51 protein-coding genes (2 of these 51 cut by a window edge) are annotated in these 56,907 nt (G+C 63.3%); 31 read left to right on the top strand and 20 right to left on the bottom strand.

The annotated features are described in order from the left end of the window. From A3AI_RS0129680 to A3AI_RS43645, 5 genes are all read left to right on the top strand, one after another. Positions 1–135, top strand: partial view of a YciI family protein gene (locus A3AI_RS0129680; RefSeq protein WP_024519062.1) — the final stretch only. Its footprint begins 282 nt before the window's first position; 135 of the gene's 417 nt are visible here — the last part of the coding sequence; the start codon falls outside the window, past its left edge; it ends in the stop codon at positions 133–135. 38 nt (positions 136–173) lie between these two features. Beyond that, positions 174–551, top strand: a complete 378-nt coding sequence (locus A3AI_RS0129675) for a YciI family protein (protein ID WP_024519061.1) — start codon at positions 174–176, stop codon at positions 549–551. 70 nt (positions 552–621) lie between these two features. Continuing rightward, positions 622–1,320 carry a TetR/AcrR family transcriptional regulator gene (locus A3AI_RS0129670; protein WP_024519060.1) on the top strand — a complete coding sequence of 233 codons (699 nt, stop codon included), beginning with the start codon at positions 622–624 and terminating at the stop codon, positions 1,318–1,320. A 128-nt stretch (positions 1,321–1,448) separates the two neighbouring features. Beyond that, positions 1,449–1,952 carry a DUF2852 domain-containing protein gene (locus A3AI_RS0129665; protein ID WP_024519059.1) on the top strand — a complete coding sequence of 168 codons (504 nt, stop codon included), beginning with the start codon at positions 1,449–1,451 and terminating at the stop codon, positions 1,950–1,952. A 335-nt stretch (positions 1,953–2,287) separates the two neighbouring features. Continuing rightward, positions 2,288–3,538: an MFS transporter gene (locus A3AI_RS43645; RefSeq protein WP_245286977.1), complete on the top strand. Its 1,251-nt coding sequence runs from the start codon at positions 2,288–2,290 to the stop codon at positions 3,536–3,538. Positions 3,539–3,593: 55 nt separating this feature from the next. On the opposite strand, the gene A3AI_RS0129655 is transcribed toward A3AI_RS43645, so the two are convergent. Together A3AI_RS0129655 and A3AI_RS0129650 are read right to left on the bottom strand one after the other, a co-directional pair. Next, positions 3,594–5,348, bottom strand: a complete 1,755-nt coding sequence (locus A3AI_RS0129655; RefSeq protein ID WP_024519058.1) for a serine hydrolase — start codon at positions 5,346–5,348, stop codon at positions 3,594–3,596. 173 nt (positions 5,349–5,521) lie between these two features. Then, positions 5,522–5,929: an ACT domain-containing protein gene (locus tag A3AI_RS0129650; protein WP_024519057.1), complete on the bottom strand. Its 408-nt coding sequence runs from the start codon at positions 5,927–5,929 to the stop codon at positions 5,522–5,524. A 688-nt stretch (positions 5,930–6,617) separates the two neighbouring features. Here A3AI_RS0129650 and tolQ point away from each other — a divergent pair. From tolQ to A3AI_RS0129590, 11 genes are all read left to right on the top strand, one after another. Next, entirely contained in the window at positions 6,618–7,331 is a 714-nt protein-coding gene (gene tolQ, locus A3AI_RS0129645) for a protein TolQ (protein ID WP_024519056.1), read from the top strand. A 40-nt stretch (positions 7,332–7,371) separates the two neighbouring features. Continuing rightward, positions 7,372–7,821 carry a protein TolR gene (tolR, locus tag A3AI_RS0129640; RefSeq protein ID WP_024519055.1) on the top strand — a complete coding sequence of 150 codons (450 nt, stop codon included), beginning with the start codon at positions 7,372–7,374 and terminating at the stop codon, positions 7,819–7,821. An 8-nt stretch (positions 7,822–7,829) separates the two neighbouring features. Further along, entirely contained in the window at positions 7,830–8,771 is a 942-nt protein-coding gene (tolA, locus tag A3AI_RS0129635) for a cell envelope integrity protein TolA (RefSeq protein ID WP_024519054.1), read from the top strand. A gap of 27 nt (positions 8,772–8,798) precedes the next feature. Then, entirely contained in the window at positions 8,799–10,139 is a 1,341-nt protein-coding gene (tolB, locus tag A3AI_RS0129630; RefSeq protein ID WP_024519053.1) for a Tol-Pal system beta propeller repeat protein TolB, read from the top strand. 185 nt (positions 10,140–10,324) lie between these two features. Beyond that, a complete protein-coding gene (locus A3AI_RS0129625) occupies positions 10,325–12,655 on the top strand; it encodes a putative bifunctional diguanylate cyclase/phosphodiesterase (RefSeq protein WP_024519052.1) in 2,331 nt (776 codons plus the stop codon). A gap of 164 nt (positions 12,656–12,819) precedes the next feature. Next, on the top strand, positions 12,820–13,560 hold the full coding sequence (locus tag A3AI_RS0129620; RefSeq protein ID WP_024519051.1) for an N-acyl amino acid synthase FeeM domain-containing protein: 741 nt from the start codon (positions 12,820–12,822) through the stop codon (positions 13,558–13,560). Positions 13,561–13,854: 294 nt separating this feature from the next. Then, on the top strand, positions 13,855–14,343 hold the full coding sequence (gene pal, locus A3AI_RS0129615) for a peptidoglycan-associated lipoprotein Pal (protein ID WP_024519050.1): 489 nt from the start codon (positions 13,855–13,857) through the stop codon (positions 14,341–14,343). A 162-nt stretch (positions 14,344–14,505) separates the two neighbouring features. Further along, positions 14,506–15,576 (top strand): tol-pal system protein YbgF, encoded by a 1,071-nt coding sequence (ybgF, locus tag A3AI_RS0129610; RefSeq protein ID WP_024519049.1) that lies wholly within the window; start codon positions 14,506–14,508, stop codon positions 15,574–15,576. Positions 15,577–15,699: 123 nt separating this feature from the next. Further along, positions 15,700–16,767: a tRNA lysidine(34) synthetase TilS gene (gene tilS / locus A3AI_RS0129605; protein WP_024519048.1), complete on the top strand. Its 1,068-nt coding sequence runs from the start codon at positions 15,700–15,702 to the stop codon at positions 16,765–16,767. A gap of 265 nt (positions 16,768–17,032) precedes the next feature. Continuing rightward, entirely contained in the window at positions 17,033–18,955 is a 1,923-nt protein-coding gene (gene ftsH, locus A3AI_RS0129600) for an ATP-dependent zinc metalloprotease FtsH (protein WP_024519047.1), read from the top strand. A gap of 582 nt (positions 18,956–19,537) precedes the next feature. Further along, entirely contained in the window at positions 19,538–19,843 is a 306-nt protein-coding gene (locus A3AI_RS0129590) for a hypothetical protein (RefSeq protein WP_024519046.1), read from the top strand. Between the two features lie 31 nt (positions 19,844–19,874). On the opposite strand, the gene A3AI_RS0129585 is transcribed toward A3AI_RS0129590, so the two are convergent. From A3AI_RS0129585 to A3AI_RS0129550, 8 genes are all read right to left on the bottom strand, one after another. After that, positions 19,875–20,729, bottom strand: coding sequence for an alpha/beta fold hydrolase (locus tag A3AI_RS0129585; protein WP_036049972.1), 855 nt, complete (start codon positions 20,727–20,729; stop codon positions 19,875–19,877). Positions 20,730–20,786: 57 nt separating this feature from the next. Further along, positions 20,787–21,488: an ABC transporter ATP-binding protein gene (locus A3AI_RS0129580; RefSeq protein WP_024519044.1), complete on the bottom strand. Its 702-nt coding sequence runs from the start codon at positions 21,486–21,488 to the stop codon at positions 20,787–20,789. Continuing rightward, positions 21,485–23,230, bottom strand: a complete 1,746-nt coding sequence (locus A3AI_RS0129575; RefSeq protein ID WP_036049970.1) for a branched-chain amino acid ABC transporter ATP-binding protein/permease — start codon at positions 23,228–23,230, stop codon at positions 21,485–21,487. The genes A3AI_RS0129580 and A3AI_RS0129575 overlap by 4 nt, the downstream gene beginning before the upstream one ends. Positions 23,231–23,291: 61 nt before the next feature. Further along, positions 23,292–24,128 carry a branched-chain amino acid ABC transporter permease gene (locus A3AI_RS0129570; RefSeq protein WP_036049968.1) on the bottom strand — a complete coding sequence of 279 codons (837 nt, stop codon included), beginning with the start codon at positions 24,126–24,128 and terminating at the stop codon, positions 23,292–23,294. A gap of 57 nt (positions 24,129–24,185) precedes the next feature. Then, positions 24,186–25,337, bottom strand: coding sequence for a substrate-binding protein (locus A3AI_RS0129565; RefSeq protein WP_024519041.1), 1,152 nt, complete (start codon positions 25,335–25,337; stop codon positions 24,186–24,188). 39 nt (positions 25,338–25,376) lie between these two features. Continuing rightward, a complete protein-coding gene (locus tag A3AI_RS0129560) occupies positions 25,377–26,207 on the bottom strand; it encodes a nitrilase family protein (RefSeq protein WP_024519040.1) in 831 nt (276 codons plus the stop codon). Between the two features lie 251 nt (positions 26,208–26,458). Continuing rightward, complete coding sequence (locus tag A3AI_RS0129555) at positions 26,459–27,106, bottom strand: ANTAR domain-containing response regulator (protein WP_024519039.1); 648 nt, start codon at positions 27,104–27,106, stop codon at positions 26,459–26,461. Continuing rightward, positions 27,103–28,281: a transporter substrate-binding domain-containing protein gene (locus A3AI_RS0129550; protein ID WP_024519038.1), complete on the bottom strand. Its 1,179-nt coding sequence runs from the start codon at positions 28,279–28,281 to the stop codon at positions 27,103–27,105. Before A3AI_RS0129550 ends, A3AI_RS0129555 begins: the two co-directional genes overlap by 4 nt. Before the next feature lie 246 nt (positions 28,282–28,527). Between A3AI_RS0129550 and A3AI_RS0129545 the strand changes: the two genes are divergently transcribed. Beyond that, entirely contained in the window at positions 28,528–29,823 is a 1,296-nt protein-coding gene (locus A3AI_RS0129545; RefSeq protein WP_024519037.1) for an MFS transporter, read from the top strand. A gap of 231 nt (positions 29,824–30,054) precedes the next feature. On the opposite strand, the gene A3AI_RS0129540 is transcribed toward A3AI_RS0129545, so the two are convergent. After that, complete coding sequence (locus A3AI_RS0129540; protein ID WP_036049966.1) at positions 30,055–30,570, bottom strand: MarR family winged helix-turn-helix transcriptional regulator; 516 nt, start codon at positions 30,568–30,570, stop codon at positions 30,055–30,057. A gap of 111 nt (positions 30,571–30,681) precedes the next feature. Here A3AI_RS0129540 and A3AI_RS0129535 point away from each other — a divergent pair, with 111 nt between their 5' ends. From A3AI_RS0129535 to A3AI_RS0129525, 3 genes are all read left to right on the top strand, one after another. Next, positions 30,682–31,890 (top strand): cytochrome P450, encoded by a 1,209-nt coding sequence (locus tag A3AI_RS0129535; protein WP_036050001.1) that lies wholly within the window; start codon positions 30,682–30,684, stop codon positions 31,888–31,890. A gap of 11 nt (positions 31,891–31,901) precedes the next feature. Then, positions 31,902–32,225 carry a 2Fe-2S iron-sulfur cluster-binding protein gene (locus tag A3AI_RS0129530; protein WP_024519034.1) on the top strand — a complete coding sequence of 108 codons (324 nt, stop codon included), beginning with the start codon at positions 31,902–31,904 and terminating at the stop codon, positions 32,223–32,225. Positions 32,226–32,397: 172 nt separating this feature from the next. After that, entirely contained in the window at positions 32,398–33,600 is a 1,203-nt protein-coding gene (locus A3AI_RS0129525) for an ABC transporter substrate-binding protein (RefSeq protein WP_024519033.1), read from the top strand. 9 nt (positions 33,601–33,609) lie between these two features. On the opposite strand, the gene A3AI_RS0129520 is transcribed toward A3AI_RS0129525, so the two are convergent. Both A3AI_RS0129520 and A3AI_RS0129515 read right to left on the bottom strand, forming a co-directional pair. Continuing rightward, positions 33,610–34,866 carry a glycosyltransferase family 87 protein gene (locus A3AI_RS0129520; RefSeq protein WP_245286976.1) on the bottom strand — a complete coding sequence of 419 codons (1,257 nt, stop codon included), beginning with the start codon at positions 34,864–34,866 and terminating at the stop codon, positions 33,610–33,612. Next, positions 34,863–36,359, bottom strand: a complete 1,497-nt coding sequence (locus tag A3AI_RS0129515) for a hypothetical protein (RefSeq protein ID WP_349509707.1) — start codon at positions 36,357–36,359, stop codon at positions 34,863–34,865. Before A3AI_RS0129515 ends, A3AI_RS0129520 begins: the two co-directional genes overlap by 4 nt. 221 nt (positions 36,360–36,580) lie before the next feature. Between A3AI_RS0129515 and A3AI_RS0129510 the strand changes: the two genes are divergently transcribed. The 6 genes from A3AI_RS0129510 (at position 36,581) to A3AI_RS0129485 (ending at position 42,442) form a co-directional block, all read left to right on the top strand. After that, on the top strand, positions 36,581–37,801 hold the full coding sequence (locus A3AI_RS0129510; RefSeq protein WP_024519030.1) for a glycosyltransferase family 87 protein: 1,221 nt from the start codon (positions 36,581–36,583) through the stop codon (positions 37,799–37,801). 181 nt (positions 37,802–37,982) lie between these two features. Then, the gene (locus tag A3AI_RS0129505; RefSeq protein ID WP_024519029.1) at positions 37,983–39,254 is read left to right on the top strand and encodes an acyltransferase family protein; all 1,272 of its coding nucleotides are present in this window, start codon (positions 37,983–37,985) and stop codon (positions 39,252–39,254) included. Beyond that, positions 39,251–39,910 carry an SGNH/GDSL hydrolase family protein gene (locus tag A3AI_RS0129500; RefSeq protein WP_024519028.1) on the top strand — a complete coding sequence of 220 codons (660 nt, stop codon included), beginning with the start codon at positions 39,251–39,253 and terminating at the stop codon, positions 39,908–39,910. Before A3AI_RS0129505 ends, A3AI_RS0129500 begins: the two co-directional genes overlap by 4 nt. A 243-nt stretch (positions 39,911–40,153) precedes the next feature. Further along, complete coding sequence (locus A3AI_RS0129495; protein ID WP_024519027.1) at positions 40,154–40,828, top strand: TetR/AcrR family transcriptional regulator; 675 nt, start codon at positions 40,154–40,156, stop codon at positions 40,826–40,828. 508 nt (positions 40,829–41,336) lie between these two features. After that, positions 41,337–41,765: a universal stress protein gene (locus tag A3AI_RS0129490; protein ID WP_024519026.1), complete on the top strand. Its 429-nt coding sequence runs from the start codon at positions 41,337–41,339 to the stop codon at positions 41,763–41,765. A gap of 41 nt (positions 41,766–41,806) precedes the next feature. Beyond that, complete coding sequence (locus A3AI_RS0129485; RefSeq protein WP_024519025.1) at positions 41,807–42,442, top strand: hypothetical protein; 636 nt, start codon at positions 41,807–41,809, stop codon at positions 42,440–42,442. Positions 42,443–42,671: 229 nt separating this feature from the next. Here the strand turns inward: A3AI_RS0129485 and A3AI_RS0129480 are convergent, their stop codons facing one another. Both A3AI_RS0129480 and A3AI_RS0129475 read right to left on the bottom strand, forming a co-directional pair. After that, positions 42,672–43,145 (bottom strand): VOC family protein, encoded by a 474-nt coding sequence (locus tag A3AI_RS0129480; RefSeq protein WP_024519024.1) that lies wholly within the window; start codon positions 43,143–43,145, stop codon positions 42,672–42,674. Between the two features lie 370 nt (positions 43,146–43,515). Then, positions 43,516–44,625, bottom strand: coding sequence for a DUF937 domain-containing protein (locus tag A3AI_RS0129475; protein WP_024519023.1), 1,110 nt, complete (start codon positions 44,623–44,625; stop codon positions 43,516–43,518). 445 nt (positions 44,626–45,070) lie between these two features. Between A3AI_RS0129475 and A3AI_RS48885 the strand changes: the two genes are divergently transcribed. Together A3AI_RS48885 and A3AI_RS0129465 are read left to right on the top strand one after the other, a co-directional pair. Next, on the top strand, positions 45,071–45,448 hold the full coding sequence (locus A3AI_RS48885; protein ID WP_024519022.1) for a hypothetical protein: 378 nt from the start codon (positions 45,071–45,073) through the stop codon (positions 45,446–45,448). 147 nt (positions 45,449–45,595) lie between these two features. Next, a complete protein-coding gene (locus A3AI_RS0129465) occupies positions 45,596–47,356 on the top strand; it encodes an MOSC and FAD-binding oxidoreductase domain-containing protein (protein ID WP_024519021.1) in 1,761 nt (586 codons plus the stop codon). 167 nt (positions 47,357–47,523) lie between these two features. Here A3AI_RS0129465 and pyk read toward each other — a convergent pair whose 3' ends face one another. Together pyk and A3AI_RS0129455 are read right to left on the bottom strand one after the other, a co-directional pair. Next, positions 47,524–48,960: a pyruvate kinase gene (gene pyk / locus A3AI_RS0129460; protein ID WP_024519020.1), complete on the bottom strand. Its 1,437-nt coding sequence runs from the start codon at positions 48,958–48,960 to the stop codon at positions 47,524–47,526. Beyond that, on the bottom strand, positions 48,957–49,571 hold the full coding sequence (locus tag A3AI_RS0129455) for a DUF1036 domain-containing protein (RefSeq protein WP_024519019.1): 615 nt from the start codon (positions 49,569–49,571) through the stop codon (positions 48,957–48,959). The genes pyk and A3AI_RS0129455 overlap by 4 nt, the downstream gene beginning before the upstream one ends. A 184-nt stretch (positions 49,572–49,755) precedes the next feature. Here A3AI_RS0129455 and A3AI_RS0129450 point away from each other — a divergent pair, with 184 nt between their 5' ends. Then, positions 49,756–50,058 (top strand): DUF1244 domain-containing protein, encoded by a 303-nt coding sequence (locus tag A3AI_RS0129450; RefSeq protein ID WP_024519018.1) that lies wholly within the window; start codon positions 49,756–49,758, stop codon positions 50,056–50,058. 336 nt (positions 50,059–50,394) lie between these two features. Then, positions 50,395–50,673, top strand: a complete 279-nt coding sequence (locus tag A3AI_RS0129445) for a DUF2312 domain-containing protein (protein WP_024519017.1) — start codon at positions 50,395–50,397, stop codon at positions 50,671–50,673. A 52-nt stretch (positions 50,674–50,725) separates the two neighbouring features. Here A3AI_RS0129445 and A3AI_RS0129440 read toward each other — a convergent pair whose 3' ends face one another. The 3 genes from A3AI_RS0129440 to A3AI_RS0129430 form a co-directional block, all read right to left on the bottom strand. Further along, positions 50,726–52,342 carry a peptidoglycan L,D-endopeptidase MepK gene (locus A3AI_RS0129440; protein WP_245286975.1) on the bottom strand — a complete coding sequence of 539 codons (1,617 nt, stop codon included), beginning with the start codon at positions 52,340–52,342 and terminating at the stop codon, positions 50,726–50,728. Positions 52,343–52,636: 294 nt separating this feature from the next. After that, the gene (locus A3AI_RS0129435; RefSeq protein WP_024519015.1) at positions 52,637–54,874 is read right to left on the bottom strand and encodes a L,D-transpeptidase family protein; all 2,238 of its coding nucleotides are present in this window, start codon (positions 54,872–54,874) and stop codon (positions 52,637–52,639) included. Positions 54,875–55,223: 349 nt separating this feature from the next. Further along, positions 55,224–56,735 (bottom strand): sigma-54-dependent transcriptional regulator, encoded by a 1,512-nt coding sequence (locus tag A3AI_RS0129430; RefSeq protein WP_024519014.1) that lies wholly within the window; start codon positions 56,733–56,735, stop codon positions 55,224–55,226. A 115-nt stretch (positions 56,736–56,850) separates the two neighbouring features. Here A3AI_RS0129430 and A3AI_RS0129425 point away from each other — a divergent pair, with 115 nt between their 5' ends. After that, on the top strand, positions 56,851–56,907 hold the beginning of the coding sequence (locus A3AI_RS0129425; protein WP_024519013.1) for a M3 family oligoendopeptidase. It continues 1,854 nt past the right edge of the window; 57 of the gene's 1,911 nt are visible here — the first part of the coding sequence; its start codon is at positions 56,851–56,853; the stop codon falls past the right edge of the window.

Raw genomic sequence — 56,907 nt, 5'->3', positions numbered from 1 at the left:
TGGGCCAAGCGCTGCCCGGGCTCTGCCAACGAGGTCATCGAGATTCGCCAAGTGCAGGAAATGGCCGATTTCCCCGCCGACGTCCAGGAAGCCGCCGCCGGCTTTGCGGAGTTGCAGAAGCGTTCCGCCAACTGATCGTCCCACTCTGTCGACACAACAGGAGAGAACGTCCCATGAGCAGCAATACCGGCACGAACAGCTTCCTCGCCGTCTTCCTCGGCTCCAAGACCAGTCCGCAAATGACGGCCTGGAATGCGCTGCCCGAGGCCGAACGCCAGGCCAAGATGCAACAGGGAATGGCGGCCTGGCACGGTTGGGTGGAGAAGCACAAAAGCGCAATCGCCGAGATGGGCGGACCGCTCGGCAAGACCCTGAAGGTCGATGCGAAGGGCATTCACGAGGTCACCAACGTCTTGACCGGTTTTACGGTCATTCGCGCTGCTTCTGCGGAAGCGGCGGCAAAGCTGTTCGAGAACCATCCGCATTTTGCGGTCTTTCCGGGCGAGTCGGTGGAGATCATGCCGGTCCTGCCGATTCCGGGCGGTTCCTGAACACTCCTGAACGACAACAATCCTCAATAATCCTAGTGACTTTGCGTCGGCTCATGTAAAAGCTTTTTACATGAACTGGCGCAAGGATCAGGGCCGCGAGCGCGGCTATCACCATGGCAACCTGAAGGAGGCGCTGCTGCAGGCGGCGCTCGACCTGATCGGGCAGAAGGGCGCGGCTGGCTTCACCTTTGCCGATGCCGCCCGCATGGCCGGTGTCAGCCCGGCGGCACCCTACCGGCATTTTCGCGACCGCGACGAATTGTTGTCCTCGATCGCCCAGCGCGGCTTCGAACAGTTCGAACAGGTGCTCGGCGGCGCCTGGGACGACGGCCGTCCCGACACCATGAGCGCCTTCGAGCGGGTCGGCAAAGCCTATCTCGCCTTCGCCCGCGAAGAGCCGGCGTATTACTCCGCGATGTTCGAATCCGGCGTTCCAAGCGATGCCAACCCGCAACTGCTGGCGGTGGGCGAGCGCGCCTTTGGCATCATTCGCGCGGCTGCCGAGCGTCTCGCCGCGCTGGTGCCAGTGGGCACGCCGCGGCCGCCTGCGATGATGATGGCGCTGCATTTCTGGTCGATGTCGCATGGCATCGCCTCGCTGTTTTCGCGTGGCGATGCGGCGCGTCGCAAGCTGCCGATGACGCCCGAGGAACTGCTGGAGGCCGAGGTGCTGATCTATCTGCGCGGCCTCGGTTTCCCCACCGACCGCAGGGCGGAGGCCGCCGAGCCGCAGGACAAGCCTGCCGGCCCCTGGGGCAAGCCGAAATAAAATTTCAAAAATAAATCGGCCGGCGCGTGGGCAGGCCGGCTTGACAGAAATCGAGGATCGGCTATCTATGTAAATGTTATTTACATTCACACCGGCGTGATGCCGTGGTGCCGCAATGGAGAGCGCGAATGACCTACACTGCAGACGTCAATCGCTGGCGCGGTCAGGCGGAGCCGCCGCCCTATTACGAGCGGCCGCGAATGCTTGATACGCCTTGGCATCCCGGCTGGATCGCCGTCACCGTTCTCGGCTTCATCATCTGGTGGCCGATCGGACTCGCCCTTCTCTTTTTCACCCTAGGGAGCAGAAAGATGTCTTGCTGGAGCCACCACGACCGCGATCGCTGGCAGAACAAGATGGAGCGGATGCAGTACAAGATGGAGCGCATGCGCGACAGAATGGAGCGCCGCGGCTTCGGCTTTGGCTTCGGGCCGCCCTCCAGCGGCAACCGCGCCTTCGACGAATACCGCACGGAGACGCTGCGCCGCCTGGAGGAGGAGCAGCAGGAGTTCAAGGATTTCCTGGGCCGCCTGCGCCACGCCAAGGACAAGGAAGAGTTCGACGCCTTCATGGCCCAGCACCGCAACCGCCCCGCGCCCGGCCCCACCGACGAGCCGCCGCACCAGGCTTGATGGCCATCACACGAAGTCTTCAGGTGTCATGCCCCCATAACGCCTGAAGCCGAGAGCCGCCCGTCTGCGCAAGCAGGCGGGCGGTTTTGTTTTTGCAGGCGCGTCGGCCGATGCGGAAGGGCGGTGGCAGGTCGCAATCGGCAACGCTATAAGCAAAGGGTACATCGCCAAGCAAATTGGGTCGCCTAAAGCGCGATGAGATTTGGTTGAATCGTCATCGCGCTTTAGGTCTTTGAGCATGATCTTTTCGAAAAACCGCTACACATTTCCGGATCATGCTTTAGCGGTGACGACGGCCCAACTCCCATTCCATCCGCATGAAACTCTGCCTTTAGATGAATGAACTAAAACCGATCCGTGCCGCCGCTTCCTCACAGGCAAGCCGATCCTTCGCGGCGATGCGCCATCCGGGCTTTCGTGCCCAGTTCACGACCTTCGTGCTCGCCATGATGGCGGACAATATCGAGCACGTCATCAGCTACTGGGTCGTATACCAGAAGTTTCACTCGCCGGCTTTGGGCGGCTTTGCCATCGTCTCGCACTGGCTTCCCTTTCTGTTGTTCTCGGTTGCCTCGGGCGCGCTCGCGGATCGCTTCGATCCGCGCCGGGTGATTCAGTGCGGCATGGCGCTGTTCATCATCGCCTCGCTCAGCTGGAGCTATTTCTTCGTCACGGATTCCCTGCAGATGTGGCAGGCGATGGCGATCCTGGTCATTCACGGCTGCGCCGGCGTGCTCTGGCAGACGCCGAACCAGATGCTGCTCTACGACATCGTCGGTCCGCAGGATCTGGAGAGCGCGGTGCGGCTCAACGCCATGGCGCGCTATCTCGCCGTGCTGGTCGGCCCTGCCGTCGGCGGCGCGATCCTGATCGCACTGGGGCCTGCGCATGGCATCATGCTCAACACCATCTTCTATCTGCCGCTGGTGCTCTGGCTCGTGAATGCGCCTTACGGTCCGCGCTATCGCGCCGGCACGCCGCCGCCGCGCCGTGCCGTAAGGGGACTGAACGACATCGTGCAGACGGTGCGCGACATCAAGGGGCATTCGACCATCGTGTCGATGATCCTGCTGGCGGGTGCGGCCTCGTTCTTCGTCGGCAATGCCTACAGCTCGCAGATGCCGGGCTTTGCGGCCGATCTTCATCATGGCGATCCCGGCCTGTCGTACAGCGCGCTGCTCGCTTCCGACGCCGCCGGCGGATTGCTGGCCGGTCTCGTGCTCGAGGGCGGTGGCCTGCTGTTGCCGCGGCCACGCACCGCGATCATCATTGCGGTTCTGTGGTGCGCGGCGCTGACGGTGTTTTCGCTCGCGAGCACCTATTGGCTCGCGCTCGCCTTCCTGTTTGCCGCAGGCTTCCTCGAGTTGTCGTTCAACGCCATGGCCCAGAGCCTGGTCCAGCTCAACGCTCCGCTCGACAAGCGCGGCCGCATCATCGGCCTCTTCAACATGGCGAGCCTGGGATTGCGCGCCTTCAGCGGTGTTTCAGTCGGGCTGATCGGAAATTTCATCGGCGTGCATTGGTCGCTGGCACTGTCGGCCATCGCAGCAATGCTGGTCGCAGCCGGATTATTGGTTCTGCCTTAGCGATCATCCGCATCGGGATCAGCCGGCGACGCTGGCGCGGTGACGCGCCGCCCCCTCAGGGCGCGGTGGCCTCGGTCTCGTCCCGTTGCGCAATGAACGTTCCGTTGGGCTGATGGAATACCAGCTCGTCGATCGCGCCACTCGCGCCGCGCCTGAATTCCAGGCGAAAGCCTTCCAACTCGACGATCGTGAAGATGCCGCCCTGGTAGGGACGCAGGTGATACAGCGGCTGATAGTCCGGCTTGAGCGTCAGGGCGCCATCGGCCTCCTGTGCCACCACATGCCTGATCGATCCATGCTTGTAGCGGCCGGTGCAGGCGGTTCGAAACGCCGCATCCATGCAATCGCCGCCCGGAGCGCGGGTGAAGACGATGTCCGGCACCAGCACCTCGAACTGAGCGGAAAGGCTTGCGACATTGCCGTCACGATCGGTCGTAAAGGTAATGGCCAGGCGATCCGGATTGAGCTCAAAGGGAATGCGCGGGACCTCGAATGTCTCGTAGTGCCGGTGTGCGAGTTCTGCCGAAAGCGTGCGGTAGGCCCAATGCAGGTTGTCGCCACGCCGTGTGATCTCGATCCGTCCATAGGCGGGATGCTGATACGTGCCGGCGTAGTCGGAGAGATCGTGGCTGGGCGGGGCGTTCTTGCGTCGCGCAGTCTGTTGCTCCTCGTCGATCGCCTGCTGGACGAGGCCCTTGCGGTGCAGGTCGCGAAGGCGGTCCAGCCACGGCACGGGCTCCTTGCCGCTGGTGCGATCGATCACATAGTTGATGAGAATGCTGGGTATCGGCGCGCCGCTGACGTTGCAGAACACGGCGACGCCGAGATTGCGCTCCGGCACCAGCCGCATCAGCGTGCTGAAGCCGATCCAGCCGCCGGAGTGCCCGACGACCCGTTCCCCGCGATAGATTGTTGAGCCGAAGCCGAGGCCGTAATGGGACTCGCCGAACTCCGGAAATTCCGATCCGCCGTCGTGAACGCGCGGCATCTGCATCTCGCGCAAGAGGCTCGCTGACAGCAAGCGCTTGCCTTGGAATTCGCCGCCCGCAAGCAGGAATTTCATCCAATTGGCGAGCGCCGCGACCGATGTGTTGATGCCTCCCGCCGCGGTCGCGCCGATCGGCCAGAATTTCGTGCGCTGGCGCTGCTCGCGATGAGTGAGATAAGGAACGGCTACGTCTTCCGTCGCCGCCAACTCCTCGACCGTGAATGTCATGGGCATCTGCAGCGGCTCGGCAATCCGCGTGCGCGTCAATTCCTCCCAGCTCAGGCCGGTGATCCGCTCCGCGACGATGCTGGCGATGTTGTAGCCGAGGTTGCTGTACTGGAACTCGGTCCTGATATCCCGGCTCGGCTCTATGTGGCGCGTGGCGGCGAGCATCTCGGCCCGCGAGAGGTCGCCGAGCATCCAGATCCAGTCATGCCGTGGCAGGCCGCTGTGATGGCAAAGCAGGTCGCGCACCGTGATCCGGTCGGTCGCGATCGCATCATGCAGCCGGAACTCCGGCACATAGTCGCGCACGGGCTTGGTCCAGTCGAGACGGCCTTCGTCGACCAGCATCGCAAGCCCCGTTGCGGCGAACGTCTTGGTGATGGAGCAGATCGTGAAGTGGGTCTGTGGTGTCGCCGGCAGCCCGGCCTCGACATCGCGCTGGCCATAGGCCTTCACCAGCACAGTCTCGCCGTTCTGCACGATGGCGATCGTGGCAGCGGGCACCTGCCATTCCGCCATCGCCTCTGCGGCGAGCGCATCGAGGCCTGGCGTCAGTGCAGCTATCGTCGCGTCCGTCGTCGCAGGCTCAGTGGACATTGCGAGTCCTCCGGTCTGGCAGATTTGTTTCGCAGGCTGTCTGCCATTTTGTCGAAGGTACACGAAACGTGTGATGGCTGTATCGGCATAGTGCTGATTGTAGGGACGAAGGTCTTCGCGCGACGATTTCTATATTGTCGCGGCGTCCCCATGTCTGAACGCTGCGTGGCGGTTCAATCCGCGTGCGGCCTGTATATGCTCCGTAGAAGGCCAAGAGCCTCATCGGCCTTTTGCTCGGGGACAAACAGATGATCGTGGTAGAAAGCTGAAACTGCGTTGACGCTGATGCCGGCTTGCGCCAGCCGAGCGGTGATTGCTGCCAGAAAGCCAACCGCATCAAGCGAGGAGTGGACTGTCAAAGTGATCAGGCGCGACGCGAATTGGTAAGACAACCCTGCGCTTTCGGCTTCCTCGCGCCGGATCACAAAAGTTGTCCCTTCGTGTTCGCGAAAGGTGAGCACCGGCCTGATTGCGGAACTGATCTCTTGCTGTTCCGGAGTGGTGCAAAACACGAAGATGCCCTCGTGCATTTCGGGCTTCATGTTCTTCATGAGCGTCTCAAGATCGCGTTCGCCCGACATGACTGTGCCTACTGAAGAGACTGTCTGATGCGGTCAGCAGATCTTGTAGTCTTGTGGCCCGGATGAGCGAAGCGATATCCGGACAGCCGACCTCTAAACCCCGCGTGTTGCTGCGCTCATGCGGACTGCCGGGTGCCGGCCTGCGCTGTGGTGGCGATGGCGGTCGCGGCGAGGGCGCGCATGCGAGGAGTTCCGCGCGCAGGCCCGCGCGCGCCTGAAAGATGAACTGCCCGGGTGCTGCAGTGGGCCGCAGCCGGTCGAGGCCACCGCTTGGCGTGGACGCCGCTGGGGTGATGGAGATGGGTAAGCCCGGTTCCGGCCCTGTTATCAGTCAGCAATTTATCAGTCGGCAATCGGGTGCCGGGGCTTCGGGCCTGCGCCTTTGGTCGCAAAACAGGGCCGAATCCTTCCTAACCGCTTGGCCCGCCTTCATTTCGCCCAACCAAATTTCTTTTGGTAACTGCGTCTTAACCACGCTGAGCGTTTGGTTAGGGGCGTAAAGCCGCGCGAACAGCCCTCGTTTTGACATGTTGGCAGGGGAATGAGGCTCAAGGCTTCGGCGGGCCTCCCATGCGATCGGATCAGAACGTTGAGCGCAGGCTTCGCCTCCGCGCGACAGGCGCGCGGCCGCCGGAAGCCATTGTCTCCGGAGGGATATGGGAACACTTGCGTTGAGAGGATACCGACGATGAATCCGGCTGACGTCACTCAGGCAGCGTTGCCGCTGCAGTCCGCCGACGTATCGCTGATCGCACTGTTCTTCCAGGCGCATTGGATCGTCAAATGCGTGATGCTTGGGCTGCTCGCCTGCTCGGTCTGGGTCTGGGCCATCGCGATCGAGAAATTCATGATGTATTCCAGCGCCCGCCGTTCCATGGACCGGTTCGAGCAGGCGTTCTGGTCGGGGGAATCGATCGAGGAACTCTACCGCTCGCTGTCCGCCAAGCCCACCCAGTCCATGGCGGCCTGTTTCGTGGCCGCGATGCGCGAATGGAAGCGCTCCTTCGAAAGTCATGCCCGCTCCTTCGCAGGCCTGCAGATGCGGATCGAAAAGGTGATGAACGTCTCGATCGCGCGCGAGATCGAGCGGCTGGAGCGGCGGCTCCTGGTGCTGGCAACCGTGGGCTCGGCTGGCCCCTTTGTCGGCCTGTTCGGCACCGTCTGGGGCATCATGTCGAGCTTCCAGTCGATTGCAGCCTCGAAAAATACCTCTCTGGCGGTTGTGGCGCCCGGCATCGCGGAGGCGCTGTTTGCCACCGCAATCGGCCTCATTGCCGCAATTCCGGCGACTATTTTTTACAACAAGTTCACCTCCGAGGTGAATCGGCAGGCTCAGCGCCTGGAGGGGTTTGCAGATGAATTTTCGGCCATCCTGTCGCGCCAGATCGACGAGCGTGCCTGAGGATGGGTAGAATGAGGCATCGGGAGTTGGGCTCTACATCATGGGGATGAACACCGCGAGCTCGTCGGGCGGCAGCGGCGGCCGCCGTAGCCGGCGCAAACCGGTCATGGCGGAGATCAACGTCACGCCCATGGTCGACGTCATGCTGGTGCTCCTGATCATCTTCATGGTCTCGGCGCCCATGCTGACCGTCGGCGTGCCGCTCGACCTGCCGCAGACCCAGGCGAAAAGCCTCGACCAGGACAAGAATCCGCTGACGCTCTCGGTCAACCTGGAGGGCCATGTGTTCCTGAACGACACCGAGATTCCGCTCGATGATCTGGTGCCCAAACTGAAGGCGATCACCGATGCCCGTGGTGGGATGGATGAACGTATCTTCGTTCGTGGGGACAAGAAGGTCGACTACGGCACAGTGATGAAAGTGATGGGACGGCTGTCCGCCGCCGGATTCCGCCGCGTGGCGCTGGTGACAGAAGTGGATCAGGGGTAGCTCCGCCGGTGAAGATCAAGGTCGACAAGACACTCGTTGCGTCGATTGCGCTCCACGTCCTGGTGATCGGATGGGGATTGATCTCTTTTTCCGCGCGCTCCTATGAAGTGCAACCGGATTCGCTCGCGGTGGACATCATCTCCACCGACCAGCTCGCCAAGATGACCGCCGGCATCACGAACGGCCAGAAGGAGAATCCAAAGCCGCTGGTCGAGAAGGTCGCGGATGCCAAGCCGATTGACGAGGCGATCGGCAAGGTGACCGAGAAGGAGATCACGACCTCGGCTGCGCCGAAGCCCGTGGAAAAGCCGGTCGAGAAGAAGCCTGATCCGCCCAAGCAGGCGGAAGACAAGCCCAAGGAAGAGTCGAAGCAGGCCGACAAGAAGCCGGATCCGGCCAAGGTCGATCCGATCGCGGAAGCCTTGAAGACCGAAGAGAAGAAGCAGAAGCCCAAACCCAAGCCGGAGCAGAAGCAGGAAGCCAAGGCCGCTCCGACGCCGCCGCAGCCGAAACAGGAGCGTGTGTTCGATCAGACCAAGATCGCCGCGCTGCTCGACAAGCGCGATCCGACCCGGCAATCGATCACCGGTGCGGCGCTCAACGCATCAGCTTCGCTCGGCACCCATAGCGGCAACTCGCAAAACATCGTGGCGACCTGGAAGGGCGCTTTCGTGTCCGCCGTGAGACGCTGCTTCAACTTCCCCTATAACGGCATCGACGCCGACCAGTTCGAGGCTGACGTCGATATCTATATGCGGCCGGACGGCACGCTGGCCTCCCAGCCCACCATTATTGCCGTGCGCGGACCTTCGGCGTCGATCAGCCACGCCATGGCCGAGAGCGCCGCTCGTGCCGTCGTGCAATGCCAGGCTTACGCCTTCCTGCCGAAGGAACAGTACGACACCTGGAAATATATTCCGATGACTTTCAGCCTCAAAGACATGCTCTAAGTTTCGAACTTGAAAGCAAGCAATCCTATGAATGACATGAAATCTTTGACCCGGCGCCGCTTCATGATGGCGACAGGATCGGCCGTTGCCATGTTGGGGACGCAATCCGCCTTCGCAGAGCGACTAGGTGTCACGCCGGACAGTTTCCAGCCGATCCCGATCGCGATTCCAAACTTCGTGCCGGGCTCGCCCGCCGACGGCCAGGTCGGTGCCGACGTCACCGGCGTCATCACCAACAATCTCAAGCGCAGCGGGCTCTTCGCGCCGATCGATCAGGCAGCGTTCATCGAGAAGATCACAAACATCGACCTCGCGCCGCAGTTTCAGAACTGGAAGAGCATCAACGCGCAGGCGCTCGCTACCGGCCGCGTGACCCGGCAGTCGGACGGGCAGCTAAAGGCGGAATTCCGCTTGTGGGACGTCGTCTCCGGCCAGCAACTGGCCGGCCAGCAATATGTCACCGCGCCGGAATATTGGCGGCGCATCGCGCACATCATCTCCGACCAGATCTATTCGCGGCTGACCGGCGAAAAGGGCTATTTCGACAGCCGCGTGGTGTTTGTCGACGAGAGCGGCGCGGCCGAGCGGCGCGTCAAGAAGCTTGCGATCATGGACCAGGACGGCGCCAATGTGCGCTATCTGACCCGCGGCGCCGATCTTGTGCTCACGCCGCGTTTCTCGCCGTCGAGCCAGGAAATCACCTATATGGAGTTCGGGCAGGGCGACCCGAAGGTCTATCTCTTCAACATCGAGACCGGGCAGCGCGAGATCGTCGGCAATTTCCCGGGCATGTCGTTCTCGCCGCGCTTCTCGCCCGACGGCCAGCGCATCATCATGAGCCTGCAGCAGGGCGGCAATTCCAACCTGTTCGTGATGGACCTGCGCTCGAAGGCCACCACGCGGCTGACCGACACGCCGGCGATCGACACCTCTCCCTGCTATTCGCCCGACGGCAGCCAGATCTGCTTCGAATCCGACCGCGGCGGCAGGCCGCAGATCTATGTGATGCCGGCAGCGGGCGGCAACGCCCAGCGCATCTCCTTCGCCAAGGACGACGTCAATGCGAGCTACTCGACGCCGGTGTGGTCGCCGCGCGGCGACTATATCGCCTTCACGCGTCAGGGCGGCGGCCAGTTCTCGATCGGCATCATCAAGCCCGACGGCACCGGCGAGCGCCTGCTCACCTCGGGCTTCCACAATGAAGGACCGACCTTCGCGCCGAACGGGCGGGTCCTGATGTTCTTCCGCGATCCCGGCGGCAACAGCGGGCCCTCGCTCTACACCATCGACATCACCGGCCGTAACGAATTGAAGCAGCCGACGCCCGGCTACGCCTCCGACCCGGCCTGGTCGCCGCTTCTGTCGTAATCGAGGGTGATTGCGCAACATACTATTGGTTGCACGCGGTCAGACTTGCTTAGTATATTGATCTTGCTTGCATATTTCTATCCTGCGAAATGCAGGGCAACCTTCCGCTAACGATCTTCGCTCAGAAAGACTTCATCTGGGAGCGGTAAGGATATGCACTTCCGAACCGGACGTGCGCCCGAAAAATGCAGCTCGCCACCCAGCGCGAAATATCTGACCACGAGATATCCCCGTCCACACGGGCGGCTCCGGTCGATTCGCTGTTCGAGAGCCCAGGCGCGCTGCTGGCGGGCATCATCTTCATCTCCATCGCGGCCGCGATCACCGCGCTGAAGACCGGGCAGCAACTGACCTGGACATGCGTCGCGCTGCTCATTCTGGCCGGCGCCATCAGGTTGGTCGATCTGCGGCACTATTTGTCGCGCAAATCGACCTTGAGTGCCGTGGAAGGCGCCCGCTGGGAGAAGCGCTATCAGGTCTGGGCGATGGTCCAGGCCGCCGCGATCGGCTTCTGGTGCTCCGCGACCCTGCTCAGCACCGACGACGCCGTGGTCCACATGATCTGCCTGTCTGTCACCGCCGGGGTGGTGTCAGGAGGGGCCGGCCGCGCCTTTGGACGGCAGAGCATATTCCGGCTGCAGGCGCTCCTGAGCTTCGGTCCGGCCGTCGCCGCGCTCGCGTTCCGCGGCACGCCCTATTACATCGCGATGTCCCTCCTCAGCGCCGTCTATCTCGCGGTCCTGATCCAGCTTTCGGCCAATCTGCACCGCATCTTCATGCGCGCGGTCGTGGCGCGCGAGCGCGAGGCCGCGTTGGCGGGCCAGTTCGACACCGCGCTCAACAACATGCCGCACGGCCTTTGCATGTTCCGCGCCGACGGCCGGCTGGCCGTCATGAACCATCGCTTCAGCGAGATGATGGAGCTGTCGGACGACCTCGTCGGCCGCGGCACCACCTCGGCCGATGTCGTGCAGGCCTGCGTGGTCTCAGGATCGATCTCGGCGGCGAGCGGCAAGGTCATTCTCGCGGAGATCGAGAATTCGGAAGCCCGCGACATCGTCACCACCGATCCGGACACGGTCCGCGGCCGCTCGTTGTCATGGACGTTCCAGCCGATGGCCGATGGCGGCGCCGTCGTGCTGCTCGAGGACATCACCGAACGGCGCAATGCGGAAGCCCGCATCAGCCATCTGGCGCGCTTTGACGATCTCACCGGATTGCCCAACCGCGTCAATTTCCGTGACGAGATCGAGCGCCTCCTGAAGATGCCGCATGAGGCCGGCCGGCTCTCCGCGCTGTTGTTCATCGATCTCGACCAGTTCAAGCAGGTCAACGATACGCTTGGCCATCCCTGCGGCGACCAGCTGTTGTGCGCGGTCGCGGACCGCCTGCGCGCGATGCTGCGCCCCGAGGATTTCGTGGCCCGCTTCGGCGGCGACGAGTTCGTGGTGTTCCAGCAGGACATCAATGCGAGCGAGGAGGCCGCCGTGCTCGCGCGGCGCATCGTCGATCATTTGAGCGAGCGCTACAAGATCGACAATCATCTGGTCGAGATCGGTGCCAGCGTGGGCATCGCGCTGACCTCGTCCGGTGTCAGCGCCGACACCCTGCTCAAGAATGCCGACATGGCGCTCTATCGCGCCAAGGCCGATGGCCGCGGGACCTTCTGCTTCTTCCACCAGGAGATGGCGCAGATCGTCGAGTCGCGCCGCATCCTTGAGCTCGATCTGCGCAAGGCGCTCGCTAACGAGGAGTTCGAGCTGTTCTTCCAGCCGCTGGTCAATCTGAAGTCCGGCAGGATCACCACCTGCGAGGCGCTGTTGCGCTGGAACCATCCGGTGCGCGGCACCGTCTCGCCGGTCGACATCATTCCGGTCGCTGAGGACATGGGGCTGATCGTCGATCTCGGCCGCTGGATCCTGCGCAAGGCCTGCATGGAATGCATGAAATGGCCGGAAGGGGTCAGCGTCGCCGTCAACTTCTCGCCGCAGCAGTTCCATCAGCGCGATGTACTCAGCGAGATCCGCTATGCGTTGGAGGTCTCGGGTATGCCGGCGCAGCGGCTCGAGATCGAGATCACCGAATCCTCACTGCTGCGCAACACGCAGCTGACCCACGACGTATTGTCGCAGCTGCGCGCTATCGGCGTGCGCATCTCGCTGGACGATTTCGGCACCGGCTATTCCAGCCTGAGCTATCTGCACAACTTCCCACTGCAGAAAGTCAAGATCGACCGCTCGTTCCTGGAGGGCATCGACGCGGCCCGTCCGTTGACGCTGTTGCGCGGCGTGGCGCGGCTATCGGCCGACCTCGGAATGCAGGTCGTCGTCGAGGGCATCGAGACCAATGAGCAGCTTGAACTGATCAGCGCCGACGGCTCGGTGACGGAGGCGCAGGGCTATCTGTTCAGCCGGCCGGTGCCCGCGGTGCGGATCCGCCAGCTGCTCAACGCCTCCCATGGCCGGCGCACGCCGGACGATCAGGTCGTCGCGCTTCCCTCGCGATCGATCGCCTGACTTAATCCCGATAAGCTACACTTCATGGTTGCGTTCGATGCAACATCCGAATTTCTGCGGAGCCCAAGGTTAACCCTAACATTTAGAATGCTTTGCAATCTCGTTAAAGAACCGTTAACGTTTTTCTCTCGCGGAAGTTGTTTGGGTGTGTGGGGGAGTATCAGATGAAGTCCGGAGTCGAGCCGCGCACTCCGCTCAACGTGCGCGGGGCGGGGCTGTTCGATCGTATCGACTACCGCCGCATCGAGACGGCCGAGGACAGAGACGACCTCTATGCGATGCGTTACCGGGCCTATCTGCATGGTGGACTGATCTTGCCGTCGGAGTCCCGGCGCGTCAGCGACCGTTACGACGACGCGCCCAATGCCTGGATCTTCGGGATCTATGTCGACGGCGAACTCTGCAGCTCGCTGCGCCTTCACGTCCTGACGTCGGAATGGCGCACATCTTATGCCACCGAATTGTTCGGCGATGTTCTTCACCCGCGCCTCGACCAGGGCGAAGTCTTTGTCGACCCGGCGCGGTTCGTGGCTGATCCCGAAAAGCACCAACGGTTTCCCGAACTCCCCTATGTGACGTTGCGGCTTGCTTACCTGGCTTGCGATTATTTCAACGCCGACACTGGCCTTGCCGTCGTGCGGGCCGAGCACCAGGCGTTTTACCGGCGGGTCTTTCTCCACAAGACCATCGCCGAGCCGCGTGCGTTTCCGAACGTATTGAAAAAGGTGGCGCTGATGGCGTCTCCGTTTCGGGCGCAGCGGGAGCAAGTCATGACCCGGTTCCCAATCATGCGCTCAAGCAGCTTTGAGCGCCGGATGCTGTTCGCGCGCTCGGTCGAGCGGCGATTCGCGTCGGCTGTCGAGGTTCCGGCGCCGCATCTGGCTGAGGTCGCGCCCGGGCTCTGATGACAGGCGCGCGAATCACGCCTGGTCCCAGAGCGGCTGGATCAGGCAATACCGCGCGGTTGGCTGAAAACGCGGGAAAACTGCCCAAAATCCATGCGATAACGGGGACCCGGCCCCGCTTGCCTTCACCCTCACGCCACATTTACAACGCATTAACCATTGCGTTTGCTTTTCGCCGTCTGGGGGCATTTGATCAGGGTTGGCAACAGCCCATCAAGGTTGACGGAACGTTCGTTTAACCAACCCCCTGTAGACCGGATAGCAGTAGATATGCGTGAGCGTGGAGGCTCCCGAATGAAACATCCTATGCGTATCCTCCAGGGATTGAAGTTGGCCGCGGTGCTCGCGGTAGCCCTGTCCATGGGCGCCTGCGCCAACAAGAACCTTGGCGCTGACGCGATGGCGAGTGCCGCGGCTCCGGGCAGCCAGCAGGATTTCGTGGTCAACGTGGGCGATCGCGTGTTTTTCGAAAGCGACCAGACCGATCTGACCCCGCAGGCGATCGTGACCCTGGAAAAGCAGGCACAGTGGCTGCAGACCTATCCGCGTTACTCCTTCACCATCGAAGGCCATGCCGACGAGCGTGGAACGCGCGAATACAACATCGCGCTTGGCGCGCGGCGCGCCCAGTCGGTTCGCAACTTCCTTGCCTCACGCGGCATCGATGCGAGCCGGATGCGAACCATCTCCTACGGCAAGGAACGGCCGGTAGCGGTGTGTAACGATATCTCGTGCTGGTCGCAGAACCGCCGTGCGGTGACGGTGCTGAACGCCAGTTCCTGACGGTTTCGGCTGTCGACACGTTAGCAAGCCGGCGCCCATGGGCGCCGGTTTCGCGTTGCCGCGAGAGCGCCGAAGGCTATTTGAATCAGTCACATTTTTGGCGTAGTCCCTGCGCCAAGGTGCGGCCGTTCCCGGTCACGCGGATTACGTCATCAGGGCCAAATGTCATCCAGATTTCAGAAGTTGAGCCGCGTTGCGGCGCTCGCTGCGCTGACTGCGCTGTCATCCCAGGCGCTTGCCCAGTCGGATGATGAGGATCCCGAAATCAGGATCCAGCGGCTGGAGAATCAGCTCCGGCAATTGACCGGCCAGAACGAGGAGTTGCAATACCGCAACCGCCAGCTCGAAGAGCGGCTGCAGCAGTTGCAGGGCGGCGTCCCGCCGGCGGCGGGTCAGCCTGCGGCCCAACCCGGCATTGCCGCCGCTCCGCCGGCCCAGGGCGGCTACGGCCAGTCCCAGCCAGGCTATCAGGGCCAGCAAGGCTATCAGGGCCAGCCGCAAGCGCAGCGTGGCTATGGTCCGCAGGGTGGCTATGGCCAGCAGCCGCAGATCGCTGCACCCGCGCCGATCGTGCAGGAGCCGCCGCCGGCCGGTGCCGGCGTGTCGCGGCGCGGCGACGCCTTCGATCCAGGCCAGAATCCGAATGCGCCTGGCGCGCCACGGGCGCTGGGCGGCGGCCAGATGCCTGTTCCGGCCGATGGATATGCCGGTGCTCCCGCCGGCCGCGCCCCGGGCGAGCCGATGGACCTCTCCAACGCTGCAGGCGCGCCGCGCTATCAGCAGGGCAACATGCCGCCGCCTTCGGTCAACCCGGGCGGTGCCGGCGGGCTTGCGACCGCCCCACCGTCGAACTCGCCGCGCGACGAATATGATCTCGGCATCGGCTACATGCAGCGCAGGGACTATGCGCTCGCCGAGCAGACCATGCGCAGTTTCGTGCAGAAGTATCCGAACGACGCACTGATTGGCGATTCCCAGTACTGGCTCGGCGAAAGCCTCTTTCAGCGCCAGCAATATCGCGACGCAGCCGAAGCCTTCCTCACGGTGACCACCAAATATGATAAATCGTCCAAGGCGCCCGATGCGCTGCTGCGGCTCGGACAATCGCTTGGCGCGCTGAAGGAGAAGGAAGCCTCCTGTGCTGCCTTCGGTGAGGTGGGCCGCAAATATCCGCGCGCCTCGGCCTCCGTGAAGGCCGCCGTCGACCGCGAGCAGAAAAAGGAAAAGTGCTGAGGCCTCGCCCGCAGGTCTTGCCGGGCGTCCCTGTCGCTTGCGACAGCGTCTTGAACTGTGCCGCCATGCGTTCAAAAATGGAGCCGCTGCGGAAGACGCGACAACGCCAGGGCCGGTGACGGCATGTCAGAGGACGACGATTCCCCGATCTCGGCTCAGGATGCCAGGCACTTGTTTGCCGACTGGCGGGAGGCGCCGGCGCTGGTGCTCGCGGTCTCCGGAGGACCCGATTCCATCGCCCTGATGTGGTTGATGGCGCGCTGGCGCCGCGCGCTGTCACGTGGTCCGAAGCTGGTTGCGATCACGGTCGATCATGGCTTGCGGCCGGAAGCGGCCCGCGAAGCGCGCGAGGTCAAGCGGCTGGCGCAGGAGCTGGAACTGCCGCACCAGACGCTGCATTGGCGCGGCGAGAAGCCAAGGACCGGCTTACCAGCGGCGGCGCGCGAGGCGCGTTATCGCCTGCTGGCGCAGGCCGCAAAAAGCGCGGGTGCAAGCTACATCCTCACCGCGCATACCCGAGACGACCAGGCCGAAACGCTTTTGATGCGACTGTTGCGCGGCAGCGGCATCGCAGGACTCGGAGCGATGAAGCGCGTGAGCACGCGCGCGGGAGTAATCCTGGCTCGGCCGCTGCTTGACGTTCCGAAGGCGCGGCTGATCGCTACCTTGGATCGAGCGAAGATCGGTTACGCAGACGATCCGACCAACCGCGACACCGCGTTCACGCGGCCGCGGCTGCGTGCGCTGTTGCCGGTGCTCGCCGCCGAAGGCGGGGACGTCCATGCGCTGGCGCGGCTTGCGACGCGGCTTTCCAGGGCCAATGCTGCGGTGGAGGTCTTGACCGACGGCGCCGAGCGGTATCTCGCCTTGAAAGGACAGGGCGCGCTGCATGCCGATCGCAACGCCATGGTGTTCGACGCTGAAGCCTTTGCAGCTCTCCCCGAAGAGATCAGGCTGCGCCTGTTGATGCGCGCCGTTAACCGCTTCGGCCACGAGGGGCCGGCCGAGCTCGGCAAGCTCGAGAGCCTGCTTGCGAAGTTGGACCGTAACTTTACGGAGCGCTCCAAGAAAACCGGGGCCGGCTCTCTCGGAGTCCGTCTCAAGCAGACCCTCGCCGGTGCGTTGGTAAGCCTCAAGCCGGGACAGATTCGCATTGAGCCGGCGCCGGCGCGGCGCAGGTCCGCCCGCTAGCGCTCCGGAGTGCTGAAGGGGCCCGATTTTTCCAAATATTGCGGCCGGCCGACCTTAACCACCTGCCGAAACGCCGGTCAAAACGCCATTTTTTGAACGGGAATTGCGCTAGGATGCGCTAAATAGTCCTGCGTGGTTCCCTTGGCATCCCCGCCAGCGGTACCTAAATTGTGATACGGTCGACCGGGGGATTCCCTCGTGGCTTCCCAGGGATAGGTCCAAAGGACATCAAGGCCGCGATCCGCGCGACCACGAAGGAACGTCAATGAACGCCAATCTGCGCAATTTCGCCCTCTGGGTCATCATTGTCCTATTGCTATTGGCGCTGTTCACGCTGTTTCAGAATCCGGGTCAACGCACCTCCTCGCAGGACATCTCGTTCTCGCAGCTTCTCACCGAGGTCGACCAGGGCCATGTGCGCGACGTCGTGATCCAGGGACCAGAGATTCACGGCACCTTTACCAATGGGTCCTCGTTCCAGACCTACGCGCCGAACGACCCGACGCTGGTGAAGCGTCTCTATGACGGCAAGGTGCAGATCACGGCCAAGCCGCCCGGCGACAACGTGCCGTGGTTCGTCTCGCTGCTCGTCTCCTGGCTGCCGTTCATCGCCCTGATCGGCGTGTGGATATTCCTGTCGCGCCAGATGCAGGGCGGCGCCGGCAAGGCGATGGGCTTTGGCAAGTCGCGCGCCAAGATGCTGACCGAGGCGCATGGCCGCGTCACCTTCGAGGACGTCGCCGGCGTCGACGAGGCCAAGCAGGACCTGCAGGAGATTGTCGAGTTCCTGCGCGACCCCGGCAAATTCCAGCGGCTCGGCGGACGCATTCCGCGCGGCGTGCTGCTGGTGGGCCCGCCCGGCACCGGCAAGACGCTGATCGCGCGCGCAGTCGCGGGCGAAGCCAACGTGCCGTTCTTCACCATTTCGGGCTCCGACTTCGTCGAGATGTTCGTCGGCGTTGGTGCTTCCCGCGTGCGCGACATGTTCGAGCAGGCCAAGAAGAATGCGCCCTGCATCATCTTCATCGACGAAATCGACGCCGTCGGCCGTCATCGCGGCGCCGGACTTGGCGGCGGCAATGACGAGCGCGAGCAGACGCTGAACCAGTTGCTGGTCGAGATGGATGGTTTCGAGGCGAATGAGGGCGTCATCCTGATCGCCGCCACCAACCGGCCCGACGTGCTCGATCCGGCGCTGCTGCGTCCCGGCCGCTTCGACCGCCAGGTCGTGGTGCCGAATCCGGATGTCGGCGGACGCGAGCAGATCCTCAAGGTCCATGTTCGCAAGGTGCCGCTGGCGCCCGACGTCAATCTGAAGATCATCGCGCGCGGCACGCCGGGATTTTCCGGCGCCGACCTGATGAACCTCGTCAACGAGGCCGCGCTGACCGCGGCACGCCGGAACAAGCGTATGGTGACCCAGTCCGAGTTCGAGGAGGCCAAGGACAAGGTCTTGATGGGCGCCGAGCGCAAGTCGCTGGTCATGAGCGAGGAAGAGAAGATGCTGACCGCCTATCACGAGGCGGGCCATGCCATCGTCGGCCTCAACGTGCCTGCCGGCATTCCCGTGCACAAGGCCACCATCATTCCACGCGGCCGCGCCATGGGCATGGTGAAATTCCTGCCCGAGGGCGATCGCTACTCGATGAAATACAAGGAGTTCACCTCGCAGCTTGCGGTCGCAATGGGCGGGCGCGTGGCGGAGGAGATCACCTTTGGCAAGGACAGCATCACGTCGGGCGCATCAGGCGACATCCAGCAGGCAACCAAGATGGCGAAAGCCATGGTGACCCAGTTCGGCTATTCGGATGAGCTTGGCACCGTCGCCTATGGCGATAACCAGGAAGAAGTGTTCCTGGGCATGTCGATGGGCCGCCAGCAGAACGTTTCGGAAAGCACCGCGCAGAAGATCGACGCCGAGGTGCGGCGGCTGGTCGACGAGGGTTACCAGACGGCGCGTCAAATCCTGACTGAGAAGAAGCGGGATTTCGAAACGCTGGCACAGGCGCTGCTCGAATACGAGACGCTGACCGGCGAGGAGATCACCGACGTCATCAACGGCAAGAAGCCGAACCGCGAGTCGGTGTTGGAGCCGATCGGCCCGCGAACCTCCGCCGTGCCGCCGGCCGGCAGGCCGCGGCCGCGGCCCGATCCAGACCCCGGCCTGGAGCCGCAGCCGCAGGCCTGAGCCGCACTTCGATATCGCGGGTTAACTCCGCCAGCCATTCCAGCAAAAGCTCGGCATCAAGCCGGGCTTTTGCATTTTTGTCAGCGGGGCTTCGACATCCTGGTGCGCCGCCTGATGGTGCGAGCCTTGCGGCGCGGCTCACGGAGCCGCTCACATGGTGCATCGATTTGCAACCGGGGCCGCGCTTGGCCTGGTTGACGTCAAGGTCTGCGCCATCGACGCGACGTGGTCGCGCTTGAAATTCGTGATCCCGAAGGACCAGCAGAGGTGAGGGGGCTAAGTAATTTCGCCGACGACGGACTCACACGCCTGCTCCGATTGCGCTGCGAACAAATCGCATGCTGCGTGCGATGTTCCGGGTCCCGAACTAATGGATGGTTCAAGGCTGGCAGTCTGGGAGAAGGACGATGAAATCCGTCCAAACTGCCGGATGCAACATTGGTTAAAACTGGCCCCATTCGCGGGACAGTTCCGAAATGCCGCAATTTCGGCGCATCCGGGCCAATTGGGGCGCAGCGCCGGGCCCTGTCACCGATTCAGCCGGCGATGCTATGCTCCGCCGCGAATCAGGGGAGTTCGTGCATGGTTGCTGACAGCGACAGCAAAATCGCCTGGCACCGGGTCCAGCTCAAGAGAAACCGTGAGGCAGTCAAGTCTCTGGAGACGACGCGGTTCACGACTGGCGACATAGGGCCGAAGGCGGCGGCAGCGCCGCAGGGCAACATCGCCGAGCTAAAGCGCAAGATCGCCGAGTCCGAGCGATGCATCTCCGAGTATGAGAAGCGGACCCGACGTCCTCTCACTACCGACTTCAAGACGCTGGCGAGCGTCAGCTGGAGCAATTGGGACGCCTCGCCCGCGCAAACCCGCAAGGACGCACCGCGTTAGGCTTCAGCCGCGACGCGCCGCCGCGCGTGTGTCAGCGCGACGGTACGTGTGCGAGGAAATGCAGCAGATCGTTGGTGAACTGCTCGGGATCCTGCAGAAACGAGAAATGGCTGACCTCGGGCTGGATCAGAAGCCCGGCCCCCTTGATGTGCGCGGCCATGAACTCGGTGTTGTCGCGCTTGATCGCCTCGTCATGATCGCCGTCGACGATCCAGGTCGGGACGTCGATCTTGGCGAGATCGGCCTCGGTCCAGTACGGCTGGCTCTCCCACATCTTGGTGATCCCGTCGACGAATGTCTTGTACTCGTTCGGCGTCGGTGACAGCCGCTTGTATTCCTCGCCGGCCCTCGCAATGAAGGCGTTGAACACGTCGCTCTTGGCGATGTCGGCGACGCCGGACGGATCGGAATTGGCGGCAAAGGCGAACAGCTTCGAGACGCGATCCGGGTGATGCATGGCGATGTCGAGCCCGATGATGGCGCCATCGCTCCAGCCGACGATCGCGGCTTTTTTGATTCCGAGATGATCCATCAAGGCCAGCACGTCCGAGGCCATGAGGTCGTAACCGAACGGCTGTGCATCGCGGCTTGAGCGCCCGTGGCCGCGGCTGTCCATCACGATGACTTGATAGCGTCCCTCAAGCGCACGGACCTGGTGAGCCCAGTAATTTGCATTGGCAAGGCCGCCATGCAGCAGCAGCACCGACTCGCCGTCACCGAAGCTCGCGTACCAGACCTTGATGCCGTTGAGGGGGACGAGGCCGCTTCTCACCGGCTTCGGCAGTGACGGCGTGGGTGGCAGATTCAGCCATTGCGGCGTCGCCAGCGCAGGTGCACCGCAAGCCAATATTGCCAACGCGAGAAGAAGTCTTCGAAGCACAACCATTCAGTCCTCCTGTCGAAGGACCTCTGCTATAAGAACGTACCGTTGAATGCGGAATCGCTAAATTCGCATATGAGCTTCGATCCGCGCTTCCGCGTCCGCATCGACGTCGGCACTGTCGACGATCTCGCCGCGCTTGAAGACCATGTAGCGGCTGGCGATGCCGAGCGCGAAGGGAAGGTGCTGTTCGATCACGACCATCGACGTGCCGAAATCCTTCCGAAACCGCGTCAGCACCTCCGACAGCCGATCCACCAATGACGGTTGTAACCCTTCTGTAACCTCGTCCAGCAACAGAACCTCGGGCCGCGCCATCAGCGCGCGCGCGACGATGAGCATTTTCTGCTCTCCGCCCGACAATGTCCCGGCGCGCTGCCGCAGACGGCGTGCCAGCACCGGAAACCACCGTCCGACCTCATCCAGCGCGGCGTCGAGATCCCGGTCCGACAAGACACCAAGCCGCAGATTGTCGCGAACGGTGAGATCCTGGAACAGCGCATGCTCCTGCGGCACGTAGACCAGGCCAAGCCGGCGCCTCTGATGTGGCGGCATGCGCGTGACGTCGGACCCTGCGAAGGTTACATGGCCGCGCCAGGCGGGAAGAAAGCCGAGCACCGCCTTCAACAGCGACGTCTTGCCCATGCCATTCTTGCCGACCAGCGCAAGTACCTCCGATTTTGCCAGCGCAAAGCTGACGTCGCTGATTGCCTCTGACGTGCCGTAGCCGCTGGTGAGCCCTTCGACCCTGAGCGCGTCCGTCATGATGCACTCCGCAAGCTGCTGGATTGCTGGCCGGTATAAATCTCGCGCACCAGCTCGCTGTCGACGACCTCGTCCACTGAGCCGTCCAACGCGATCCTGCCTTGGTGCAGCACGATGATTCGCGAAGATATGTCGCGGACGAAGTCGAGATCGTGCTCGACAAGCAGGATGCAGAGGCGATCGCCCGAGGCCAGCGACGTCAGGATGTCTGCAAAGGCCTGGCGTTCGGCACGCGTGAGACCCGCAGTCGGCTCGTCCAGCAGCAGCACCTCCGGTTCGAGCGCGAGCACCATCGCAAGCTCCAGCGCCTGCTTCAGGCCATGGCTGAGATTGCGCGCCTCCTCGCCGCGCCGGTCCGCAAGGCCGGAACGTTCGACCACCGAGATTGCAGCAGCCGGCAGCTCGAGCACCGGAGATGTCGAGGCCAGCGCGGGCCGGGCGCGATGAGTGCGTGCGACCCGCAGGCACTCGGCCACCGTGAGCGTTTCGAACACGGAGGCCGCCTGGAATTTGCGCCCAAGGCCGAACCTGACGATTCGGGACGGCGGCAGATGATCGATCGGATGGCCGGCGATGGCCACAAAGCCGCTTGAGCGCTCGCGTCCGTCCGACAGGCAACGAATAAGCGTGGTCTTGCCGGCGCCGTTCGGTCCAACCAGGCTCAACAGCTCGCCGCGATTGGCCTTGAATTGCACGCCGTCAAGCACCGACAGGCTGCCAAAGTGTTTCCCGAGCTCCCGCGCCTCGATCGCGACCCCGCTTTCCGCTTTCGTGCCGGTCGCGGTCGCCATCGGGCGTAGCTGCACCGTCGCGCCGTTCTCGAGCGGCCGTCCGCCGTAAGCGATCCTCTTGAACACGCCGAGCAGGCCGTCGGGAAAGGCGAGAATGACCGTGATCAGCGCGATGCCGATGATCAGCTCCCAGACATAGGGCAGGCTGCCGGACAGATAGGCGCTTGCCACCTCGATCGAGAGCGCGCCGACAATGGCGCCGATGACGGTACCGCGACCGCCGAGCGCAACCATGATGATCAGGCGTGTGCCGAAGGTGAAGCTCGCATTCTCGGGCGCGGCAACCCCACCAAAGGCGGCGTAGCCGAAGCCGGCCAGCGACGCGACGATGGCGGTGAGCACCAGGACGACGATGCGATAGCGCGAGGTATTGATGCCGAGATAGGTACAGCGTTCGTCATTGTCGCGCAGCGCCTTGAGCAGGCGGCCGGTGTCGCTGCGCATCATGATCAGTGCCACCACCGCGGTTGCGACCAGCGCAAGGCCTGCCAGGCGAAACCAGTTGTCGAACTCGAGGTCGAAGGTCTCGAAACCGACCAGGCCGCTCGACGAGCCGGTAAACGTCCCGCCGGAGTAGAGGATCTGCACCAGCACGATCGGCACGACCAGCGACACGATCGACGCATAAAGCGGTGTCGAGCCCGGATAGAACGAGAGCCAGCCCGTCAAGCCCGCGACGGCAGCCGCTGCGATGATGGCCGCTGCGATGGCGAGCACGGCCTGCCATGGGCCAAAACCATATTCGGTGAAGGTGATCGCGAGCGCGTAGACGCCGATGCCGAAGAAAGCGGACTGTCCGAAAGTCAGCGTTCCGCAATAACCCCACATGATGTCGACCGTGATCGCGGCAATCGCGACGAAAAAGGCGCGGACCAGAATGTTGAGCATGTAGGTGTCGAGCATCAGCGGAGCCAGCATGACGGCGCCGACCACCAGCGCGACCAGCGCCATCGCGCGCAAAGTCGCGGACGCTCCGATCGCTGTCGGAACTGCCGGACTCAATTGATTGGCCTCAGGCACGGGCAAATCCTTCGGGGCGGATGCGCAGCACGATCGCCGCGCAGATGGCGATGGTCAGTCCGCCAAGGATGGGATTGACGAAGGTTGACACGATCACCTGCAGCCCGCCGAGGACGATGCATGAAACCGCCAGCGTCGGCAGCGATCCGCCCGAGACCATGACAAGCATGAAGGCGCTGATGAGCCAGGGCAGCCCCATGTTCGGATCGACGCTGGAGAGCGGCGTGATCAAGGCGCCGGCCAGCGCGGCAAGTCCACTGCCGAGCGCAAATGTGACGAGCCGGACGCGGGAGCTGTCGACGCCCAGCCCTTGCGCGAGCATCTCGTTCATGATGACTGCGCGCGTGGAGAGGCCGAGGCGCGTGCCGCTGAGCAGTCCCGTGAACGCCACGGCGACGATCACGGCCGCCGCAATCATTGCGATGCGGTAGGCCGAATAGTCGAGCCCGAAGAGATCGATCGTGCCGGTGATCGGCGCCTGCACGAACTGGACCTCGCGGCCGAAGATCAGCGTGACGAGCTGTCCGATGACGGTGCCTAATCCCCAGGTCGCGAGAATGGCATCCAGCGGGCGCTGGTAAAGCCGGCGCACGATGGTCGCTTCCGTCAGCGCGCCGCAGGCCGCGCCGGTGGCAAACGCAAGCGGCAAAACCAACGCCCATGGCAGACCGAGCCTCGTTCCGACCAGGGCGGCGTAGGCGCCCACGGTCACGAAGGCGGCGTGGGCGAAGTTGATGATCTTCATCACCCCGAACACGATCAGAAGACCGGATGAGATGATGAAGAGCAGGGCCGCCGTGGTGACGGCATCGAGAGCGATTGTCAGCATGCGCGTTCCGGCGAAGCGCGCGAAACCGTTGTCTGCCGTTTCGCGCGCCTCATCAGCTTACGACTTCGGCGGGCACTGCGCACCCGGATCGACATTGGGGAAGCTCTGGATCACTTTCACGCTGCCGTCCGCCTGCACCTGGCCGAGATACATGGTGAGCGGGGCGTGCCGCTGCTTGTCCATCCTGATGCTTCCACGTGGTCCGTCGACCGACACGTCCGCCAATGCCGCCAGCACCTTCTGGGGATCCGTGCCGCCGGCCTTCTCGACCGCGGCCTTATAGGCATAGACGGCCTCATATTCCGGTACCGACAGATCGTTCGGCGTCTTGAGGTCGGCGCCGAATTTCTTGCTCATCGCTGCCAGGAACGTCTTGTTGGCCGTGCTGTCGATGCCGGTCACATAGGACGCCGAAATATAGATGCCGGCGGCATCAGTACCCATGCTCTTGGCGGTGCCTTCGTCGACGGCGAGATTGCCATAGGGCAGCGATACGCCGGCGGCCCGCAGTTGCTTGGTGAGCGTCACGTTGGGCGCGCCACCTGCTGTAGAGGTGATGATCGCGTCGGCGCCGGATGCCTTCAGCTTGGAGATGATTGGCGTCCAGTCCGATCCGTCCATCGGGAGGTATTCTTCGCCGACGACTTTGCCGCCGGTCTTTTCGATGTAGGACTTGGTGAAGGCGAGCATGCCTCGGCCGAAGGCGTAATCCGAGCCGATCAGGAAATAGCTCTTGGCCTTCTTTTCCTTGTTGAAGTAATCGACGATCGGCGGCACCTGTTGCTCCGGCACCCATGCATTCACATAGAGATAGGGGCTGCACGACTTGCCCTCGTAGAACGAGGTGTAGATAAACGGCGTCTTGCCGCGCGCCACGATCGGCAGGCCCGCATTGCGTGCCGCGCTCGTTTCCATCGAGATCAGCACATTCACTTTTTTCTGGAACACCAGCGCATCGAACGCCTTCTGTGCGCCGGCTGCGCCCGACCCGTCATCGGCGACGTCGAGCGCGAGCGGCCGGCCGAGCACGCCGCCCTTGGCGTTGATCTCCTCGACGGCAAGCTCGGCGGATTGAACGACCGATGGTGCCACGACCGAGTTTGCACCGGAGAGACCGACCGGCACACCGATCCTGATCGGATCGGCCGCCAACGCCGAACCCGTCGCCGCTATCAATGCCAGAGAGGTGAGAAAAGCTCGCGAAATCATCAGATATCCTCCATTCTGACTACCAATGCTCAAAGTCCGTCAGTACCAGCCGCGCTTGACGCGGCTGCCCAGCATCTCGTCATAAAGATCGGAGCGCCGGTCGCGCAGGACCTGGTTGAATGCGTTCCAGTTGCGGGCGCGGCGCGCCTCGCCGAGCGCGACTTCCGCAATCAGGATCTCCTCCTTGTCACGGCTCGCGGGACCGGCGACCGGCCAACCGGTGAAGCTGACGATCAGGCTCTGGCCCTCGAACGGCTGGCCGCGTTCGGTCCCCACGCGATCGGCGCAGGCGATGTAAATCGAGTTGGAATGGGCTGCGGCCATCGCCAGGATGTTGGCCATGGCCTCGCGTCCTTCGGCCTGTCCCGGGATCGGTACCCAATTCGTCGGCACGCAAACGATGTCCGCGCCCTGGAGCGCGGCAAGACGATAGCTTTCCGGAAACCAGCCATCATAGCAGATCGCCATGCCGATGCGGCCGATCGCGGTGTGAAACACCGGAAAGCCGAGGTCGCCCGGCTCGAAATAGAGGTTCTCCTCGTTCCAGAGGTGAACCTTGCGAAACGTCCCGATGTATCCGGTGGGGCCGATCAGAACGGCACTGTTGAACAGCCTGTCACCATCGCGCTCGCAGATGCCGGCCACGAGGTGCAGCTTGTGCTTGGCCGCGATCTCGCACCACGCCTTGACCGTTCGCCCGCCGGGAATGGGCTCCGCCACGGCGAAGGCTTCCTCGCGCGACTTGAAGACATAGCCGGAATTGGAAAGCTCCGGCAGCACGACAAGCTTTGCGCCGAGCTGGGCGGCGCGATTGATCAGTGCAAGGCCGTGCGCAACATTGGCTTCGACCTTTCCGATCACCGGCTCCATCTGGATGCAGGCAATCTTGATCTTGGTGTCCGGTGTCTTCGGGTCAAGCGAATCCATCGCACGCCACTCCTTTGCGCTGCGCAAAACAAAAAGCCCCCGAATGCGCCGAGAGACGCAGTCCGAGGGCTACATAGCCGGATTTGAAATGGCCGCCCGGCCATTGACGCCAGCAACAAACTGCGCGTGCGGCCGAGATAGTTCTCAAGTTGAGGCGCTAAGTCAACAGCGAAGGCTGCAAAAAATAACGGCCGCTATTGCTCAACCGGTGAGCCGGCGCGCGTCTTCACCTCTGCGCCGAGAACACCAAGCCCGCCAAGCGTTTCCTGTGCATCGATGATCGAGACGGCGATCTCCGCCATGGTCAGGCGCCGCGCGGTTGCCTGTTGGCGTATCAGCTCGTAGGCCTCGAACTCGCCAATCTTCTTCAGTCCGACGAGGATCTTGACGGCCTTGTCGACGTCGCGGCGTGCTTTCAGCGTCTCCTCGAGCTTCTGCACCTTGCCTTCCAGCCGCCGCGTATAGCCGCGCAGCGAGCGCGCCAGCACCAGCGATGACAGGATGCCGAAGGAGCGGATCGGCTTGTTGACGACGCCGTGGGCGTTGCTATCGAGCAGCCGTTTCAGGATCGTGGGGTTCTCATAATCGACAATGGCAACCAGTGTCAGCGGATGATCATTGGCGTTCGCGGCGAACAGCGTGTCCTCCGAAGTTTCGACCAGCTGAAAGACGGTGTCGATGTCGTGCGGGATCGTTGCCGGCGGTGGCCAGACGCCCCGCACGTTGCAGCCGATGCGCTTGAGCTGGTCGATCAGCGCCTCCCCCTCGCTGTCGCGCGGATGGATGACGAGCACGCGCGCTCCTCTGAGGTCCTCGATGAGACGGCGGACGCCTGGCTTCATGCGGTGGCCGCCTCTTCAGTCAACCATCGGCCGCCGATCGGAGACACCGACAGATAGGGGTCCGCCCTGATGGGGCCTTTGCCCTCCCAGACAATGTCGAACGCTCCGTCTGCGCGCGCACGCCCGATGCGGGGTGTCAGCGAGACATGATTGTTGTCGGCATCGATCTGGATCGGGCCTTCCGGAGCGTCCAGGCTCAGCCCCTGCGCGGCATCGACCAGCCGCTGCGTATCGAGGCTGCCGGCCTGGGTCAGCGCCCTTGCGAACAGCTTGACTTGCGCATAGGCGGTCGCGCTCCACATGCTGACCGGCCTGTCGAGGCCATAGGCCTTGGCGAACACCGCCTTGAAGCGGGCGCTGCTCTCGCTCTCGATCGAGCCGAAATAGCTCGCCGCGGTGAGATGCCCGGCACAATATTGCGGCCCGATCTCGCGCAACTCGCCTTCCGCCATCGTCAGGCTCGCGATCGGCAGCCGAGCAGGATCGAAGCCCCTGCTGGCATAGAGCCGGTAGAAGCGTTGCGCCGTGCGGCCGACGATGGTGGAGAACACGACGTCGGGCGACCGGGCTCGGATCGCCTCGATCGCACGGACCAGTTCGGCGTCGCCGGCCTCCATGGAGACATATTGCTCGCCGGCCACCTGTCCCGCATAGGATTCGACGAGGTCGCGCATGATGCGGTTGGATTCGCGCGGGTAGATGTAGTCCGAGCCGATCAGGTAGACGCGCGGACCGTATTTGCGAACGATGTATTCGGCGAGGGGAAAGCTGTTCTGATTGGGGCAGGCGCCGGTGTAGATCACGTTCGGGGAATACTCAAAGCCCTCATAGAGCGAGGGGTACCACAACAGCCCGTTGCGCCGTTCGATGGCCGGAAGCACGGCCTTACGTTCGGCCGAGGTCGAGCAGCCGAAGATGACCGATGCGCCATCTTCGGTCAGCAGCCGGTCGGCCATTTTGCGATAGGTCTCCGGAGCGGAGCCCGGATCGTAGGCGATGACTTCGATCTCGCGCCCGAGAATGCCGCCGGCACGATTGATCTCCTCGATCGCCAAGGCCGTGCCGAAGAAATGCTCGGACTCGGTCACGGCCATCAATCCGCTGCGTGAAAACAGCACGCCGACGCGCCAGACCTCCCGGTCGGATTGTTTTGCGTGCGGCACCGTCGTCGTCATCGAAGTCACTCCAATGCTGCCGTGCAGTACGTGCATCGCCATGAACCGGCGAGTATCGCGGCTCGCCGATGCATTGGCAACTCCTTCGGCTTGTCGGGCGCTCGCAGGGCGCGGCAGCGCCGTGCTGCGGCGGTATTCCGCGATCGGATGCGGCCATGCGGTTTGCGACAGATGCCGCGCCAGTCCATAGCTGACATAGTTACTCACCGAACAACAAAAATTCCCGGCAAATTCTTGGGAGGAATCATGGCTGAGATCGTCGCGCACGCGACCGCTGGATCTGTTGCGCAAGCGGGAGCGGTCTCGCCCCGAAAAGTGTTCTGGGCCACCTGGCTCGGCTGGATGCTCGATGGCTTCGACTCCTCCATCTATGGCTACATCCTCGTCGCCGCCTTGAGCGACTTGCTGCCGGCGAGCGGCATCGAGGCCAGCCGCGCCAATATCGGGATTTATGGCGGCCTGTTGTTTTCGATCTTCATGCTGGGCTGGGCCGGCTCCATGCTGTGGGGCGTTGCGGCCGATCGCTATGGGCGTGTCCGCATAATGTGCTGGACCGTCCTGATCTATTCGATCTTCACCGCGCTGTGCGGCCTGTCCACCGGCATCGTCATGTTCGGCCTCTTCCGCTTTCTCGCCGGCTTCGGCATCGGTGGCGAATGGGCCGCGGGGACGCCGCTGCTGCACGAATCCGTCCCCGAGCATACCCGCGTGCGGCTGGCCGGCTGGCTGCACACGGCAACTCCGACCGGATTGTTCCTGGCAGCCTTGGTGACCCTGGTCGGCGGCAGCTATTTCGGCTGGCGCGGCATGTTCTTCCTCGGCATCCTTCCCGCGCTTTTGACCATCTACTTGCGCACCAGCATTCCGGAACCGGCGCGGCAGCGATCGGTCGAGGCTGTCAGGCCAAAATTCTCTGACCTGTTCGCCGGGGATCAGGCGAAGACGACATGGGCGGCAGCGCTGATGATGGCCTGCATCATCTTCGGTCTGTGGTCCTCGAATTTTTGGGCGCCGACCGTGATCATCACCAAGCTCACGGCGGCCGGCGCCACGCCCGCGCATGCGCAGCAGATGGGCGCGGTCGCCGGGCTGATCACCAATGTCGGCACTCTGATCGGATGTCTTTTGATGCCGTGGATCACCGGCGCGCTGCGCAGCCGCCGCCGGACGGCGCTGCTGTTCTTCCTGGGCTCGCTCGTCTCAGTCGTGGTGAGCTACGAGGTCGCCATTTCGCGTCTCGACAATCTGACGCTGTTCATGGCGCTGCTGCCGGTGCTTGGCTTCTTTACCAACGGTGTATTCGGCCTGTTCACGATCTGGCTGCCTGAAATGTTTCCCTCGGCGCTGCGGGGCGCGGGTTCCGGCTTTGCGTTCAGCCTGGGACGTGTGCTGGGTGCCGCCGGGCCGACCTTGATCGGCGCGCTGGCCGCGGCGACCGGCAGCTATCCGCTCGCGATCTCGCTGCTCTCGCTGATCTATATCGTCGGACTGCCGTTCATCGCGATGGCGCCGGAAACCGCCAATCGGCCGCTAGCGAGATAGTACTGCCAGGATAGTACTGCCAGGCGCGTCAACGTCGCGCCGGGGCAGTTCAAAGAAATTGTTGCTAAGGCAACTAATTCGTGAGATGCTTTCCGAATAAGGCGGAAGAGCGAGCCAATCGCCGCGCCTGTTCGGGGAGGGAGTATGCGCAGCATTACGGCCGGCGGCGATCGTTGCATCGCGCGGATCACGGGAACTCTGAAATCGCTGCGCGAGGTGGGCGCGATGGCGTCAGCCGCCGTCGCCGGTGACAGCGCCGAGATTGTTGTGCAGGCGCCGCAAGAGATCGATCAACACCTCCTGCTCGTCGTGGCTGAGGCAAGAGAGCAGCCGCCGCTCGCGGTCAAACGCCGCGACAATCACCTGGTCATGCGTCGCGCATCCCTTGGTGGTCAGCGAGATCATATGGGTGCGGCCGTCATCCGGGTCGGTGCGAACGGAGATCAGGCCGCGCTTCTGCATCATGGCGAGCGTGCGGCTGACCGGCCCCTTGTCGAACCCGATCACCTGGCAGATGCGCGAGGCGGGAATGCCGGGCTCGATCGCGAGCAGCGACATGATCCGCCATTCCGTGACGTTGACGCCGAACTTGCGCTGGTAGAGCGCGGTCGCGCTGTTCGAGAGCTTGTTGGCGATGAAGGTGATGAACGCCGGAACGTACCGCTCCAGGTCGAGCGTCGGACCATCATGCGCACTCTCCGCGGGTGGCTTCCGGCGTGGCTTGCTGGCAGGCGGGATGATGGACATGGCTCGGGTTGCGTTGTTCAGTGTCACAGCGAGACATAAGGACATGAGACCGCGCTTCACAAGGCCAAAATTCGGGAGGTCAGAATGAGTGCAGGCATTTCCTCTGCGCCGATGCAAGTATCCGGCAGCAAGCCGCCGTCCGTCCCGCACGTCGACATCGATCCTTTCGCGATCGATTTCTTTGACGATCTCTATCCTGCGCAGGAAGCGTTGCGGGAGGCCGGCAGCGTCGTCTATCTCGACAAATGGAACGTCTACGGCGTCGCCCGCTATGCGCAAGTTCATGCCGTGCTCAACGATCCCCAGACTTTCTGCTCCAGCCGTGGCGTAGGCTTGAGCGACTTCAAGAAGGAGAAGCCGTGGCGGCCGCCGAGCCTGATCCTGGAGGCCGATCCGCCCGCGCATACGCGTACCCGCGCGGTGCTGAGCAAGGTGTTGTCACCGGCGGTGATGAAGCAGATCCGCGATCGCTTTGCGGCTGCCGCCGAAGCCAAGGTCGACGAGCTGCTGCGGCGCCGGCATATCGATGCCATCGCGGACCTGGCGGAAGCCTATCCGCTCTCGGTATTTCCGGACGCGATGGGATTGCAGCAAGAGGGGCGCGAGCATCTGCTTGCTTATGCAGGCGTCGTCTTCAATGCGTTCGGCCCGCCGAACGAGCTGCGCCAGACCGCGATCGAGCGCTCGGCACCGCATCAGGCCTATGTCGCGGAGCAGTGCCAGCGGAAGAATCTCACGCCCGGCGGCTTCGGTGCCTGCATCCATGCGTTCTCCGACAGCGGCGAGATCAGGCCGGATGAAGCGCCGCTCCTTGTGCGCTCGCTGCTGTCAGCGGGACTGGATACGACCGTGAATGGGCTCGGCGCCGCCGTCTATTGCCTGGCGCGTTTTCCCGATGAGATGGCGCGGCTGCGGGCGAATCCGTCGCTGGCGCGCAATGCGTTCGAGGAGGCCGTGCGTTTTGAAAGCCCGGTGCAGACCTTCTTCCGTACCACCACGCGCGAGGTCGAGATCGGCGGTCACATGATCGGTGAGGGCGAGAAGGTGCTGATGTTTTTGGGCGCGGCGAATCGCGATCCGCGGCGCTGGGACGAGCCCGACCGCTACGATATCACCCGCAAGACATCGGGCCATGTCGGCTTCGGCTCCGGCATCCACATGTGCGTCGGCCAATTGGTGGCGCGGCTCGAAGGCGAGGTCGTACTCGCGGCGCTGGCGCGCAGGGGCGTGGCGATCGAGATCGATGGGCCTGTGAAGCGCCGCTACAACAACACGCTGCGCGGGCTCGAAAGCCTGCCCATCACCATCAAGCCCGCTTGAGAACGACATCCATGACATCGATCATCTTCATCCATCCTGACGGACGCAACGTGTGCATCGAGGCGAACGGCGCGGAAAGCGCCATGCTGGCGGCAACAAGTCACGGCATCGACGGCATTCTCGCGGAGTGCGGGGGGAATGCCATGTGCGCGACATGTCATGTCTATGTCGACGAGGCCTGGCTTGACCGCTTGTCCCCAATGGGCAGCGAGGAGGACGCGCTGCTCGACGGTGCCGCCGCCGAGCGGCTGCCCAACAGCCGCCTGTCTTGCCAGATCCAGCTCACGCCCGAGCTTGACGGCCTCGTGCTGCGGCTGCCGGACCGACAGGTTTGAGCAGCGCCGTCGTTGAATAAAAGGCGCTGCCAGCGGCCGTCGGGCCCTACGCGACAACAGTAATGGCATCGGAGGCTGTGGCGTGGCATGCTTCCATGACAAGACGAATGCTGGGCGTCTCGCGCTTCGCAGCCGTCACAATAATGCGAAGAGCAATTGGGGAGGGGGAGAGATGGTTGCAGCCATTAGAGCCATTTTCGCGTGCGCAATCGCACTTGCAGCATCGCCGGCCGCAATTGGCGCCGACATGCGCGGCGTCACGGCGACCGAAATCAAGATTGGCCAGACGATGCCCTATAGTGGCCCGGTCTCGGCTTTCGGTGCTCTGGGCAAGGGCGAGGTCGGCTATTTCAAGATGCTGAACGAGCGCGGCGGCATCAATGGCCGCAAGGTCAACCTGATATCGCTCGATGATTCCTATGCACCGCCGAAGACGGTGGAGCAGACCCGACGTCTGGTGGAGAGCGACGAGGTCGCGCTGATCTTTTCCTCGATCGGCACGGCGCATAATACTGCGATCGCCAAATATCTGCAGAGCAAGAACATCCCGCAATTGTTCCTCGCCTCCGGCGCGTCGAAATTCGCCGACATCGCACAATATCCGCAGGCCACCATGGGGGTTCAGGCGCCATTTCGCTACGAGGCACGGCTCTATGCACGCTATGCGCTGGCGAAGAATCCGAATGCGAAATTCGCGGTCATCTCGCAGAACGACGATTTCGGCCGCGACTATCTTCTGGGACTGAAGGACGTGCTCGGCGAAAAATATGACTCGGTCGTGACAGGCGCGACTTACGAGATTTCCGACCCGACCATCGATTCCCAGATCGTGAAGCTGAAGGCGTCGGGCTCCGACGTCTTCATCATCGCCGCGACGCCGAAATTCGCGGCGCAAGCGATCCGCAAGGCTTATGAGATCGGCTGGCGCCCGATGACGTTCCTGGCCAATGTCGCGGTCTGGGTTTCCACGGTGATGCAGCCAGCGGGGCTCGAGGCTTCGACCGGCGTGTTCTCGACCGCCTATGTCAAGGATCCCGACGATCCCGCATGGGCGAACGACGCCGGCGTGAAGGGCTGGCGCGACTTCATGATCAAATATGTTCCGGAGGCCGACCTGCACGACACCAATTATGTCAACGCTTATAACAGCGCGATGGCAGTAGAGGCGGTGCTCAAAGCCTGCGGCGACGATCTCTCCACCGAGAATATCCTGAAGCAGGCGTTTTCAATTCACGATCTGGAATTGCCGATGCTGTTGCCCGGCATCAAGGTCAACACCAGTCCGACCGATCACGTTCCGGTCGACCAGATGCAGTTCATGCGCTTCAACGGCAAAAGTTGGGAGCGCTTTGGCGAGTTGCAGACGGGGAACTAAGCCGAGCACTCAAACGACCGCGTCGAGCTCCGGTCGCTTTGCACTGCGGAGGTCGCTGAGGAGCACGCCGATCAGCGCCGCCGTCAACAGCGGCGCGAAGCGGCCTGCGACCACATAGGCCGGCGGGCTGATCAAGGGCACGAGCCAGATGCCGAAGCCGAGCAGCCAGTGCATCCGGTTCGGCGCCCTGTACAGAGCCTTGGCCTCGCCAGCCAGCAACAGCCCGACCGCAATGATCAGCAGCACCGCGTCATAGGGACCGGAGTGTGGCGCGGCGAGCACCGCACCTGCAAGCAGGACGGCGAGCTTCTTGTCGGTCGAGAGTGAGGAGCGAAAGGCGATAAAGGTCGCGGTCGCGCTTCCGAGCAGTGCTGCGAACTGCAACAGCGAGGCCACCTTTGGCGGCAAGCCAAGCAGCACTGCGCAGGCCCAGACACTGTGGCCCCAGATGCGACCATACTCCACCCATTTCGGATCGGGGCTTGTGAGATTGGCGATTGCCTGCGGCACCCACCAGATCCAGAGATCGACACCGAAGATGAGCGCGCTCAGAAGTGCGAGCACAAGTGCGGACACCGCCGCCGCGACCAAGCTGCGCCATTGGTCGAGGGCGATCAGTGCGAACGGCACCAGCAGGAAGAACTGCGGCTTGAAGCTGAGCAACCCCAGCACCGCGCCCGCGAGAACAGGACGTGTGGCGATGAGGCGGACACCCGCAACGATCAAGCCCGCGACCAGGAAGGCGCATTGGCCGTCGAGCATGTTGTTCGAAGCGGCCGGCGAAATCAGCACCGCGGCGATGAGGTAGCGGCTGGCTGCGGCATCCGGGCCGCCTTTGTAGAGTGCTGCGGCGAGAAAGCCGCCGGTTGCGAGCTGAAACGCCACATAGGAGCCGACCAGGCCAAGCGGTGCAAAGGGCAGCAGCAGGACCAGGAAGCTCGGCGGATAGAACCAGGGCCGGAATTGCAGCGGCACCGACAGCCAGTCGGCGAAATCATGGTTGAGATAGGCGGTGAAATCGTCGCCGTTCATGATCAGCGAGAGATGCCCCGCAAGCGCCGAGCGCACCGCGCCGTAGAACACCATCCAGTCCGTTCCGGGCGCGATATGGTTCAAGCCGATCGAGCCGGGATGAATGAAGGTCGAGACCAGCTCCGCCCAGCCGTAGAGCGTTGCGATAAGCGCGGCGGGCGTCAGCCACCAGCGCAGCCAGGTCCAATCGCTGCGCGCATCGGGGAGGGAGCTCGTTTCGGCTGAGATGCTCACTTCAAACCTCCGGTAATGCCGGGCCGCCCGGTGCGTGCCCTGACATGAACGATAGCGATGTCATCCGCGTAGAGCCGCCGCCATCCGGACATACGGTCCAACAGTTGTGCGGCAGGCGTGTGAGGCGGAAGCAGTGTGGCGTCGATCCTGCCGTCGTCGAGCAGCGCCGTCAGGCGGTCGATGTCGCGGGCCGCGACCGCGTCGAAATAATCCAGCACATATCTCTCGCCATAGAGCTCGGCGCGGCCGTCGATGAAGGTCGGGATGCCGCGCCCAATCAGATAGCCGCCGAATTCATAGGCGTTGAAGATGCGCTTCGCACCCTGCTGCGTCAGGGCATCGACGGCTGCCGCCGGCGTCTGCGTCTTCACGAAGACGAAATCATGGTGGCCCGTATAAGCGGCCGTCGAGGCAACCGTGCCCGTCGCGACCGCGAGCATCGCAAGCAGCGCCATCGCGGAGACCGGCGCGGCGTCCCGGGCCACGGCGGCCGCACGCTGCGGCAGCCAATGATCCGCGAACGGCTTTGCGAGAGCAAGCGGCGTCAGGAAGGCGAATGCATCGATGCTGCGGACATGCGCGAGAGCCATCTGTGTCAGCAAGAGCAGCAGCGCGATGCGCGGCGGCGAGACGATGATCCCGCGATAGAGCGCGAGACCGATGAGGCCAAGCAGCGTCGCCTCGAACAGGCCAAACGATGAGAAATCCGCGGGCTGCCACTCCGACAGCACCGACAGCACCCCGCCGAGGTCGAGGATCGACCCCGCCGCGGCCAGCGTGTGCCAGCCATAGGGCGTGCAGCAACTCGCTGCAAGCGCAGCGATTCCGAACATTGCCCATCGCGTTGCGACAGCGATGCGCCTGTCTGCATCGCTGGTCCAGACAGCCTCCAGCGCGACGGGTGCGATCAACGCGAGCCCCAGCACAAACCCGCCATGCAGATTGGCCCACAGCGCGATCAGCGGCAGCAACAGCCAGGGCGGCGAGGCGCGCCGATCGACCGACATGATCAGCCCGCCGCTCCAGGCCACCATCACCGGCAGCGCCAGCACATGCGGCCGCGCCAGCAGGTGATGCCATGACAGCGCCAACGCCAGCATGGCGAGCAGGATGCGATGCGCCGGTTCGAAATATGGCTCGAGCAGGTGGACGAGGATCGCAAGCCCAGCCGCGATCGCCAGCGCAGCCAGCACCACCACGCCCGCCCAGCCATGATGCGCATAGGCAATGGCATACAGCACTTGGGAGAGCCAGGCAGTGGACAGCCATGGCTGGCCGGCATGGGTGAAGGAATAGAAGTCCGCATAGGGCATCGCGGCGTGATCGATGATCCACTGTCCGATGCCGATCTGCCAGAAACTGTCGGAGTCCTGCAGCAGGTTGTCGCCCGTCACCAGCACGAGCAGATAGGCGCCCGCGCCGACGCATAGTGGGACCAGCCCCCGCGTGGCGCGTGTCGTATCAGTGGAAGCGGTAACGGACAGGGACATCATCGCTTGCTTGCAGGGGTGAATGTTCGCGTCTGGCGTGGCTTTGGCCGGAGTGGACCACCGGCGCGATAAGCTTTGGTAAATTTGGAGCTGCAACTCCCGCGCATGGTTCCCGCATTCCTTCCAAATCGGCAATTCCGTTCAAATCTTAAGATTTCTTCAATGCCATCAGGCCTATTGCTTGAGCGCTCGCGCGCCCCTCTTGGCGCCCCACAGGACAGCGCATGGCCACTGCAAGCACGATGACGCTTCCCGAGCGGGGCGCGATCCCGCGAGCGCTGCAAACGATCTGTTTTGCGCTGTTCGTCATCAATGCGTCCTTCCTGCTCTCCGCCTGGTTGTCGCATTGGTGGATCTATGATTCCGGCGGCCTCGGCATCCCCACCGACTTCGTGAATGTCTGGTCGGCCGGCCGCCTCGCGCTTGAGGGACATCCAGCCCAGGCATGGGACTGGGACATCCAGAAGCAGGTACAGGTACTGGTGCTCGGCCAGACCTATCCCGGCAATTTCGCCTGGCACTATCCGCCGCCGTTTCTCTTCGTTGCGATGTTCCTCGCGCAATTCCCTTACGGCGTGGCGTTTGCCGGCTGGGTCGCTGCGAGCTTCCTGCCCTATCTCGCGATGATGCGCGCGACTGTCGGCAAGCCGTTCGGCCTGTTGATTGCGGTCAGCTTTCCGGTGCTGATCAACAACGCAACCGTTGGCCAAAACGGCTTCCTCACCGCGGCGCTGATCGGCGGTGCGCTCTACTTTCTTCCCGTGCGGCCAGTGCTCTCCGGCATCTGTCTCGGCCTTCTCACCTACAAGCCACAATATGGCCTCCTGTTTCCGCTCGTGCTGATCGCAGCCTCGCAATGGACCGTGTTTGTCACCGCGGCGATCGTTGCGGTGATGCTGGCGGCGGTGTCGCTGTTCGCGTTCGGCATCGAGAGCTGGCAGGCGTTCCTGCACTGGATGCCGATGTTCTCGCAGGCTTTCCTCACCGAGGGCCGCGCGCCCTGGTTCAAGCTGCAGAGCATCTTCGGCCTGGTGCGTTATCTCGGCGGCTCCGAGCAGCTCGGCTGGGCCTTCCAGTGGACTATGACCGCGGCCGTCGCGACGACCGTGGTCATGATCTGGCGCAGCCGCGTGCGCTATTCGCTGAAGGCTGCAAGCCTCGCGGTCGGCGCTTTGCTGGCGACGCCCTATCTGTTCCTCTATGACATGATGGTGCTGGCGATCCCGGTCGGCTACCTCGTGCGGCTCGGGCTGGCCCACGGCTTCCGCGCTTACGAGGTGCCGGCGCTCGCGCTTGCGTTTCTCCTGATCCTCGTCTTCCTGTTCTCAGGGCTGCCGGTCGGGCTTGGCGCAACCGTGATCGTGGGCGCCTTGGTGCTGCGCCGCGCCGGCGCGTGGTGGCGTGTGGGGCAGGTGTCGCCAATCGTCGTTTCCGCCGCGGCATGAGCCGATATTTCATTCCCTGGAGGCCGCGGCATCGGGCAGGCGACGCGACCAGGCGACACCGCACATTTTAGGCAATCAGGTTAGCGGCCCTTAAGCACGCCCCTTTACGGCATCACAACCTGATATCGCCGATATTGCAATTTCACCGCGTTCCGACGTGGGTAGCAGCCAGGGGGCGGGCATGGTCGATGTGGCGAGACGCGCAGATCGGGCGGCGCGCTCGGGATCTCGGATCGCCTATCTTGAATCGATCAGGGCTCTCGCAGCGATGCAGGTCCTGTTTCTTCATGTGCTTGCCGCCTTTGCACCAAACCTGGTATTTGCGCTTCCAGCAGCTGCGCCCGCGGCGGGCATCATTCATCTGTCACCGCTGTATTTTCTCTATGACGGCTATTCGGCGGTCTACATCTTCTTTGTCCTGTCCGGCTATGTGTTGACCCGCTCGTTCGAGCGCAGCCGCATTCATCCCCTTGCCCAGGCCATCGCGCGCATCGTGCGGCTTGGTGTGCCGGCCATCGCCGCCGTCTCGGTCGCTGCTGCGATCATGTTGATATTCGGCAGGGCGAATGTCGCGGCAGGCGATCTCGGTGGCTCTGCCTGGTTCACCCGCCATTGGCAGATCGAGGTGTCGTTGCTATCGGTGATCAGGGACGGCACCGTTAATGCGCTGTTTCTCGGCTATCGCGGATTGCCGGGCGTTGCTTTCCTCGGCCCGTGGCAGCAGGCCATTGAACAGTCCTTCGTGGTGCCGCTGTGGACGCTGAGCATTGAATTCTATGGATCGATGATCGTCCTGGCGCTGTGCTGGCTCGCGCAGCGATCGCGTGCTCCGTGGTTGCTGCTCTTGATCCTGGGTTCGCTGTTCACCTTGCGCAGCGCCTATATCTGCTTCTTCGTCGGTCACTGGCTTGCGACCTTCGCCCGTGCCGAAAGGCCTGCGCCGGCGAGCGGATTGCTGCCCGGCTTCGCGCTGGCTGCGGGCATTTTCCTGTGTGTGATCGCCGACATCTGGCAGCCCGAATGGCTGAAGACCATTTGCGCGAGTCCGACTTATCTGATGTTTCCCGGTCAGTTCGCGCCCCTGCAGCAAAAGACCTTTGGTGCGATCCTGGTGCTTATCGGCTTGATACATCTCGAGGGCGCACGGAGTTGGCTCTCGACGCCATGGCTGGTGGAACGCGCGAAATTGTCTTTTCCGCTCTATCTCGTTCACTGGCCGATCCTGTTTGGCCCGATCGCCGTTTTGTTTCTGCAGCTCGCCGGCATAATCGGTATCGCACCGGCGCGGCTGTGCGCGATCGCCGCCGGAATTGGCCTGTCTCTTGCCGGCAGCGTGTTTTTCCTTCCCGTCGACCGCTTCGCACTCGACTTGTCCCGGAGCTTGCGCGGGCGCCGCGCCGCGCAGCTGGAGCCGCCGCAGGCTTCGCCAGCCAGTGCCATGGCCGCCGAGTGAGCTCGATCCGGATCCTTCTTGTCATCTGCGTGGCGCTCGCCGCTTGGGCGGCGTGGCCAGGGCGGCCCGCCGTCATCGATACGCATCGCGCCACGCGGCAGCTCGTCATCGCATCCACGCTGGCACGGACGGACGATGCGATCGTGATCCTCGGCGACAGCATCGTCGAGGCCTCGACCTTGCCGCGAGCGTTGTGCGGGCACGCCATCGTCAATGCAGGGATCGGCGGTGCCTCGACCATGAGCCAGCTCGACGACCTGCTTGCGCAGGCGCTGGCCGGCAAGCGCGCGGCCATGGTCGTCGTGGCCCTCGGCACCAATGATGCGGCGATCCCCGAGAGCGTCGCGCGCTATCGTGCGAACTACCGCGCCTTGCTGGGAAGTATCGGCGCGCTCACCCCGCGCATCGCGGTCCTGGCGATACCCCCGCCGGAGCCTGGCCTCGCCGAGGCCGGCAAGGTGAACGGCGCGATCGTCGACAGCTACAACACGGTGCTGCCGGAACTGGCCGGCGAGGCCCATGCGGCGTTCATTGCGCTGCCCGAGATGCCCGCGCGCCACACCGTCGACGGTATTCACCTCAACCGCGCGGGCTATGAAGTCTGGGACAAGGCGGTGCTTGCGGGAATCGGGTCCGAACTCTGCGAAGCGAAGTAGATTGCTTGAGCGGAACCGCCCCCGAGGGGCCGTGGGCGGGCTTTCCGCGGGCGGGGGAACGGGTAGAAAGCGCGGAAAAATCTCACAAAAATCGCTTGTCACGCGCTCTGAATAAGTGTTCAGTTCTTCAAGGCGATTTGGCTCCAGATCGCCCAAAATAGTGAAGGCGCGTTCGATCTGCCGTGGAATTCACCCTCGAATTTCATCTTGGCCGGTCCGCGTCAGTGGGACTGGAAACGCGCCATGGTGTATCGGCGAACCCATCAGGTGGTGAAACGGCTGGCTGCCCGGCGCAGCGCCATTCTGGCGGCGGCACGGGATGCCGCGGCGGAATCCGGCATGGCGGCGGTGCAGATCGCCCCGGTCGCGGTCCGTGCCAATGTCGCGGCCGGCACGGTCTATCGCTACTTCCCTTCCAAGGCCGATCTGATTTCCGAATTGATCGCCGAGGTCTCGCGCGACGAGCTCGCCGCGATCCGCCGCGCGGCCGATGCCGCGCCCGGGCCGTCCTCGGCGATGGCGGCGGCGGTGTCGACGGTCGCGCTTCATGTGCTGTCCCAGCGCAAGCTCGCCTGGGGGATTCTCGCCGAGCCCGTCGATGTCGACGTCACCGCCTCGCGCCTTGCAAGCCGCCGCGAAATCACGAGCGAGATCGCTGCCCGCATCGATGCTGCCGTGCGCGCCGGCCATTTGCCGGCGCAGGACACGCAGCTCGCCGCGACCGCGTTGCTTGGGGCGCTGCATGAGGCCCTCGTCGGCCCGCTCGCGCCCGACAATCTCGACGATCAGGCAAAACTCCGCGACACCGTGCAGAGCGTCACGCTGCTCGCCCTGCGCGCCGTCGGCGTGATGGACGCTCGCGCCCGCGGCCTCGTGGTGCAGGCCGTGCTGCCGGCGAAGGCGCTGGTCGGGGCGTGAGCGGCGCCTCCGCAGGGCCGCAAGAATAAGCTGAATGGTCGCTGCGATGTGCACCTCCCCTTCAGGAGAGGTGAACCGAGTTCGCGGCTCGAACCGAATAAAGCCACGGCCAAACATCCCTGACGGATTTCATTGTCAACAACCGGGAACGCAGCAATGCCTTCTCGCGGCGCGTTTCACCCGAGCGAACGAGCGACGGATGGGGCAGGGAGTCTGACGTGCTATCCTATGAATCCTTCGAATCGCGCGGACGTGGCCGTCCTGATTGGCATTAAGTTTTTCGACCGCTGATTTCCGGCGTCTGCCAAGTATTCCTGACAAAGCAGACATGAGAATTGCTCGCGGGCGCGCCTCCGCTTTGGGGGCCAATTGCGGACAGCTAATTGCGGACATCTGGATCGCCGCACGATGGGCCGATAGATTGATTTATCTCAAGACCGTATCCGAAACGCGGGCCCAGCTTGCTTCCGGAAGGCCGCGATACGTCGTGCCAATCGGGAGGTGAAACATGTACCGGCATATTCTCATTCCGACAGATGGTTCGGAGCTGGCGGAGCAGGGGGTGGCGCATGGGTTGGCGCTGGCAAAATCCCTTGGAGCCAAGGTATCCGTAATCTTCGTTGTAGAACCGTTTTCAGAAATGACAGGGCGGTTTCTTGAAGCAGTCGCAAGATATGCTGAGCTGCGCAAGGAGCAGGCCACCAGCGTGTTGGCACGTGCGGCAAATGCGGCCAAGGCGGCGGGTGTTTCCTGCGAGACCATTCAAGTGGAGAACGGGCAACCCCATCAGGCCATCATCGAAGCAGCCGAGGACAAAGGCTGCGATCTCATTGTTATGTCGTCGCATGGACGCAGCGGACTTTCCATGCTTCTCATCGGCAGTGTGACAAACAAGGTGCTGTCGCAGGCGAAAACCCCCGTACTGGTTTGCCCGTGAATGTGCAGACCGCGCGATCAAGCCGAAGTGGGAGGAAATCGATGAAGCAGAGCCTCATGAAAATTTTGGCCGAGACAGCAAAGGTTTCGTGTTTTGCCGTGCTTCTGTTTTGCGTAGGTGACGTGCAGGCCGACGAAAAAACGGCGCCGAAATACAAGGTCGACGCCTCGACGTTCAAATGCATCACCAAGATGACCCCAGTGAAGCACTTCTTCGTCGACAACTTGGCCGGCAATCTGGCCGGCACCGTCGATGTCGCCCAGGCGGGAAAGGGCGTATTCCCTGAGGGGACCGTGCTGCAGCTGATCCCCAACGAGGCTATGGTCAAGCAGCAGAAGGGGTTCAGCCCGGGGACGAACGATTGGGAGTTCTTCGCTCTCGACACCGACAAGGACGGCACGAAAATCGTCAACAGCGGAGCGGAGGAAGTCAACAACTTCCTGGGGCTTAATTGCTTCGAGTGCCATAAGGCCGCACGCTCGGAATTCGACCTCGTCTGCGAGCAAGATCATGGTTGCGCCCCGTTGCCGCTCACGCGCGCAATGTTCCACGCCGTTCAGCGCACCGATCCGCGTTGCCCACCAGAGCAGCTCAGCGCGGAGGACACCGCAGCACTGAAAGAACTTGGGCCAGTGATAGAGCAGCTCAAGAACGAGGCCGCGGCGAACAAGAAATAACCTGATGACGAATCGAGCGGCGCTTGCGCGGCCGGTCAAAGGCGATCGCCGAGGCGCGCTTGGCCTATGCGCCCCGGTCTAGAGCAATTCCGGTTCTGATTGAATCAGAACCGGAGCTCTAGATTCTTGTTTTGACGCGTTTTCTTCACGCGAACCGGTCCCCACTTCGCTCGAAAACACTCTAGCCACGGTCTTTGCTGGGAGAATCGCGGCGCCTGCAGGCGCAACGTCAGCCGCGTCGCGCGGCCTTGATCGCGGCGACGTCTATCTTTTTCATACTCAGCATCGCGTCGAAGGCGCGCTTTGCTTCATCACCACCGGCCGCCAACGCCTCGGTCAGCACGCGTGGCGTGATTTGCCAGGAAATGCCCCACTTGTCTTTGCACCAGCCGCACGCGCTTTCCTGCCCGCCATTGCGGACGATGGCGTTCCAATAGCGATCGGTCTCGTCCTGATCATCGGTGGCGATCTGGAAGGAGAAGGCTTCGTTATGTTTGAATGCGGAACCGCCGTTGAGGCCCAGACAAGGAACGCCGGCAACCGAGAATTCGACCGTCAGCACGTCACCCGCCTTGCCGGACGGATAGTCGCTGGGTGCGCGAAAGATGGCGCCTACGACGCTATCGGGGAAGGTTTTGGCGTAGAATCGGGCGGCGGCTTCGGCGTCCTTATCGTACCAGAGACAAATCGTGTTCTTTGCCATTGCGAGTCCTTTCGGTTCCAAGTCAGCAGGGCGTCGGGCGGATTAGCGAGAGCGTCGGCGGATGACGCTCTCGCTAATCCATCCTATTAGTTGGGGATTGACGGGAATTTGCGAGCAGCACTCGTCGGGCAAGCCGGCGGCGCGTGCGGCCGCTGTGGGGCTGGTCGCGATATTTCCACCCTGTTTCCTACGTTCAAGGCCGGCGTTCTCTCCAGCCACAGACGCTTCGCAGATCAAATGACGCGTCCGGAATGGACCATGAGCGATCACGTCCCGGAAGGAGCGTACTTTGACCCCGGCCTTCATTGCCGCTCATGAGGACCTTGTGCACGGCAAGACCCACGCGCTGGCCAAGTGCCGTGCGCAAAGTTCAGACTTGCGACAGCGAGTCCATCTTTGCTCGAAGATCATCGATCGCGGGCTTTGCGATCGGCCCCACGCCGGGGGTTGCCATGACCTTATCGCACATCTCCTTGACCGAAGGCGTCACCAAGACGATCATTTTGGCGAATGCACTGCGTCCGTCCGGAGAAAGCTTTGTCACCCGTGTGGTGAGATCGTTGAGCTGGGCTATCGCCTCGTTGATCTTGGGCAGAGCGGCTTGAGCGGCCGTGGCATCTGTCATGCCGGGCAGCGCGGACTTCAAGGTGCTGATCGACGAGTTGAGCTGGCTGGCCAGGTTCACTCCGTCAACCGTCAACTGGGCGGGGGCCATGCCCACAGTCTCGCGTGCCGGCTGTGTTTTGGCGGGTACCTCAGCGACGGTCTCCTGACCCCGGCGTTCGATTGCGTACCAGGCAATACCGGCCAATATGATCGCGGCGGCCAGCAAATAGGGCAATTGTCCTGTCCGGCTTGCAAAGGTGCCGGCGCGTTGAGAAGCGCTTTCAATCCGGCTTGCTCCGGCCGAGGCTGCGGCCGTCCCACTGCGCAAAGCTGTCTCCGCTCTGTCGATCAAACCTGCGGCGCCAAGCTGGTCCGCGAGGCCTGACGGGATCGCTGCGGTGATTTGGTCTTTCTGTGAGCGGAGCAAGGATGCCAGGCCAGTTGCGTCAAGACCTGCGCTGCGCTGATGTTGACCCAGCCCACCCAGCACCATCGGAGCAAGGATGCCGAGCAGGGACTTGGCGCCCGTATCGCTTGTGCCTGCAAACTTGCCCACGGCCTGCGCCATCGCGTCCATGGTTCGGCCTCCGAACAATCCAGAGAGCATGTTCGTTCCGGTCTCCGCCAGTCCTTGCGGGCCAATGTTACGCAGGAGATCGGCGGGCGGACCGCCCTGCTGCGACAGCAGCTTGGACAGTTGGCTCGTTCCGGACGGTGTTCCGACAAGATCGGACAAGCCCGCCAGCAAGGCGGGAACCGCTCCCCCTGCAGCCTTCTGCGTTAAAGCTCGGTCCAGTCCCAGAAAAGAAGCGATCTTTTCGATGATTTCAGGAGTCAGGAATTGCATCACAACGGAGGTGAGATTTGCTGCCATGGCGTCTCTCCACTATGGTTGTTGCAAGGTTGGTTGGAGGTAGCTCCTGGTCTGCCGTTCGGTAAGGGCAGCCGTATTCGTCGCGCCGCTGCCGCGTCTGAGAAAAGTTGACGAACGCATCCCCAGCCGGAAATTCGCCCGGCATCCCTCATCAACGAGACAATTGTCCTGCCGCGATTGTTGAGCTGTCCATTCACAACATGGGGAGCAGCTGCAAGTTGTGCCTGGGTTCTGCGGTAACCCCAGCATGGAACCTTGAGGTTCGCTCGCGTTGGAAACGTCAAGCTGATTGTCGTTTCTTTTGTCGTGCGCGAGATGCGGCGCGTCGGATCAACCCGCGTGCCGCCTGGGCGCGCAAGCACGCGCTGACATTAACTACGATGGAGCTTCTCTCGGTCAGGAAGCGAGGCTTAATGCACGCTTAATGCATTTGCATGTCTGATGGATGATCAGCGCGAACGTTGTCACGCAGCAAGAATTGCAGGCGGAACTCAGCCTCTTTTGGGAGGATTGCATGAGAACGCTCCTGGTCGGCGCGCTGGTTGCGAATTTGGTCGGTTGTAGCCATCAAGTGGCGCCAGTGCAGACGGCCGCGGACTCCTGCGCCAGCACAAACCGCTTGGCCTGCTTTCTGTCTGTTCGCGTGTCGATCGAGCCGACGTCACGCACGACCAATTCCGTGACCCTGGCAAGCAAGCCGGTTGTCGCCCGGAAGGCTCGAGAGACCGCCGTCTCGTTGGGAACAGCGAAACGCGCCTCGCGGGCAGATGCCGAAAATGTCGGCGGCAAGTCGGGTCATGACTCCCTCATGGCTACGCGGTAGCGCGAGCTGCTTACAACGTCTAACAACGCCTAACGGGCCAACGATGCGGGCTTCGATTTAGACTGTTCCCAGGTCAGCAGACGCCTGCTCGTGCTAGCGATGGCAAGGATCTGGGCCAGCGCGGAACCATCTTCGAGGAGTGGTGGAATGGCACGTCTGCTTTCGGTCAACGTGGGTTTGCCGCGGGACGTGACGTGGCAGGGCAGGATCGTTCACACCGGAATTTGGAAAGTGCCGGTTGAAGGCGCGCGCATGGTGCGCCGGCTCAATATCGATGGCGATGGACAGGGAGACCTCGCTGGTCATGGTGGCGAACAGCGGGCCGTGCTGGTCTATCAAATCGAGTCCTATCGATATTGGGAGAAGCATTTCGGCCGAAGCGGTTTTGGTTACGGACAGTTTGGAGAGAATTTCACCGTCGATGGTCTGGCGGATGCGGAGGTGTGCATCGGAGATCGCTATCGGATCGGTGGCGCCTTGTTCGAGGTCACGCAGCCGCGCGTCACCTGTTACCGGCTGGGCATCCGAATGAACGAGCCGGAAATGGCCGCGCTGCTCGTGAAGCACCAGAGACCCGGCTTCTATTTGCGTGTGCTGCAGGAGGGCGAAGTCAAGGCGGGTGACGAGATTACGCAGGTCGAGTCCGGACCCGAGCGTGTGAGCGTGGCGGAGATCGACGGGTTGCTTTATTTGCCTGGTCACAATCGCGATCAATTGCAGCGGGCGCTGCGTATACCCGCGCTGAGTGGCGGCTGGCGAAAGTCATTCGAGGCTCTGCTTGCGCAGAAGAGCGACGGCGGCGAGACCACGGGAAACGCCGGGCTCATGGGAGGGGCCAGCCTTGCTCCGGCGTGGCAAGGGTTCCGGTCCTTCCGCGTTGCGCGCAAGGCGCGCGAGAGTGGGACTGTCACCTCGCTCGTGCTCGCACCAACGGATGGACAGGCGCTCGCCAGGCCTCTTCCCGGACAGTTTGTCGTGCTGCGGCTTGGGGCTGCGTCCGGCTCCAATCTGTTGCGAAGCTACTCGCTGTCGGGCTCGCCCGGCGATCTATCCTATCGCATCAGCGTCAAGCGGGAAGCCCAGGGCGCGGCGAGCACCTATATCGACGACAAGCTGCAAGTCGGGGATGTCATCGAGGCGAGCGCAGCGCGCGGGAGCTTTACGTTAAGGCCAGGTGATGCACCCGTTATTCTCCTGAGCGCGGGGATCGGCGTGACCCCCGTCCTGGCGATGCTTCATGCACTGGTAGCCGAAGCTTCGACACGCGAGATCTGGTGGCTCTACGGTGCGCGCAGCGGTCATGAACATCCGTTTGCCGAGGAGGCGCGCGGGTTGCTCGGAAAGCTCGTCAACTCTCACAGTCTCATTTGCTATAGCTCGCCCGATCCGCAGGATCAGCCGCATGTCAATTTCGATACGCGCGGCCGCCTGGACAGGCAGGTGCTCGCAAACCTTCGCTTGCCACGCGATGGCGAATATTACATCTGCGGGCCATCGACCTTCATGAACGATATCACCGCCGGTCTCCAGGCCCTGGGTGTCGGGCCGCGGCATATCCATACCGAACTGTTCGGCGCGGGTCCGTCCAGCACCCCCGGTGTCGTTGCCCCGCGACGCGAGCCACCGCATTTGCCGGCAGGGAGCCCAGGAACTGGAGCGCTGGTTTCGTTTGCACGCAGCGGCCTCAATGTTCGATGGAGCTCAAGCTTCTGCAGCTTGCTCGAGATGGCCGAGGCTTGCGACGTACCTGTGAGATGGGCATGTCGGACGGGGGTCTGTCACAACTGCGAAACCGCACTCGTGGCGGGACGCGTTGCCTACCGGCCGGAGCCAGTCGACCTGCCGGCGGAGGGGAATGTGCTGATCTGCTGCGCGCGCCCCGAAGGCGACGTCGTGGTCGATTTGTAATTGCCCGTCACTTCTTGTTCTCTTCGCAGAATTCAGCGCCGCCGGCCTTTGGCCGCTGCGCGGCGTCTGCATTTCGATGCTGTCCTCGTCGGCATCCTCGAAATCGACGGTAAGCTTTTTCGCTTCTGTCGCTTCGCTCCCCGCAATGACGGAGTCTGTTGCTGCAGCTACCCCCGCGCATCCTCGTCTGGCCCGACCGATGCAATCCTCACCATGTTCGTGGTGCCGGGGATGCCGAGCGGTACGCCGGCGACGATGATGACGCGCTGGCCGGCGCGGACAAAGCCGTCGCGGAAGGCGATGCGGCCGGCGCGGCCGACCATGTCGTCCTGGTCGCGCGCGTCCTCGGCGACGACGCAATGCACGCCCCACACCACGCTCAATTTGCGCCCGGTGACGATGTTCGGCGTGATCGCCACGATCGGCGGCTTGGGGCGCTCGCGCGCGACACGGATCGCGGTCGAGCCGGAAGAGGTCCAGCAGATCAGCGCCGGCAGATCGAGCGTCTCGGCGATCTGGCGCGCGGCATCGGCAATGGCGTCACCGGCGGTGGCTTCGGGCTCGGGCCGCTGCGCCGTCACCACCTCGCGATAGGTCGGATCGCGCTCCACTTCCTCGCCGATGCGGTTCATGGTCGAGACCGCCTCGACAGGATATTTGCCGGCCGCCGATTCCGCCGACAGCATGATGGCGTCGGCACCCTCGTAGACGGCGGTGGCAACGTCGGAGACCTCGGCTCGGGTCGGCACCGGCGCCTGGATCATCGATTCCAGCATTTGGGTCGCGATCACCACCGGCTTGCCAGCGCGGCGCGCCATGCGGGTCATCTGCTTCTGCAGGCTCGGCACCCGTTCCAGCGGCAACTCGACGCCGAGATCGCCGCGCGCCACCATCAGCGCATCCGAGGCTTCGATGATGTCTGCGAGGCGGTCGATCGCCTGCGGCTTCTCGATCTTGGCCATCACGGCGGCGCGGCCGCGGATGATCTTCTTGGCTTCGATCACGTCCTCGGCGCGCTGCACGAAGGATAGCGCGATCCAGTCGACGCCGGTCGTGAGCGCGGCATCGAGATCGGCGCGGTCTTTCGGCGTCATGGCGGAAACGGGAAGATCGGTGTCGGGCAGGCTGACGCCCTTGCGGTCGGACATCTTGCCGCCGATCACGACGCGCGTGACGGCGCGGTCGGGCGAGGTCTCCTCGGCGATCAGCCGCACCTTGCCGTCGTCGAGCAGGAGCGCATGCCCGGGGCGGAGTGCCGCGAGGATTTCCGGATGCGGCAGCTGCACGCGCGTGGCGTCGCCCGGCGTCTTGTCGGAATCGAGCACGAAATTCTGTCCGTTCTGCAGCTGCACCGCGCCTTCGGCGAACGAGCCGAGCCGCAGTTTCGGGCCCTGCAGGTCGACCAGGATGCCGATAGGGCGGCCATAGCTCGATTCGACATTGCGGATGGTTGCCACCAGCTCGCGCATCTTGTCATGCGGCGTGTGGCTCATGTTGATGCGGAAAATGTCGGCGCCGGCCTCGAACAGGCGGCGGATCATCGCGCTGTCGGAGGAGGCCGGTCCCAGCGTTGCGAGGATCTTGATCCGGCGCAGCCGTCTCATGGCTTGTTTCCGGGCGTTGCGGCTGGCGGCAGGCCAGACGCGCCCGGAGCAGGCGCCGCACCAGGCGGGTTGGGGGTGAGCGGGTTGTTGTTCAGGCCCGGGACATTGCCGCCCGGCCCCACCGGGCCCGGCAGGCCGGGAACGCGCGGCTGCGCGGGCTGTTCGTTGGCGTCGGTGAGCTGCACGGTCCAGGCCCGCTGCTCGCCAGTATCGACCTCGAAAAAGCCGGTGCGGTCGAAGCCGCGCGCCAGGCAGTTCTCGGTGCCCTTGATGGTGAACTCCTTGTCGCGGGAGCACATGAAGGCCTGTCCCGACCATTCGCCGCCGCGGTCATAGTCCAGCGCATAGATATAGTAATAGCGCGCCACCAAGGATCCCTTGAGCAGGGTCTCGCAGCTGCGGGACGAGATGTTCCACCAGCCTTCGGTGGTCCAGCCCTCGGCGTCCTTGTAGCCAAGCGCGATGCCCACCCGGCTCGCAGTGTTGTTGCAGAGACGGAAGTCGGCCTTGGCCGTTCCACTCCACAGGCAGAGCGCGGCGAGCAGGAGCACAAGGCCGACGACCTTGCGATGCGCGCTGACATGGCGGGAAAACGGAGCTCTGGGGGTCATTGCGCGAAGCAGACTGGTTCCTTGGGGCGGGATTTCGCGTAGCCTTAAGGCTGCTGTCAACGGCGTTTTTTCATGCGGTCGGGGGCCGAAATCGCGACTATCCCCAATGCTTGCAACGGGATATGGCAGAATCTGTGACACGGCTTAGATTTAGCCCATATTCGACAACGGCTGGATAACGACCATGGCAATCGACGACAAGACCAGAATGGAACTCGAAGCTGCCGCCTTCCGGCGCCTCGTCGACCATTTGCGCGAGCGGACCGACGTCCAGAACATCGACCTGATGAACCTGGCCGGCTTTTGCCGCAACTGCCTGTCCAACTGGCTGAAGGACGCCGCAGACGCCAAAGGCGTGGCCTTGAGCAAGGACGAAAGCCGCGAGGCGGTCTACGGCATGCCCTACGAGGCCTGGAAGGAAAAGCACCAGACGCCGGCCAATCCTGAGCAGATGGCGGCGCTGAAGAAGTCGCATCCCGGGCACTAAAGCGCGATGAGATTTGGTTGAATCGTCGTCGCGCTTCAGGTCTTTGATTGAGCATGATCTTTTCGGAAAACCGCTCCACACTTTTCCGGATCATGTTTTGACGCGCGGGAGCGATTCGCCGTCGGCCTATCGCTCTCGTCGGGGCCGTCAAGGCAAACCCCGCTTCGTTCCGAACACAGGAAGCGCAGCCCGCAACAAGGTGTGGGCGCGCTGTGGATGAGCGCGATGTCGCCTTGACCCGGGCGGCTCGAAATTCAAGTGTCGCCGGCAACAAGCGCCTGTCCGCACCGAGCGTGCAGGCGATCCAGTCAGTGACGTTTGATTAAGGAGTAGCCGATGGCCACCGCCGCTGCCGCCGTGAAGGAAGACGAAGGAGCCGCAACGCGGTTCGCGAAAGACCAGCTCAAGGCCATCATCGAACGCATCGAGCGGCTGGAGGAGGAGAAGAAGGCGATCTCCGACGACATCCGCGACGTCTATGCCGAGGCCAAGGGCAACGGCTTCGACGTCAAGGCGCTGCGTACCATCATCCGCATGCGCAAAGAGGATCCCAACGACCGCGCGGAGCAGGAGACCATCCTGGAGACCTACCTGCAGGCGCTGGGTATGCTGTAGGGCGGAATTGCTGACACGGTCGTCTCGGCGAACGCCGGGACGACACCGGGGCCTACCGCTGCGCGGTACGAACGACGAGCGACGTCGTCTCGAGCGTCACGCTCGACGATCCCGAGAAATGATCGCAGCTCATTCCCATCATCGGATCGTCGCTGAAGCCGATGTTGAGTACGCTCGCGGGCTTTACGAAGAAGGCGCGCATCATCGTCAGATCGGTGTCGCCAAGCACCGTCACCTCCATCGAGGCGCCGACGCTCGGGGCCAGCATGATGATGCGCAGCCACGCGCTGTCGGTGCTGGCCGCCGCAATGCGCGCGGAATTGGTGACCGGGCCGCCGTCGCCGCGGACGCCCTTGGCCGCCACCGTATCGATGCCGGTGGCCGGCACCGAATTGCTGCGTGCCTGCATGGCCGGCCACGCGCTGCGCGGGATCGGCGCGGTTGCGGTAACCAAATTGGCGCGATCAACCGGTGAGGAGGGCGGCGGATCGTAGGCCATCGCGTCAAGGGCGGCCGGCGTGCTGGCGGTCGCCTGCGGATCGGTACCATCGAGCGCGCGACGGGCTCTGATGGCTGCAGCGGCGGCCGCGGCCTCGGCCGCCGTCGCCTGCTTCGGCGCTGCCTTGTCGTCATCCCAGAAGCCGCGCGCATTGATGATGTCGGCCGGTGTTTCCGGCTTTGCCTCGGCCTTGTCATTGGCGGCGGCCGTCTGCTGCTTCGGCTTGACCGACTGCGCAATGGTGGAGTCAGCGGAGGCAAGCTGCAGGGTCGCGGCAAGCTGCGGCCGCGCCCGCGGCCAAGGCAGCGCCTCAGCCGGTTTGCTGGCGGCGGCCGCGACGACGATGGGTGCCGGCCTGTCATTCACCTCAGACGCGCTTCCCGCATCATCATCATCGTCGCTCGACTTGCCCTTGAACAAGGCGGCTAGGAACGAAGGCTTGTTGGAGACGGTTGTGGCGTCATCGCCGCTGCGCCTCTCGATGTCGGCCTTGGCGAGCTCATAGCCCTTCAGCGGCACGCCATCGGTCGGGATGTGCACGGTGCGGCCGTCGGGGAACACCCTGACCAGCTGGTCATGGGTCATGCGCGGCCAGTGGCGGATATTGCCGGTGTCGAGGTGGACGAAGGGCGAGCCCGAGGTCGGGTAGAAACCGACGCCGCCGCGCTGCAGCCGCAAGCCCGCGAAGCGGATCTGCTCAAGCTGCACGCCCGGAATGTAGAAGTCCATCGCATGCCCCAGCATGTGCTGGCTGGCGCGGGCCACGCCCGAATGGGCCGAGCGGCGGCGGAGCATGGCGTTGGTCGCTGGGCTGCGGTAGGCGGAGACGATCTGGATCGGCTGCTTGGCGTCGACGTCGCGATAGACTTCCCAGATGATATCGAACAGATGGCGGTCCATCGCTGTCTGGTCCTGGGTCCGCCAGTCGCGCAGGAAGTGATTGAGCGTCTTCAGCGCCTCTTCGTCATAGCGCCCCTGGCGCTTGAAGGTGACGGTGAGGTCTTCGCCGGAATGTGTGTGGTGGAAGGAGAGGGTGCGGGTTTCGTTCAGTGCGGTGGCATCGTGCACGGAGCCAGCACACGCCAGCAGCATCAACGCCGCGGCGCCAGCCTGGCAAGCAGCTTTATGCACGGACAGCAAGTTGAAACGGCGTGCGAGACCCGTCAGCACGTATGAGCCCACCCAGTCGACCGGCGTTCAGTGGACTCTTCCGCTAACCCCGAGGGCGAAAGAGATTGAACGCTTTTCGTAAAGCGGGATGGTTAACCAAGCCCTACCATCCCGTCCCCAAGTTGGCCTTAACCTAATCCGTTCACTGTGGCGAAAAAGAGCCGCAGTCCGCTAACCCCAAAGAATGGTTAACGTTGAGCGCCTCAGGCGAGGAGCCGATCGTTGATTTTAAAGGGAAATTGGTCGGGCCGGGCGGCCGTCCGGTTCGGACGGCCGTGCTTTCGAACCTTGAGATCAGCGGGTGAAGAATCCGCGCTGCTGCTGGTACAGCGGACGGCGGCCGACCGGGGCGGGCGGCGTCAGCTGACCGCCGCCGCCGAACAGGCGCTCGAAGAAGGACGGGCCCGAGGACCAGCCGTTGGCGCTCGCGACGCTCACGCCTGGCGGCAGCTTGGCTGAGCCGCCATAGCCCGGCTGGGAATGCGCGACCACATTCTCCAGGTCCTTGCCACGCGCGCCCCTGAGCATCGCGATCATGCCGGGGTCGCGGCCGTAGATGTCCTTGCGGAACTGCAGCTTGCCGGCGTCATCCACGAAGGCGGTCTGGTAGGTGATGTTGACCGGGATCGGCGTGGGGAATTTCAGGTCGATCTCGCTGTGGCCGTACATCGAGCGGATCTTCTCCGGCGTGTAGTGCTCGTTCGGCTCGGTGATGTTGAGCAGGATGGAAGCGTACTGGTCCGGATACTGCACGCGCATGCAACCGTGGCTGTAGGCGCGCTCGCTCTTCTCGAACAGGTACTTGTCCGGCGTGTCGTGCTGATAGACCAGAAACTTGTTGGGGAAGTTGAAGCGGACGCGGCCGAGCGCGTTGGCGTCGCCTGGCGGCTGCGAGATGTGGATCGAGCCGTCGCGTTCACGCTCCAGCCTCAGTCCCATGCGCTCCAGCACGGTGGGGTCCTGCTGCAGCGCCGGCAGATATTCGCCATACACGATCGAGGGCGGCACGTTCCAGGTCGGGTTGACCGTGATGTATTTCATCGTCTCGGTCAGCAGCGGCGTGGCGTGGATGCCGGGTTTGCCGGTCACGACCCTGGTGGTCCAGACCTGCTGGCCGTGCTGCATCACCTTCAGCGTATAGTCGGGGATGTTGAGAATGACATAGGCGTCCCCGATCGACGGCGCGCCGAGTTCGCGCGGCAGCCAGCGCCAGCGCTCCATGTTGGCAATGACGACGTCGATCTGCTTGTCGCGCTTCGGGCTGTTCAGCGCCCGCACGGTCGCGGCATCGAGAACGCCGGTTTCCCTCAGCTCAACGCTTTCCTGGAATTTGCGCACGGCGTCCGCGACCTTGGCGTCGTAATGCGTATCGTCAGCATTTTCGACGCCAAGCTTGGCGCGCAGCTGCGGCACGCGCGGATCTTCCATCAGCACGTCCGCCTGCTTCTTGTTGCGCGCAGGCGCATAGCGCAGCACCGGACCATCGGCAATCTCGATCGCTTGTCCCGGCCCCTGGCCGCGCAGTTCGGCAAGCTTGGCCTTCAGCTCCTGATAAAGCTTTTGCGGCGGGTTGTAGCTGTCGAGGGCGATGGAGGCGGTAGAGCCGTCCTTAGCGGTGGTGATATGGCTCAGCACCTCGGCCGGATCGGTCGGATGCTCGGGATAGGAGATGTCGCCGCTGACCTGCGACCAGTGCACGCGGCCGCTCTGCGCTTGGCGCGCATAGGTCAGCATGCTGTCGGTGAGCTTCAATTCGGCTTCGGCCAGCGCGTCCGGCGTGGTGGCGCCGGCAAAATCCGGCACTGGATAATCGCTGGGGGTGAGGCCGTCGGAGGCGGCGTCCTTCAGTCGCGCGATCACGCCCTTGGCGGTGTCGGTCAGACCCCCTGCCTGCGTCCAGACCGGCGCGTAGTCACGCGCGGCATAGAATTTCTCGACGGCGGGACGCTCGCCCTTGCGGTCGAAATAGCGCAGCGACTTGGCGGCAAGCATCTCCTTGAGCTTGTCGGCAACCGGCTGGTCGGCGGCCGGCACCGTGCTGGCCGCCTTGACGGGCTCGGCCGCAGGGGGCGCGGACGCAGCTGCCGGCGCAGCCGCCGTGTCGCTCTTTTGAGGCTCGCTCTTGCCGGGCTCGGTCGTGGTTGGCTCGGTTTTGGTTGGCTCGATCTTGGCCGTGTCGTTCTTCGGCGCCGCATCCGACTTGGGTTCGGTGGTGGGCGTGGTCGCAACCGCTGCGGGCGCAGGCTGCTCTACCGGTTTTGCGGCTTCGGTCGTGGGCCGAGCGGCTTCCGCAGGCTTGGCCGGCTCGGTGATCGTGGCCGTCGCGTCGAGCTTGATATCGGCGGCGGTCGGGGGCGGAACATTGGCGGGTTCGGGGCGCGGGATCGCGGCTTCGATTGCGAGTTCCGCGGCGCTCGAGCGCGGCGGATTATCCTGCGCCATTGCCGAGGTTGCGGACACCGCGAGGAAGCTTGCCGCGACGGCCATCAGGACACGGTCAAATCTGCCGCGGTTGTTCGAACAGTCTCGCATTGTCACACCCCTTTGGGTGAACTGCCTCTGGCAAAATGGGCAGTTCCAGTTATCGCCTGTGAGCTTCAGCTAAAAGCGTCGGCCGTGAATTCTGTCATGCCTGCACGCTACCCACCCGTACGCAGACGATACACAGGCCCCGTTTTCGGAACCAAGCCGAACGGGGGCAGTACACGACAAACTGACTTCCAGAGCAGCCCTTTGCAACGAATTGTGCGCTTTTGCCATGCGCTTTTTCATAGGTCTGTCACCTGCAGGCAACGGTTCAAAGCCTCAACAAACACCGATACTTGCAGTCTATTTTTGCGCAACCCGACACCGTGTCGCCACATTCGGAATCGTCGGCGCATCATGTCTCCTCGTCGTCCGCCGCCTCGCCATCGACAGTGGCTCGGGGGCTCGCGTCGTCGAGCTTCCTGTAGAGAGTCGATCGGCCAATTTTCAGGCGGCGCGCCACTTCCGACATCTGCCCGCGATAATGCGCGATGGCAAAGCGGATGATTTCGTTCTCCAGCTCTTCCAGCGGCCGCACTTCGCCAGCGCCGGTGAGCATGGTGAGAATCCCGTGGGTTGGGAGTGGAGCGATGGGTATTTCACTACCAGAGACCATCGCGGGTTGCGACGGATGGATCGGCGGCGCCACAACCAGTGGCTCGGCGGGCGCGTCCGGAACCATGGTCGATTGCGCATTGATCAGGGGGAAATCGGCAATGCCAAGCTGCTCGCCTTCCGACAGCACGACCGCGCGATAGACCGTGTTCTCGAGCTGGCGGATGTTGCCGGGCCAGTCGAGCTCAGCGAGATAGGCCATCGCATCGCCGCTGATGCCGGTGATGGTGCGGTTTTCCTCCGCCGCAAAGCGCGTCAGGAAATGTCGCAGCAGATGCGGAATGTCCTCGCGGCGCGCCCGCAGCGGCGGGATGGTCAGGGGCAGCACATGCAGCCGGTAGAACAGGTCTTCGCGGAAGTGCCCGCCTTTGACCCGGTCGAGCAGCTTGCGGTTGGTCGCCGAGATGATGCGGACGTCGACCTTGACCGGCTTGCGGCCGCCGACCGCCTCGACCGCACCCTCCTGCAGCGCCCGCAAAAGCTTGACCTGCGCCGTCAGAGGCAGCTCGCTGACCTCGTCGAGGAACAGCGTGCCGCCATGGGCTTCGACGAATTTGCCGGTATGGCGCTCGGTGGCGCCCGTGAAGGCGCCTTTCTCATGACCGAACAGGATCGATTCCACGAGATTGTCGGGGATCGCGCCGCAATTCACCGCGATGAACGGCTTGGCCTTGCGCTCGCCGGAGCCATGGATGGCGCGGGCGAACAGTTCCTTGCCGACGCCGGATTCACCTTCGATCAGCACCGGAATGGAGGACGAGGCCGCCTTCTGCGCGATGCGCAGCACGCCCGTCATGGCGTCGGAGCGGGTGATGATGTCGGAAAAGCTCAGGCGTCCTTCGCGGCTGTGCTTGATCCGCTGCAGTTCGCCCTTCAGCGCCGACGTGTTGAGCGCATTGCGCAAGGACACCTGCAGCCGCTCGATGCCGACCGGCTTGACCACGAAATCCTGGGCGCCGGCGCGCATCGCCGAGACCACATTGTCAATGCCGCCATGGGCGGTCTGCACGATGACGGGAATGGAAAGACCAGCCTCGCGCATCCGCTCCAGCACGCCCATGCCGTCGAGGCCGGGCATTACCAGATCGAGCACGATCGCGTCGATCGCAGGGGCCTCGGGGCTGGCCAGCATGGCCATCACGGCGTCGCCGGACTCCACCACCACCGCCTCATAGCCGCATTTCTGCACCATGGCCTCGACGAGGCGGCGCTGCACGGCGTCATCATCGGCGATCAAAATGGTGGCGGCCATGGCTTTCCCCCAGCAATGCGACTATCTGTCTCGAATCGGGGCACTCTGGCCGACGAGGCTTAACGCACACTTAAGTTTCGCTCTTCGCTTCGGTTGAACACAGGTTTCGAACACGATGATTTCGCGCAACACGTCCGCTCTCCGCAAACCGAACTCCAGCAAGACCGCCGCC

It is taken from the genome of Bradyrhizobium sp. Tv2a-2, from assembly GCF_000472425.1.
Classification (GTDB): Bacteria; Pseudomonadota; Alphaproteobacteria; order Rhizobiales; family Xanthobacteraceae; genus Bradyrhizobium.
This window is presented reverse-complemented; position numbering and strand designations above follow the sequence as displayed.

Coding starts and splice junctions, on each gene's coding strand:
- A3AI_RS0129675 (WP_024519061.1), top strand. CDS start 174: ATGAGCAGCAATACCGGCACGAACAGCTTCCTCGCCGTCTTCCTCGGC.
- A3AI_RS0129670 (WP_024519060.1), top strand. CDS start 622: ATGAACTGGCGCAAGGATCAGGGCCGCGAGCGCGGCTATCACCATGGC.
- A3AI_RS0129665 (WP_024519059.1), top strand. CDS start 1,449: ATGACCTACACTGCAGACGTCAATCGCTGGCGCGGTCAGGCGGAGCCG.
- A3AI_RS43645 (WP_245286977.1), top strand. CDS start 2,288: ATGAATGAACTAAAACCGATCCGTGCCGCCGCTTCCTCACAGGCAAGC.
- A3AI_RS0129655 (WP_024519058.1), bottom strand. CDS start 5,348: ATGTCCACTGAGCCTGCGACGACGGACGCGACGATAGCTGCACTGACG.
- A3AI_RS0129650 (WP_024519057.1), bottom strand. CDS start 5,929: ATGTCGGGCGAACGCGATCTTGAGACGCTCATGAAGAACATGAAGCCC.
- tolQ (WP_024519056.1), top strand. CDS start 6,618: ATGAATCCGGCTGACGTCACTCAGGCAGCGTTGCCGCTGCAGTCCGCC.
- tolR (WP_024519055.1), top strand. CDS start 7,372: ATGGGGATGAACACCGCGAGCTCGTCGGGCGGCAGCGGCGGCCGCCGT.
- tolB (WP_024519053.1), top strand. CDS start 8,799: ATGAATGACATGAAATCTTTGACCCGGCGCCGCTTCATGATGGCGACA.
- A3AI_RS0129625 (WP_024519052.1), top strand. CDS start 10,325: ATGCAGCTCGCCACCCAGCGCGAAATATCTGACCACGAGATATCCCCG.
- A3AI_RS0129620 (WP_024519051.1), top strand. CDS start 12,820: ATGAAGTCCGGAGTCGAGCCGCGCACTCCGCTCAACGTGCGCGGGGCG.
- pal (WP_024519050.1), top strand. CDS start 13,855: ATGAAACATCCTATGCGTATCCTCCAGGGATTGAAGTTGGCCGCGGTG.
- ybgF (WP_024519049.1), top strand. CDS start 14,506: ATGTCATCCAGATTTCAGAAGTTGAGCCGCGTTGCGGCGCTCGCTGCG.
- tilS (WP_024519048.1), top strand. CDS start 15,700: ATGTCAGAGGACGACGATTCCCCGATCTCGGCTCAGGATGCCAGGCAC.
- ftsH (WP_024519047.1), top strand. CDS start 17,033: ATGAACGCCAATCTGCGCAATTTCGCCCTCTGGGTCATCATTGTCCTA.
- A3AI_RS0129590 (WP_024519046.1), top strand. CDS start 19,538: ATGGTTGCTGACAGCGACAGCAAAATCGCCTGGCACCGGGTCCAGCTC.
- A3AI_RS0129585 (WP_036049972.1), bottom strand. CDS start 20,729: ATGGTTGTGCTTCGAAGACTTCTTCTCGCGTTGGCAATATTGGCTTGC.
- A3AI_RS0129580 (WP_024519044.1), bottom strand. CDS start 21,488: ATGACGGACGCGCTCAGGGTCGAAGGGCTCACCAGCGGCTACGGCACG.
- A3AI_RS0129575 (WP_036049970.1), bottom strand. CDS start 23,230: ATGGCGCTGGTCGCGCTGGTGGTCGGCGCCGTCATGCTGGCTCCGCTG.
- A3AI_RS0129570 (WP_036049968.1), bottom strand. CDS start 24,128: ATGCTGACAATCGCTCTCGATGCCGTCACCACGGCGGCCCTGCTCTTC.
- A3AI_RS0129565 (WP_024519041.1), bottom strand. CDS start 25,337: ATGATTTCGCGAGCTTTTCTCACCTCTCTGGCATTGATAGCGGCGACG.
- A3AI_RS0129560 (WP_024519040.1), bottom strand. CDS start 26,207: ATGGAGCCGGTGATCGGAAAGGTCGAAGCCAATGTTGCGCACGGCCTT.
- A3AI_RS0129555 (WP_024519039.1), bottom strand. CDS start 27,106: ATGAAGCCAGGCGTCCGCCGTCTCATCGAGGACCTCAGAGGAGCGCGC.
- A3AI_RS0129550 (WP_024519038.1), bottom strand. CDS start 28,281: ATGACGACGACGGTGCCGCACGCAAAACAATCCGACCGGGAGGTCTGG.
- A3AI_RS0129545 (WP_024519037.1), top strand. CDS start 28,528: ATGGCTGAGATCGTCGCGCACGCGACCGCTGGATCTGTTGCGCAAGCG.
- A3AI_RS0129540 (WP_036049966.1), bottom strand. CDS start 30,570: ATGTCCATCATCCCGCCTGCCAGCAAGCCACGCCGGAAGCCACCCGCG.
- A3AI_RS0129535 (WP_036050001.1), top strand. CDS start 30,682: ATGCAAGTATCCGGCAGCAAGCCGCCGTCCGTCCCGCACGTCGACATC.
- A3AI_RS0129530 (WP_024519034.1), top strand. CDS start 31,902: ATGACATCGATCATCTTCATCCATCCTGACGGACGCAACGTGTGCATC.
- A3AI_RS0129525 (WP_024519033.1), top strand. CDS start 32,398: ATGGTTGCAGCCATTAGAGCCATTTTCGCGTGCGCAATCGCACTTGCA.
- A3AI_RS0129515 (WP_349509707.1), bottom strand. CDS start 36,359: ATGATGTCCCTGTCCGTTACCGCTTCCACTGATACGACACGCGCCACG.
- A3AI_RS0129510 (WP_024519030.1), top strand. CDS start 36,581: ATGGCCACTGCAAGCACGATGACGCTTCCCGAGCGGGGCGCGATCCCG.
- A3AI_RS0129505 (WP_024519029.1), top strand. CDS start 37,983: ATGGTCGATGTGGCGAGACGCGCAGATCGGGCGGCGCGCTCGGGATCT.
- A3AI_RS0129495 (WP_024519027.1), top strand. CDS start 40,154: ATGGTGTATCGGCGAACCCATCAGGTGGTGAAACGGCTGGCTGCCCGG.
- A3AI_RS0129490 (WP_024519026.1), top strand. CDS start 41,337: ATGTACCGGCATATTCTCATTCCGACAGATGGTTCGGAGCTGGCGGAG.
- A3AI_RS0129485 (WP_024519025.1), top strand. CDS start 41,807: ATGAAGCAGAGCCTCATGAAAATTTTGGCCGAGACAGCAAAGGTTTCG.
- A3AI_RS0129480 (WP_024519024.1), bottom strand. CDS start 43,145: ATGGCAAAGAACACGATTTGTCTCTGGTACGATAAGGACGCCGAAGCC.
- A3AI_RS0129475 (WP_024519023.1), bottom strand. CDS start 44,625: ATGGCAGCAAATCTCACCTCCGTTGTGATGCAATTCCTGACTCCTGAA.
- A3AI_RS48885 (WP_024519022.1), top strand. CDS start 45,071: ATGATCAGCGCGAACGTTGTCACGCAGCAAGAATTGCAGGCGGAACTC.
- A3AI_RS0129465 (WP_024519021.1), top strand. CDS start 45,596: ATGGCACGTCTGCTTTCGGTCAACGTGGGTTTGCCGCGGGACGTGACG.
- pyk (WP_024519020.1), bottom strand. CDS start 48,960: ATGAGACGGCTGCGCCGGATCAAGATCCTCGCAACGCTGGGACCGGCC.
- A3AI_RS0129455 (WP_024519019.1), bottom strand. CDS start 49,571: ATGACCCCCAGAGCTCCGTTTTCCCGCCATGTCAGCGCGCATCGCAAG.
- A3AI_RS0129450 (WP_024519018.1), top strand. CDS start 49,756: ATGGCAATCGACGACAAGACCAGAATGGAACTCGAAGCTGCCGCCTTC.
- A3AI_RS0129445 (WP_024519017.1), top strand. CDS start 50,395: ATGGCCACCGCCGCTGCCGCCGTGAAGGAAGACGAAGGAGCCGCAACG.
- A3AI_RS0129435 (WP_024519015.1), bottom strand. CDS start 54,874: ATGCGAGACTGTTCGAACAACCGCGGCAGATTTGACCGTGTCCTGATG.
- A3AI_RS0129430 (WP_024519014.1), bottom strand. CDS start 56,735: ATGGCCGCCACCATTTTGATCGCCGATGATGACGCCGTGCAGCGCCGC.